Annotated in this window: 51 protein-coding genes (2 of these 51 cut by a window edge); 20 read left to right on the forward strand and 31 right to left on the reverse strand. The window is 69.8% G+C overall.

From position 1 onward, the window contains the following. Together OG542_RS05640 and OG542_RS05645 are read right to left on the reverse strand one after the other, a co-directional pair. A protein-coding gene (locus tag OG542_RS05640; protein ID WP_328408735.1) for an ABC-F family ATP-binding cassette domain-containing protein crosses the window boundary here: on the reverse strand, positions 1-532 show its 5' end (the start). It extends 1,109 nt beyond the left edge of the window; 532 of the gene's 1,641 nt are visible here — the first part of the coding sequence; its start codon is at positions 530-532; its stop codon lies beyond the left edge, outside the window. A gap of 25 nt (positions 533-557) precedes the next feature. After that, a complete protein-coding gene (locus tag OG542_RS05645) occupies positions 558-1,580 on the reverse strand; it encodes an oxidoreductase (protein WP_328408736.1) in 1,023 nt (340 codons plus the stop codon). A gap of 66 nt (positions 1,581-1,646) precedes the next feature. Here OG542_RS05645 and OG542_RS05650 point away from each other — a divergent pair, with 66 nt between their 5' ends. Further along, a complete protein-coding gene (locus OG542_RS05650) occupies positions 1,647-2,621 on the forward strand; it encodes an FAD-dependent oxidoreductase (RefSeq protein ID WP_328408738.1) in 975 nt (324 codons plus the stop codon). 250 nt (positions 2,622-2,871) lie between these two features. Here the strand turns inward: OG542_RS05650 and OG542_RS05655 are convergent, their stop codons facing one another. The 3 genes from OG542_RS05655 to OG542_RS05665 all read right to left on the reverse strand — a co-directional run bounded on the left by OG542_RS05655 (position 2,872) and on the right by OG542_RS05665 (position 7,911). Continuing rightward, the gene (locus OG542_RS05655) at positions 2,872-4,596 is read right to left on the reverse strand and encodes a BCCT family transporter (RefSeq protein WP_328408740.1); all 1,725 of its coding nucleotides are present in this window, start codon (positions 4,594-4,596) and stop codon (positions 2,872-2,874) included. Positions 4,597-4,678: 82 nt separating this feature from the next. Next, entirely contained in the window at positions 4,679-5,959 is a 1,281-nt protein-coding gene (locus OG542_RS05660) for a M14 family metallopeptidase (protein WP_328408742.1), read from the reverse strand. Then, positions 5,956-7,911: a Xaa-Pro dipeptidyl-peptidase gene (locus tag OG542_RS05665; protein WP_328408744.1), complete on the reverse strand. Its 1,956-nt coding sequence runs from the start codon at positions 7,909-7,911 to the stop codon at positions 5,956-5,958. Before OG542_RS05665 ends, OG542_RS05660 begins: the two co-directional genes overlap by 4 nt. Before the next feature lie 200 nt (positions 7,912-8,111). Between OG542_RS05665 and OG542_RS05670 the strand changes: the two genes are divergently transcribed. After that, the gene (locus OG542_RS05670; protein ID WP_328408746.1) at positions 8,112-9,635 is read left to right on the forward strand and encodes a M1 family metallopeptidase; all 1,524 of its coding nucleotides are present in this window, start codon (positions 8,112-8,114) and stop codon (positions 9,633-9,635) included. A gap of 97 nt (positions 9,636-9,732) precedes the next feature. After that, the gene (locus tag OG542_RS05675) at positions 9,733-10,620 is read left to right on the forward strand and encodes an arginase family protein (RefSeq protein ID WP_328408749.1); all 888 of its coding nucleotides are present in this window, start codon (positions 9,733-9,735) and stop codon (positions 10,618-10,620) included. A gap of 168 nt (positions 10,621-10,788) precedes the next feature. On the opposite strand, the gene OG542_RS05680 is transcribed toward OG542_RS05675, so the two are convergent. Continuing rightward, entirely contained in the window at positions 10,789-12,255 is a 1,467-nt protein-coding gene (locus OG542_RS05680; RefSeq protein ID WP_328408751.1) for an amino acid permease, read from the reverse strand. A gap of 269 nt (positions 12,256-12,524) precedes the next feature. On the opposite strand from OG542_RS05680, the gene OG542_RS05685 reads away from it, so the two are divergent. Further along, a complete protein-coding gene (locus OG542_RS05685) occupies positions 12,525-13,241 on the forward strand; it encodes a MerR family transcriptional regulator (protein WP_311128801.1) in 717 nt (238 codons plus the stop codon). Here the strand turns inward: OG542_RS05685 and OG542_RS05690 are convergent. The 4 genes from OG542_RS05690 to OG542_RS05705 form a co-directional block, all read right to left on the reverse strand. After that, on the reverse strand, positions 13,227-15,413 hold the full coding sequence (locus tag OG542_RS05690) for a 3-hydroxyacyl-CoA dehydrogenase NAD-binding domain-containing protein (protein ID WP_328408753.1): 2,187 nt from the start codon (positions 15,411-15,413) through the stop codon (positions 13,227-13,229). The genes OG542_RS05685 and OG542_RS05690 overlap by 15 nt on opposite strands. A 35-nt stretch (positions 15,414-15,448) precedes the next feature. Then, entirely contained in the window at positions 15,449-16,663 is a 1,215-nt protein-coding gene (locus tag OG542_RS05695; protein WP_328408755.1) for an acetyl-CoA C-acetyltransferase, read from the reverse strand. Positions 16,664-16,674: 11 nt separating this feature from the next. Continuing rightward, the gene (locus OG542_RS05700; RefSeq protein WP_328408757.1) at positions 16,675-17,820 is read right to left on the reverse strand and encodes a CaiB/BaiF CoA transferase family protein; all 1,146 of its coding nucleotides are present in this window, start codon (positions 17,818-17,820) and stop codon (positions 16,675-16,677) included. A 111-nt stretch (positions 17,821-17,931) separates the two neighbouring features. Then, positions 17,932-18,312: an MmcQ/YjbR family DNA-binding protein gene (locus OG542_RS05705; RefSeq protein ID WP_328408759.1), complete on the reverse strand. Its 381-nt coding sequence runs from the start codon at positions 18,310-18,312 to the stop codon at positions 17,932-17,934. Between the two features lie 92 nt (positions 18,313-18,404). Between OG542_RS05705 and OG542_RS05710 the strand changes: the two genes are divergently transcribed. Continuing rightward, entirely contained in the window at positions 18,405-19,583 is a 1,179-nt protein-coding gene (locus OG542_RS05710) for a saccharopine dehydrogenase family protein (protein WP_328408761.1), read from the forward strand. 22 nt (positions 19,584-19,605) lie between these two features. On the opposite strand, the gene mmpA is transcribed toward OG542_RS05710, so the two are convergent. From mmpA to OG542_RS05730, 4 genes are all read right to left on the reverse strand, one after another. After that, positions 19,606-19,752, reverse strand: a complete 147-nt coding sequence (gene mmpA, locus OG542_RS05715) for a morphogenic membrane protein MmpA (protein WP_261684247.1) — start codon at positions 19,750-19,752, stop codon at positions 19,606-19,608. A 103-nt stretch (positions 19,753-19,855) separates the two neighbouring features. Then, positions 19,856-20,548 carry an endonuclease V gene (locus OG542_RS05720; RefSeq protein ID WP_328408764.1) on the reverse strand — a complete coding sequence of 231 codons (693 nt, stop codon included), beginning with the start codon at positions 20,546-20,548 and terminating at the stop codon, positions 19,856-19,858. 74 nt (positions 20,549-20,622) lie between these two features. Further along, positions 20,623-20,946 (reverse strand): plasmid stabilization protein, encoded by a 324-nt coding sequence (locus OG542_RS05725; protein ID WP_311128794.1) that lies wholly within the window; start codon positions 20,944-20,946, stop codon positions 20,623-20,625. A gap of 70 nt (positions 20,947-21,016) precedes the next feature. Then, the gene (locus tag OG542_RS05730; protein ID WP_328408767.1) at positions 21,017-22,099 is read right to left on the reverse strand and encodes a WD40/YVTN/BNR-like repeat-containing protein; all 1,083 of its coding nucleotides are present in this window, start codon (positions 22,097-22,099) and stop codon (positions 21,017-21,019) included. 265 nt (positions 22,100-22,364) lie between these two features. Between OG542_RS05730 and ssgD the strand changes: the two genes are divergently transcribed. Further along, the gene (gene ssgD / locus OG542_RS05735) at positions 22,365-22,781 is read left to right on the forward strand and encodes a spore wall synthesis regulator SsgD (protein WP_184588159.1); all 417 of its coding nucleotides are present in this window, start codon (positions 22,365-22,367) and stop codon (positions 22,779-22,781) included. 91 nt (positions 22,782-22,872) lie between these two features. Here the strand turns inward: ssgD and OG542_RS05740 are convergent, their stop codons facing one another. Continuing rightward, positions 22,873-23,526 carry a GOLPH3/VPS74 family protein gene (locus OG542_RS05740; protein ID WP_328408771.1) on the reverse strand — a complete coding sequence of 218 codons (654 nt, stop codon included), beginning with the start codon at positions 23,524-23,526 and terminating at the stop codon, positions 22,873-22,875. A 292-nt stretch (positions 23,527-23,818) separates the two neighbouring features. Between OG542_RS05740 and OG542_RS05745 the strand changes: the two genes are divergently transcribed. The 5 genes from OG542_RS05745 to OG542_RS05765 all read left to right on the forward strand — a co-directional run bounded on the left by OG542_RS05745 (position 23,819) and on the right by OG542_RS05765 (position 32,985). Then, the gene (locus OG542_RS05745) at positions 23,819-25,444 is read left to right on the forward strand and encodes an ABC-F family ATP-binding cassette domain-containing protein (RefSeq protein ID WP_328408773.1); all 1,626 of its coding nucleotides are present in this window, start codon (positions 23,819-23,821) and stop codon (positions 25,442-25,444) included. 10 nt (positions 25,445-25,454) lie between these two features. Next, on the forward strand, positions 25,455-27,761 hold the full coding sequence (locus OG542_RS05750; RefSeq protein ID WP_328408775.1) for an excinuclease ABC subunit UvrA: 2,307 nt from the start codon (positions 25,455-25,457) through the stop codon (positions 27,759-27,761). Between the two features lie 126 nt (positions 27,762-27,887). Next, positions 27,888-30,272 carry an Orn/Lys/Arg family decarboxylase gene (locus tag OG542_RS05755; RefSeq protein ID WP_328408777.1) on the forward strand — a complete coding sequence of 795 codons (2,385 nt, stop codon included), beginning with the start codon at positions 27,888-27,890 and terminating at the stop codon, positions 30,270-30,272. A gap of 764 nt (positions 30,273-31,036) precedes the next feature. Further along, positions 31,037-31,813: a dimethylargininase gene (gene ddaH, locus OG542_RS05760; RefSeq protein WP_328408779.1), complete on the forward strand. Its 777-nt coding sequence runs from the start codon at positions 31,037-31,039 to the stop codon at positions 31,811-31,813. A gap of 191 nt (positions 31,814-32,004) precedes the next feature. Further along, positions 32,005-32,985, forward strand: a complete 981-nt coding sequence (locus OG542_RS05765) for an acyl-ACP desaturase (RefSeq protein ID WP_311128786.1) — start codon at positions 32,005-32,007, stop codon at positions 32,983-32,985. A 70-nt stretch (positions 32,986-33,055) separates the two neighbouring features. On the opposite strand, the gene OG542_RS05770 is transcribed toward OG542_RS05765, so the two are convergent. After that, complete coding sequence (locus OG542_RS05770; protein WP_311128785.1) at positions 33,056-33,301, reverse strand: WhiB family transcriptional regulator; 246 nt, start codon at positions 33,299-33,301, stop codon at positions 33,056-33,058. A 222-nt stretch (positions 33,302-33,523) separates the two neighbouring features. On the opposite strand from OG542_RS05770, the gene OG542_RS05775 reads away from it, so the two are divergent. Continuing rightward, a complete protein-coding gene (locus OG542_RS05775; protein ID WP_328408782.1) occupies positions 33,524-34,306 on the forward strand; it encodes a VOC family protein in 783 nt (260 codons plus the stop codon). Between the two features lie 40 nt (positions 34,307-34,346). Here the strand turns inward: OG542_RS05775 and OG542_RS05780 are convergent, their stop codons facing one another. Both OG542_RS05780 and OG542_RS05785 read right to left on the reverse strand, forming a co-directional pair. Next, entirely contained in the window at positions 34,347-35,396 is a 1,050-nt protein-coding gene (locus OG542_RS05780; RefSeq protein WP_328408784.1) for a LacI family DNA-binding transcriptional regulator, read from the reverse strand. 79 nt (positions 35,397-35,475) lie between these two features. Further along, complete coding sequence (locus tag OG542_RS05785) at positions 35,476-36,453, reverse strand: multicopper oxidase domain-containing protein (protein WP_328408786.1); 978 nt, start codon at positions 36,451-36,453, stop codon at positions 35,476-35,478. Between the two features lie 189 nt (positions 36,454-36,642). Between OG542_RS05785 and OG542_RS05790 the strand changes: the two genes are divergently transcribed. Further along, positions 36,643-39,120, forward strand: coding sequence for a ThuA domain-containing protein (locus tag OG542_RS05790; protein ID WP_328408788.1), 2,478 nt, complete (start codon positions 36,643-36,645; stop codon positions 39,118-39,120). A gap of 44 nt (positions 39,121-39,164) precedes the next feature. Next, the gene (locus OG542_RS05795) at positions 39,165-41,309 is read left to right on the forward strand and encodes an OmpL47-type beta-barrel domain-containing protein (RefSeq protein ID WP_328417784.1); all 2,145 of its coding nucleotides are present in this window, start codon (positions 39,165-39,167) and stop codon (positions 41,307-41,309) included. 3 nt (positions 41,310-41,312) lie between these two features. On the opposite strand, the gene ligD is transcribed toward OG542_RS05795, so the two are convergent. The 5 genes from ligD to OG542_RS05820 form a co-directional block, all read right to left on the reverse strand. Then, entirely contained in the window at positions 41,313-42,341 is a 1,029-nt protein-coding gene (gene ligD / locus OG542_RS05800) for a non-homologous end-joining DNA ligase (protein ID WP_311128780.1), read from the reverse strand. 52 nt (positions 42,342-42,393) lie between these two features. Then, the gene (locus OG542_RS05805) at positions 42,394-44,154 is read right to left on the reverse strand and encodes a SpoIIE family protein phosphatase (RefSeq protein WP_328408792.1); all 1,761 of its coding nucleotides are present in this window, start codon (positions 44,152-44,154) and stop codon (positions 42,394-42,396) included. A 526-nt stretch (positions 44,155-44,680) separates the two neighbouring features. Next, positions 44,681-45,475, reverse strand: coding sequence for a hypothetical protein (locus tag OG542_RS05810; protein WP_328408795.1), 795 nt, complete (start codon positions 45,473-45,475; stop codon positions 44,681-44,683). A gap of 50 nt (positions 45,476-45,525) precedes the next feature. After that, positions 45,526-45,741, reverse strand: coding sequence for a hypothetical protein (locus tag OG542_RS05815; RefSeq protein ID WP_328408797.1), 216 nt, complete (start codon positions 45,739-45,741; stop codon positions 45,526-45,528). 8 nt (positions 45,742-45,749) lie between these two features. Next, complete coding sequence (locus tag OG542_RS05820; protein WP_328408799.1) at positions 45,750-45,965, reverse strand: hypothetical protein; 216 nt, start codon at positions 45,963-45,965, stop codon at positions 45,750-45,752. Between the two features lie 173 nt (positions 45,966-46,138). On the opposite strand from OG542_RS05820, the gene OG542_RS05825 reads away from it, so the two are divergent. The 3 genes from OG542_RS05825 to OG542_RS05835 are packed head-to-tail and all read left to right on the forward strand — an operon-like array spanning position 46,139 to position 47,745. Then, complete coding sequence (locus tag OG542_RS05825; protein WP_328408801.1) at positions 46,139-46,372, forward strand: hypothetical protein; 234 nt, start codon at positions 46,139-46,141, stop codon at positions 46,370-46,372. Further along, positions 46,353-46,877, forward strand: a complete 525-nt coding sequence (locus OG542_RS05830; RefSeq protein WP_328408803.1) for a DUF6879 family protein — start codon at positions 46,353-46,355, stop codon at positions 46,875-46,877. Before OG542_RS05825 ends, OG542_RS05830 begins: the two co-directional genes overlap by 20 nt. A gap of 19 nt (positions 46,878-46,896) precedes the next feature. After that, on the forward strand, positions 46,897-47,745 hold the full coding sequence (locus OG542_RS05835; protein WP_328408805.1) for a helix-turn-helix domain-containing protein: 849 nt from the start codon (positions 46,897-46,899) through the stop codon (positions 47,743-47,745). 26 nt (positions 47,746-47,771) lie between these two features. On the opposite strand, the gene OG542_RS05840 is transcribed toward OG542_RS05835, so the two are convergent. Next, positions 47,772-48,422, reverse strand: a complete 651-nt coding sequence (locus tag OG542_RS05840; protein ID WP_328408807.1) for a hypothetical protein — start codon at positions 48,420-48,422, stop codon at positions 47,772-47,774. A 90-nt stretch (positions 48,423-48,512) separates the two neighbouring features. Here OG542_RS05840 and OG542_RS05845 point away from each other — a divergent pair, with 90 nt between their 5' ends. Continuing rightward, complete coding sequence (locus OG542_RS05845; protein ID WP_328408809.1) at positions 48,513-49,055, forward strand: hypothetical protein; 543 nt, start codon at positions 48,513-48,515, stop codon at positions 49,053-49,055. Between the two features lie 362 nt (positions 49,056-49,417). On the opposite strand, the gene OG542_RS05850 is transcribed toward OG542_RS05845, so the two are convergent. From OG542_RS05850 to OG542_RS05875, 6 genes are all read right to left on the reverse strand, one after another. Then, on the reverse strand, positions 49,418-49,966 hold the full coding sequence (locus tag OG542_RS05850) for a hypothetical protein (RefSeq protein WP_328408810.1): 549 nt from the start codon (positions 49,964-49,966) through the stop codon (positions 49,418-49,420). Between the two features lie 94 nt (positions 49,967-50,060). Beyond that, positions 50,061-51,047 (reverse strand): HK97 family phage prohead protease, encoded by a 987-nt coding sequence (locus OG542_RS05855; protein WP_328408812.1) that lies wholly within the window; start codon positions 51,045-51,047, stop codon positions 50,061-50,063. A gap of 382 nt (positions 51,048-51,429) precedes the next feature. Then, positions 51,430-51,663 (reverse strand): hypothetical protein, encoded by a 234-nt coding sequence (locus OG542_RS05860; protein WP_328408813.1) that lies wholly within the window; start codon positions 51,661-51,663, stop codon positions 51,430-51,432. A gap of 174 nt (positions 51,664-51,837) precedes the next feature. Next, positions 51,838-53,205: a DUF3987 domain-containing protein gene (locus OG542_RS05865; RefSeq protein WP_328408815.1), complete on the reverse strand. Its 1,368-nt coding sequence runs from the start codon at positions 53,203-53,205 to the stop codon at positions 51,838-51,840. 77 nt (positions 53,206-53,282) lie between these two features. Beyond that, positions 53,283-53,540, reverse strand: a complete 258-nt coding sequence (locus OG542_RS05870) for a hypothetical protein (protein ID WP_328408817.1) — start codon at positions 53,538-53,540, stop codon at positions 53,283-53,285. Then, positions 53,537-53,734, reverse strand: a complete 198-nt coding sequence (locus tag OG542_RS05875; protein WP_328408819.1) for a helix-turn-helix transcriptional regulator — start codon at positions 53,732-53,734, stop codon at positions 53,537-53,539. Before OG542_RS05875 ends, OG542_RS05870 begins: the two co-directional genes overlap by 4 nt. A 393-nt stretch (positions 53,735-54,127) precedes the next feature. Between OG542_RS05875 and OG542_RS05880 the strand changes: the two genes are divergently transcribed. Together OG542_RS05880 and OG542_RS05885 are read left to right on the forward strand one after the other, a co-directional pair. Continuing rightward, positions 54,128-55,465 carry a tyrosine-type recombinase/integrase gene (locus OG542_RS05880; protein ID WP_328408821.1) on the forward strand — a complete coding sequence of 446 codons (1,338 nt, stop codon included), beginning with the start codon at positions 54,128-54,130 and terminating at the stop codon, positions 55,463-55,465. A 47-nt stretch (positions 55,466-55,512) separates the two neighbouring features. Continuing rightward, positions 55,513-56,577 (forward strand): ATP-dependent DNA ligase, encoded by a 1,065-nt coding sequence (locus OG542_RS05885; RefSeq protein ID WP_328408823.1) that lies wholly within the window; start codon positions 55,513-55,515, stop codon positions 56,575-56,577. A 10-nt stretch (positions 56,578-56,587) separates the two neighbouring features. On the opposite strand, the gene OG542_RS05890 is transcribed toward OG542_RS05885, so the two are convergent. Further along, positions 56,588-57,153, reverse strand: partial view of a zinc-dependent alcohol dehydrogenase gene (locus OG542_RS05890; protein WP_328408825.1) — the final stretch only. Its footprint extends 625 nt past the window's final position; only the last 566 of its 1,191 coding nucleotides appear in the window; the start codon falls outside the window, past its right edge — the gene reads right to left on this strand; the stop codon is at positions 56,588-56,590.

Below are 57,153 nucleotides of genomic sequence, written 5' to 3' on the forward strand. Positions count from 1 at the left end.
CGTAGCGGGAGAGCAGCAGGGAGGCGAGGCCGGCGCGGGCCGCCTGGCCGCCGGACAGGGACGTCATCGGCTGGTCCAGGTCGATCGCGAGGCCCAGTGAGTCGGCGACCTCCTCGGCGCGTTCGTCGAGGTCGGCGCCGCCGAGGCCGAGCCAGCGCTCCAGGCTCGTGGCGTAGGCGTCGTCGGCGCCGGGGGCCGCGTCGACCAGGGCCTGGGTCGCCTCGTCCATGGTCCGCTGGGCCTCGGCGACGCCGGTGCGGCGGGCCAGGAACGCCCGTACGGTCTCGCCGGGACGGCGGTCCGGCTCCTGCGGGAGGTGGCCGACGGTGGCGGTCGGCGGGGACAGGCGCAGTTCGCCCTGCTCGGGCGCGGTGAGTCCGGCGAGCATCCTGAGCAGGGTGGACTTGCCGGCGCCGTTGGCTCCGACCAGGCCGATCACATCGCCGGGCGCGACGACGAGGTCGAGCCCGGTGAACAGGGAGCGGTCGCCGTGGCCGGCGGCGAGGTTCTTGGCGACGAGGGTGGCAGTCATCAGGTCGCTGATTTTAATGCGCCGCTCAGTGGGTCACTGCCGCCACCAGGACACTTCCGGAGGTGCGCGCCACGACGTAGGACCGTCCCCTCACCGCCCCGGCGTCGAGGGCGATGTGGTGACGGCCGGGTTCGAGGACGCCGTCGAAGATCTCGTGGGTGTGGGTGCGGGAGAGCCGGTCGAGGCGGTACGCGGTGAGGGTGACCCGGCAGGCGGAGGTGACCTCGATATCCGCCCCGCCGTCGGTGGCGGTCAGGCCGGTGAGACGGCGCTGTGCCACCGGGCCGCGGTCCAGGGCGTGTTCGATCTGGGCGACGAGGAGGGGGACGATCGGGGCGAGGCCGTCGACGTAGGCGACGGGGACCTGGGCCTGCTCGAAGGCGCGGCGGACGGCGGCACGTTCCCGCTCGCCGGTCGCGCGGCCGAAGGCGACGGCGCCGTAGCCGCGCAGTTCGTCGGCGGGCACACCGTCGGCGTCGTGGGCGATGTCGGCGCCGACGCCGATGGTGCGCAACGCCGCGGCCAGCTTGGCGAGGACGGCGACGCGGGCGCCGATCAGCAGGACGCGGCGCCGGGTGTCCGGCGCGGAGCCGTGCAGCAGGGCGCTCAGGGCCGTCCGGTACTCGGCGCCGCGGAAGCGGAACGGGCCGATGCCGTGGTAGCCGTTGAGGTCGAGGTCGGCGTGTTCGTCGGTCTGCCAGGCGAAGTCCCGCCAGATGAAGTCCTCGCCGTCGCGCCGGATGACCGCGGTGACGGCTCCGCAGGCCAGGTCCTCGCACTCGGGGCAGCCGTAGACGACGTAGCGGCCGCCGGGCAGGGGGGCCGGGCTCTCCAGGAGCAGGCTGCGGACCTGCGCGGTGAAGATGGCGGGCGGGATGTCGGAGGCGAGCGGGGAGACCGCGTCGAGGTCGGAGAGCCGGAACAGCAGCGGGCGTCCGTCGACGATGAAGTCCACGAAGTCCCGGTGGACCTGGTAACCACCGTCGTGGAGAACTCCGCCGGCCCGCATCGCGGGTGCCAGGCCGAAGGTCGCGTATTCGGCACACATGCTGTGAGTATCCCCATACTGCGCGTGATGTGAGCACGGCATGACAGATTCCGCTACGGTCCCGGCATGGCGAGCGAGCGAAGTGGCGAGATCGTGGTGGTCGGTGGCGGGGTCGTCGGGCTGACGACCGCGGTGGTGCTGGCCGAACGCGGGCGTCAGGTGCGGGTGTGGACGCGGGACGCCGTCGAGGCGACCACCTCAGCGGTCGCGGGGGCGCTGTGGTGGCCTTACCGGATCGAGCCGGTCGCGCTCGCGCGTGAGTGGGCGTTGCGGTCACTGGAGATGTACGAGGAGCTGGCTGCGCGGCCCGAAGCAGCCGGCGTACGCATGGTCGAAGGGGTGCTGGGCGAGACCCGCCTCGACGAGGTCGACGGGTGGCTGGCGGGGCGAGTGCCGGAGCTTCGGGCGGCCACGGCCGGGGAGTACGCGGGGACGGGCGTCCACGCACGGCTGCCCCTGATCGACATGCCGGCTCATCTTCCGTGGCTGCGGCAGCGGTTCGTGGCGGCGGGCGGGGTGGTCGAGGCTCGTACGGTGTCCTCGTTCGCGGAGGCCGACGCGCCGGTCGTGGTCAACTGCACGGGTCTGGCCGCGCGGGAGCTGGTGCCGGATCCGTCCGTGCGGTCCGTGCGCGGGCAGTTGGTGGTCGTGGAGAACCCCGGGATCGACACGTGGCTCGTCACCACCGACGCGGCCGGGGAGTACGCGTACCTGTTTCCGCAGCCGGGCGGGCTCGTTCTCGGCGGTACGGCGGAGGAGGACGCGTGGTCGCCTGAGCCGGATCCCGCGACGGCCGAGGCGATCGTCCGCCGCTGCGCGGCACTGCGGCCTGAGATCACCGGCGCACGTGTCCTGGAACACCGGGTCGGACTGCGTCCCACCCGCCCCGCGGTCCGCCTGGACCGCGAGACCCTGCCGGACGGCCGGCTCCTGGTGCACAACTACGGCCACGGCGGCGCGGGGGTCACGGTGGCATGGGGGTGCGCGCAGGAGGCGGCGCGGCTGGTGGGCGACGGAGGCGGCGGGTCGCCGCGCGACTGACTGCCCCCAGCCGGGGCGAGGGGCGGACGCCGCCGGGCGCAGGCAGCCGGGCCGCTCGGCCCGAAGCACCCCGGCCCAGCCGTAGCCGCCGGGGCCGCGCGTGCCGGCAAGGGCCCCGGTGCCGCGGAGCTCGAAGCACCCCGGCCGAGAACGCCCAGGCCGCCAAAGCCGGATGCCCCCGGCCGAAGGCATCGGAGCTGTCGGGCTCCGACGCCCCGGTCGGGGGCATCCGGCAGGGCGGTCGCTCGGGTCAGTGCTTGCCGATGGGGTCGCCCTCGACGTCCGGACCGACGCCCGGCCCGACGCGGAACTCGAAGTCGCCGTCGTACTTCGTGTGGCCTGCCATGACGGCCATTTCGACGGCCTCGGAACCCATCTGCTCACGCACGATCACCGGGTCACGGCGCAAGTCGCGCATGAGGGCGACGCACATGAAGGTCATCACGACGACGAACGGCGCCGCCGCGAGGATGGTGAGGTTCTGCAGACCTGTCAGCGCGTCGCCCGAGCCGCTGCCGACGAGCAGCATGATCGCGGCCACCGCACCGGTGACGACGCCCCAGAACACCACGACCAGACGGCCCGGTTCGAGCGCGCCCTTCTGCGAGAGCGTGCCCATGACGATCGACGCCGCGTCGGCACCCGAGACGAAGAAGATGCCGACGAGGACCATCACCAGCAGGCTGGTGGCGGTGGCGATGGGGAACTGCTGCAGCACGTCGAAGAGCTGGCCCTCGGGGGTCGCCTCCTTGCCGAGCTTGCCCTCCTCCTGCATCTTCATCGCCGAGCCGCCGAAGATCGCGAACCAGATCAGGCTGACCGTGCTGGGCACGAGGATGACGCCGCCGACGAACTGCCGGATGGTCCGGCCCCGGCTGATCCGGGCGATGAACATGCCGACGAACGGCGTCCAGGAGATCCACCACGCCCAGTAGAAGACGGTCCAGCTGCCCAGCCAGTCCGCGACGCCCTCTCCGCCGCTGGCCTCCGTACGGCCGGCCAGCTGGGGCAGATCGCCGAGGTAGGCGAAGACGGACGTCGGCAGCAGGTCGAGGACGATGATGGTCGGGCCCGCCACGAACACGAACAGGGTGAGGATCAGCGCCAGCACCATGTTGGTGTTGGACAGCCACTGGATGCCCTTCTCCACACCGGAGATCGCGGAAGCGACGAAGGCCAGGGTCAGCACCGCGATGATCGTGACGAGCAGCCCGGTGCTCACCTTGTCCATCCACTTCAGCTCCTGCACACCGGAGCCGATCTGGAGGGCGCCGAGCCCCAGCGAGGCGGCGGAGCCGAAGATGGTCGCGACGATCGCGAGGATGTCGATGACCCGGCCGGCGGCGCCGTTCGCGTGCTTCTTGCCGATGAGCGGGGTGAAGACGGCGCTGATGGTCTGGCGGCGCCGCCTGCGGAAGGTGCTGTAGGCGATGGCGAGGCCCACCACGGCGTAGATCGCCCAGGGATGGAGCGTCCAGTGGAACAGGGTGGTGGCCATGGCCGTCTCCATGCGTTCACCGGAGTCGGCCGGGTCGGTGCCCGGCGGGGGCGTCGAGTAGTGCGACAGCGGCTCGCTCACGCCGTAGAACATCAGGCCGATGCCCATGCCCGCGCTGAACATCATCGCGACCCAGGACACCGTGCGGAACTCGGGCTCTTCACCCTCCGCACCGAGGCGGATACGGCCGTAACGGCTGATCGCGAGCCAGAGGGCGAACACGACGAAGCCGGAGGCGGCGAGCATGAACGCCCAGCCGCCGTTGTGCATCAGCCCGCTGAGCATGCTGGTGGAGACGGATTCGAGCGAGTCGGTCGCCGTGGCACCCCAGATCACGAAGGCGAGCGTGAGCGCCGCCGTGACACCGAAGACGATCCGGTCGGTCTGGGGCGTCTCCTGACCGGGGAGGCCCGCTTCCGATCCCGGCAGCGCGCCTCCCTTATGGGGGTCGTTCTCGCTTGGTCGGTCGTGTGTCACAGGCGGCACCTTTCATTGAAACGTAGGAGGAACGTAAGTCCTCCGTAACGCCCCTACCACGTGTGGCGCAAATTCATCCTCCTCAACATTGCGTTTCGGACTCGGCTGCCGTGAGGTGGTACGTGGCTCGTTCGTCGAGCAGCAGCGGGACGAGTGCCCGCAGGGGCTGGCGCAGGGGTACGAGCACGCCCTCGGCGTCCCGTCGTACGCGCACACCGTGCAGCGCGAGTTCGTCGCCGACCTCGGCGAACTGCGCGGCGGTGAGCCGGTAGCCGCAGGGCGGGTTCTGGATCACCTCGGCGGGTTCGGGTGTGTCGTTGTCGGCGCCGCCGACGTAGACCGGGCCGGTGGCGAGGTAGCCGGCGAGCCGGGCCTTGGCCGTCGTCGCCTCGATGCGGCCCCGGCGCTGATCGGTGTACCCGAACAGGCCCTTGAGCGCGTCCAGTTGGGAGGTGACCCGGCGCCGGTTGTTCAGCGCCTCGTCCGCCTTCTCCGCTTCGGTGAGCGGGTCCACACGGCTCTCGATGAGCAGTCCCACCGAATGCTTTACACCGGACATATTGCGCAAAATGCGCTCCTGCCCGTCTCCGGCAACCTGTTTGACCGGTTCGCCGGTTTCGGGGTCGGTCCAGATGCCGTACGTGCCGGTCGAGTGGCCGGCGCGCTGCGCCGCGGGGCGGACGTACGCCTCGGAGAGGGTCTTCGCCTCGTCGTGGACCGCGTCGTGGGTGTTGAGGTTGCGCGGCCACAGATCGAAGAGGGCTTTGTCATAGTACGGGGGTGTTGCGCCGTATTCATGCAGATCGTAGATGATGTCGGGGCGTTGGTCGCGGATGAGCGCGGCCAGGGCGCGGCCCTCGGCGGTCTGGAGGGCGAGGTGGTCGCGGTTGATGTCGACGCCGTCGCTGTTGCCGCGCGTGTCGGCGGCCCGGCCGTCGGGGTTGGCGGTGGGCACGACGAGGACCGTGGTGCGGTCCAGGAAACGCCGCGTGCGGCTGTCGCGGGCGTACGCCAGGTCGCGGACGGTGGTCAGGCAGGCTTCGCGGCCGGAGGGTTCGTCGCCGTGCTGGCTGCACACCAGGAGCACCTTGTTCGGGCTCGGGCTGGTGCCGATCCGGACGAGCTGGAGCGGTCGGTCCTGCTTGGTCGTACCGAAGCGGGTCATGGAGACCCGGCTGCTCGACCGGTCGACGGCCCTGAGGAAGTCCTGCTCCTCGGGCTGGGTGGTCCACCGGGCACCGTCGGTCCGCTCGAAGCCGGTGCGTGGCGGGGAGTCGGTGGCCGTGGCCGCCTGGGCGGGGACGGCGACCAGGGATGCGGCGAGGGCGGCGGCTGTCAGGATCAGGGCGCGGACGCGGTTCACTGGGTTCCCTCCGGGACGCGGTGGGTGGTGCGCGGTTCCCGTACGCCGTCCAGGAGCGCGGCGACGGGCGGGGTGAGCGCGGCACCCGCGGTGGCGCGGGCGAAGGCGGCGGGTCCGCCGACGAACGGCACGTCGGCCGAGGTGCGGGACAGGTCCAGCGCCAGCTTCGGCGTGTCGGCGGGAGGGTCGATGAGGCCCTTGTCGGTGCCCGCGACGATCAGCGCCAAGCGGTGGCCCTTCGGGACGACGTGGTCGGTCGCCGCCAGGTCGAGGGTGATCGTGTACCGCTTGCCCGGGGTGAGCGGGGAACCCTTGCCGTCCGAGGCGTGGTTGCCGAGATCGGCCCAGCCGCGGCTGACGACCGTGTAGTCGACGTCGGCGGTCTTCGCCTTCGCCTCCTTGAAGCAGGAGCTGTCGCCGGCGGTGCTCGCGCCCCAGCAGGTGCGGTTCGTGAGGGTGGTGATGCCCTCGCCGGCGTCGGCGTAGTCGCGGATGGTGTCGGGGCCGACGTCCACGAGGACGGCGGAGAGGTGGGCCGTCGGGGTGGAGGGCGTCGCGGTGACGGTGACCTCGGAGGAGCCGGACAGGCGCAGGTCACGGGTGAGCGGCCCGGTGACGAAACCGGCCTTCTCCGGTGTCGACTTGTCGATCTGGGCGGCCCAGTCGGTCTCGCTCAGCTTCGGGTCGTCGGTGAAGGTCTCGGTGCCGTGGCCCCGGTCCAGGCCGAGGGTGCCGACGCCGGCCTGGGTGCCCCGGTCGGGACGCAGGGTGGTGGCCCGGGTGCCGGTCGGCGGCCAGACCTTGGAGGTGCTCCACTGGTCGGGACGGCGTTCGATGTCGGCCATGGGCTCGCGGTCGATGCCGTTGTCGTAGCCCATGAGTTCGTGGTCGAACCAGCGGTGCAGGGTGTCGACCCAGGTGGCGCGACGGAAGTCGAAGGGGTCGACGTGGCCGGTCTGCGAGAGCCAGATCTTGCGCTCGACGCCGTGCTTCGCGAGGGCGTCCCACCACTGGCCGACGTGCTTCATGCGCACGTTGAGGTCCTGCATGCCGTGGACCAGGAAGACGCTGGCTTTGACCTTCTTCGCGGCTTTGACGTAGTCGCGCTCGGTCCACAGCGGGGTCCAGTCGCCGGTGCGCGGGGCCCCGTCGACGAGCTTCTGCTGCACGGCGCCGCACTTCTCGCGGGCGTCGGGGCTGTTGACGTAGTCGGACAGCCACTCGGGGCCGGAGTCGTAGAGCGGGGCGCCCTGCTGGAAGTAGTAGTCGTACCAGGAGGAGATGGCGCTGATCGGGACGATGGTCTTCAGGCCCTTGACGCCGGTGGCGGCGACGCCGTTGGCGATGGTGCCGTCCCAGCTCTTGCCGATCATGCCGGTGCGGCCGTTGGTCCAGGCGGCCTTGGCGCGGGTGGTGCCGGTGCGGGTCGTATAGGCCTTGGCGCGGCCGTTCAGCCAGTCGACGACGGCCTTCGCGGACTGGATGTCGGAGCGGCCGCCGACATCGTCGCAGCCGTCGGAGCGGTTGGTTCCGGCCAGGTCGACGCCGACGAAGGCGTAGCCGCGGGGCACGAAGTAGTTGTCGTAGTACAGCGGCATCTGGACGACGTCGCCGTTCGCGTCGTACGTCTTGCGCTGGCTCTCGTTGCCACGCCCGCAGCAGGAGTAGTACGGGCTGGCGTCCATGATGACGGGGATCCTGCGGCCCTGCCGGGCGGGTTCGCGGGGGCGGACGATGTCGACGGCGACCCGGTCGGCCTTGCCGTCGCCGTCGCCGTCGAGTCCGGTGTCCACCCAGACGGCCTCGTGGATGGCCTTCTCGTACGAGTAGACGGGTTCGCTCCCGCGCGGGGCGGCCTGGGCCGCGGCCGGGGTGAGCAGTGTGGCCAAGAGGGCGGCCGTGGCCGCCGTCGCGAGCGGTCTCCAGGTCGTGAAGCGCGTGCGTTTCGGCATGCGCCGGACGCTACATCGGTGAACTCCTGTTCAGAAGAGGGCAGCTGACGGACCGGCGTGTCCGGAAGGGGCCCGAGGGGCGGGTGTCTCATGTCGGCGGAATGGCGATCGTGTGACAGCAGGGACCATGGACATGACTGGTGACACGGGGAGTCAATAGGCTCCGTACAGACTTCGGGACCTACGACTTGGAGCCTTGCGTGCACCGCAGAATCATCGCGCCGGGAGCCCTGGCAGCGGCCGTTCTCCTGCTGGCGATCCCGGCATCGGCCGCGCCCCACTCCCCCGGCGCGCCGGGTATCGGTGACCCCTACTACCCGGCCTACGGGAACGGCGGATACGACGTCTCCCACTACGACCTCCGGCTGAAGTACCAGCCGGCCACGGACGAACTGGAGGGCACGGCGACCCTCGTGGCCCGCACCACGCAGGAGCTGTCGAGGTTCAACCTGGACTTCCTGCTGGACGTCAGCGAGGTGCGTGTCAACGGCGCGAAGGCCTCGTTCACGACGTCGGGCGAACACGAACTGGAGATCACGCCGAAGACACCACTGGCCAAGGGCACGCCCGTCACGGTCGTCGTGCGCTACCGCGGGGTGCCGTCGTCGAAGCAGGCCTACGGTTTCACCAGCTGGCACCGCACTCCGGACGGCGGTGTCGCGGCGAACGAGCCCGAGGCGGCGGCGTGGTGGTTCCCCAGTAACGACCACCCGCTCGACAAGGCCACCTACGACGTGTCCGTACTGGTGCCGGACGGCACGCAGGCCATCTCCAACGGCACGCTCCAGTCGACGAGTTCACGCCTCGGCTGGACCCGCTGGAACTGGCGCTCGAACAAGCCGCAGGCCACGTACCTCGCCACGCTCGCGGTCGGGAAGTTCGACATCACGACGGGCACGACGGAGAGCGGCATTCCGGTCCTCAACGCCTACAGCAAGGACCTGGGCGACCACGCCGGCGCCGCACGGGCGAGCATCGAACGGACCGGGGAGATCGCGGACTGGCTGGCCGGGTACTTCGGGCCGTACCCCTACAACGCGCTCGGCGGCTATGTGCCGAACACCACCACGGGGTACGCGCTGGAGACGCAGACCCGGCCGTACTACAGCCCGCGGCAGTTCGCGAACGGGACGAACGTGTCCCTCGTCGTCCACGAGATCGCCCACCAGTGGTACGGGGACGACGTGTCCCTCATGCGCTGGAAGGACATCTGGATCAACGAGGGGTTCGCCCGGTACGCGCAGTGGCTGTGGTCCGAGCACGAGGGCGAGGGCACGGCGCAGGAACTCGCCGACCACGTGTACGCCTCGCATCCGGCGGACGACTCGTTCTGGACGGTGAAGCCCGGGGACCCGGGTCCGGAGAACCAGTTCGACGCGGCGGTCTACGACCGGGGCGCGCTGGCCGTCCAGGCGCTGCGCAACGAGATCGGTGACGAGGCGTTCTTCGCGATCCTCAAGGGCTGGCCGCGGAAGTACGCCCATGGCAACGCGTCGGTCGCCGACTTCCGGCGCTACGCCGAGGAGGTGTCCGGGAAGCCCCTGGCCGCGCTGTTCGACACGTGGCTGTTTCAGGCGTCCAAGCCGACGTCGGCGGCGGCCCGGACCGCGTCCGTCGCGAAGGCCGGCGGGACGGTGTCGCAGCCGAGGTCGTGGAAGAAGATCGCCGCCACCAACGGGGTGCACGAGCACGGGGAGCACGGGAACGGGGAGCACGTGCGCTGACGCGCCTCCTCCCGCACGGCGGTCTACGGTGGGCCCATGCGCGTCCGGCGTATGGGCCCGGGCGGCGCGTCGGCCGGTGGGTGAAGGGAGCCGGGGCGTGCGTGACGTGGCGATCGTCGAGGCACCGTCCGTGCTGGGGCTGCGGCCGACCGGCGTCGAGGAACTGCCGGAGGCGCTGCTCGCGGCTGGGCTGGCCGAGGGCCTGGGCGCGGTGCGGGCGGGCCGGGTGGAGCCGCTCGCGTACGACCCGGAGCGGGATCCGGACACCGGGGTTCTCAACCCGGACGGCATCGCCGCATACTCCGTCGCCCTGGCCGATGCCGTCTCCGCCGTCCTCGACGACGGCCGGTTCCCGGTGGTGCTGGGCGGCGACTGCAGCGTGCTCCTCGGCAACCTGCTCGCGTTGCGCCGCCGGGACCGGCACGGGCTGCTCTTCCTCGACGGGCACACCGACTTCTACCAGCCGTCGGCGGAACCGGCCGGTGAGGCGGCCTCCATGGAACTCGCCCTGGCCACCGGGCGCGGCCCGCGTGTCCTGGCCGACCTGGAGGGCCGGGGCCCCCTGGTGCGGGACGAGGACGTCGTCGCCCTGGGGTTCCGGGACACGGAGGAGTCCGCGGCGTACGGCATGCAGCCGCTGCCGTCCGCGCTGCACGCGATGGAGCTCGACACCGTGCGTGCCCTGGGGGCGGCCGAGTCGGTCCGGCGCGCGGTCGGGCTGCTGACCGGCGACGGCGCGGGCGCCGGGTACTGGATCCACCTCGACGTCGACGTGCTGGACGACGCGGTCATGCCCGCCGTCGACTACCGGCTGCCGGGCGGACTGTCCTGGCAGGAGCTGGAGACCGTCCTGCGCACGGCACTGTCCGGCGACGGAGCCGTGGGCCTCGACGTCGCGATCTTCAACCCCCGGCTGGATCCCGACGGATCGATCGCGCAGCGGCTGACCGAGTGTCTGCTGGGGAGCTTCGACGGGCAGGGCTGAGCCGGTCCGAGCCGCGTCGCCTCGGTCCCCGTGGTCGTACACCGTCACCCGTATCCCCTGTCGCACCAGGCGAGCCCTTCACCGACGGAACGGTGGCGTCACCCCGGACATACCTGATCCCGGCATGACGCCACCGTGGACGCGGCCACTGACAAGGGCCCCCGCCTGCTACTTCGTGAGCTGTGACAGCTCCTGGTCGGCCGTCGCGGACACCCGGCGGCGGATGCCGAACCAGCCCGCGACCAGCATGGCCGCGATCAGCGGGACGAGCAGGAGCGTCTTGCGGCCGACCTCGGGGTCGTTCCACATCATGCCGAGGCAGGCCAGCAGGAAGACGATCGTGGTGATCTCCGTGAACGGGCTGCCGGGGAGACGGAAGGAGGGGCGATCGACGAGGCCCTCCTTGGCGCGGCGGACGAAGACCAGGTGGCAGATCATGATGATCACCCAGGTGCTGATGATGCCGAGGGAGGCGATGTTCAGCACGATCTCGAAGGCCTGTGCCGGCACGAGGTAGTTCAGGCCGACGCCGAGCACACACACCGCGCAGGTCAGCAGGATGCCGCCGTAGGGGACCTGGCTGCGGTTCATGCGGGCGGTGAACTTCGGCGCGGAACCGGCCATCGCCATGGAGCGCAGGATGCGGCCCGTGGAGTACAGGCCCGAGTTCAGCGAGGACATGGCGGCCGTCAGGACGACCAGGTTCATCACGTCGCCCGCCGCGGGGATGCCGATCTTCGACAGGACCGTGACGAAGGGGCTCTGGTCGGCCGAGTAGACCGAACCGGGCAGGAGCAGGGCCAGCAGGACGACCGAGCCGACGTAGAAGAGCCCGACCCGCCACATGATCGAGTTCACCGCGCGCGGGACGACCTTCTCCGGCTCTGCGGTCTCACCCGCTGCGACACCGACCAGCTCCAGCGCGGCGTACGCGAAGATCACGCCCTGCATGACCAGGACGACGGGCATCATGCCGTGCGGGAAGACGCCGCCGTTGTCCGTGATCACGCTCAATCCCGGCGTCTGGCCGCCCACCTTGTGCTGTGTGGCGAGCAGGAAGATGCCGATGAGCATGAAGCCGACGAGCGTGGCGACCTTGATGATCGAGAACCAGAACTCCATCTCGCCGAAGATCTTCACCGAGATCAGGTTCACGGCCAGCACGACCGCGAGGGCGGCCAGCGCGAGTACCCACTGCGGGATGTCGGTGAACAGGCTCCAGTAGTGCGTGTAGAGCGCGATCGCGGTGATGTCGGCGATGCCGGTGGTCGACCAGTTCAGGAAGTACATCCAGCCGGCGACATAGGCGCCCTTCTCGCCGAGGAACTCGCGCGCGTACGAGACGAAGGAGCCCGAGGACGGACGGTAGAGCACGAGTTCGCCGAGGGCCTTCACGACGAAGAAGGCGAAGACGCCGCACACCAGGTAGGCGATCGCCAGCGCGGGGCCCGCGTTGTGCAGCCGCCCGCCGGCGCCCAGGAAGAGTCCGGTGCCGATCGCGCCGCCGATGGCGATCATGTTGACGTGGCGGGCTTTGAGGTCCTTGCTGTAGCCGGCGTCGCCCGCGTCCGCGGGCACCTGGGCCGCATCGGTACGCGGCGTCGCCGCAGCCGTGTTGACGGCGTCCTTGCTCACGGGTGGTTCCACTCTCTGGATCACCCCGGACGTCGTGGGCCCGGGGTCCGTACAGTGCGATGGTCCGCACCACCCTTGTGACGCGGCGCGGACCAAGGCTGCACCTTCCCACACCGGTCTGCTCGCATTCGGTGACGGGCGTCACACAGCGTCACTTCTCACAAGGTCCACCAGGAACAGGCACAGTGACTACCGGCTGTTCACTTCACGGTCATGCGGGGATGCCACCGAGGTTTCACAGCACTGGTGAGACAGCGATACTGCTGCACATGACGACCGACGCCGAGGAGCCGACCCTCACGATCGACGAGCTGGCCGCCCGGGGCGGTGTCACGGTGCGCACGGTCCGCTTCTACGGCACGAAGGGGCTGCTGCCGCCGCCGGTGCTCGGCCCCCGGCGGGTGGGGCACTACGGGCGGGAGCACCTGGCCCGGCTGGCGCTGATCGAGGAGTTGCAGCGGCAGGGCATGACGCTGGCGGGCATCGAGCGCTATCTGCGGCAACTGCCGCCGGACCTGAGCGCGCACGACCTCGCCATCCACCGGGCCGTGGTGGCCTCCTGGGCGCCGGACACCGTCGAGACGCTCACGCTCGGGGAGCTGGAGCGGCGGGCCGGACGGCCGCTCGGCGCCGAGGACGTCGAGCGGCTGGTCGCGATGGGCGTGGTCCGGCCCGGGGACGGCGGGTACGAAGCCGACCTCGGTCTGCTCCGGCTGGGTGCCGGGCTGCTGGACGTGCCGCTCTCCCCGGAGGCGATCTTCGCGGCGCGCAAGGTTCTCATCGAACACACGCGCGCCGCGGCCCGTGAACTCTCCCAGCTCTTCCGGGGCGAGGTGGCGGAGCGTGACGCCCGGGACGTGCGGTCCCTGTCGGCGCACATGCACCCCTTGGTGGTGCAGGCGCTCCTCACGGCCTTTCAGCGGTCGCTGAAGGAAGAGCTGGGCGAGTGGCTCACGGAACCTCCGGAAGAGTCAGCTCCGGGCTGAGTCGCTGAACCGCTCCCCCTTCTCCGCCTTGTCCACCAGCAGCGCGGGCGGTGTGAACCGGTCGCCGTAGCGCTCGGCGAGTTCACGCGCGCGTGCCACGAATCCGGGCAGGCCTCCCTCGTAGCCGTTGATGTACTGGAGCACGCCGCCGGTCCAGCCCGGGAAGCCGATGCCGAAGATCGAGCCGATGTTGGCGTCGGCGACCGAGGTCAGCACGCCCTCCTCCAGCAACCGGACGGTGTCCAGCGCCTCGGAGAAGAGCATGCGCTCCTTCATGTCCTCGAACGGGATCTGATAGCCGGGCTTGGTGTAGTGCTCGCGCAGTCCCGGCCACAGCCCGGCGCGCTTGCCGTCGTCGCCGTAGTCGTAGAAGCCGGCGCCGCCGCTGCGGCCCGTGCGGCCGAACTCGTCGACCATGCGGTCGATGACGGCCTCGGCGGGGTGGGCCGTCCAGGTGCCGCCCGCCTCCTCGACGGCGCGCTTCGTCTCGCCCCTGATCTTGCGGGGCAGCGTCAGCGTCAGCTCGTCCATCAGGGACAGCACCTTGGCCGGGTAGCCGGCCTGGGCTGCGGCCTGCTCGACCGACGCGGGCTCGATGCCCTCGCCGACCATGGCGACGCCCTCGTTGATGAAGTGCCCGATGACGCGGGAGGTGAAGAAGCCGCGCGAGTCGTTGACGACGATCGGCGTCTTGTTGATCTGGCGGACCAGGTCGAAGGCGCGGGCCAGGGCCTCTTCGCTCGTGCGCTCGCCCTTGATGATCTCGACCAGCGGCATCTTGTCGACCGGCGAGAAGAAGTGCAGTCCGATGAAGTCGGTCTGGCGCTCGACGCCCTCGGCGAGTGCGGTGATGGGGAGGGTGGAGGTGTTGGAGCAGAGCAGCGCGTCGGGCGCGACGACGTTCTGGATCTCCTGGAACACCTTGTGCTTGAGGGAGGTGTCCTCGAAGACGGCCTCGATGACGGCGTCGCAGCCGGCCAGGTCCTGCGCCTCGGCGGTGGGCGTGATGCGGGCGAGCAGCGCGTCCGCCTTCTGCTGGGTCGTACGGCCCTTGGAGACGGCCTTGGCGCACAGCTTCTCGGAGTAGCCCTTGCCCTTGAGGGCCGACTCCAGGGAGACGTCCTTCAGGACGACGTCGATGCCGGCGCGGGCGCAGGAGTAGGCGATGCCCGCGCCCATCATTCCGGCGCCGAGGACGGCGACCTTGCGGACCTTGCGGGGCTCGACGCCCTTGGGGCGGTTGGCGCCGGAGTTGACGGCCTGGAGGTCGAAGAAGAAGGCCTGGATCATGTTCTTCGAGGTCTGCCCGGCCGCGAGGTCCACGAAGTAGCGGGCCTCGATGACCTGGGCGGTCTCGAAGTCGACCTGGGCGCCCTCGACGGCGGCGGCGAGGATGTTGCGCGGCGCCGGATAGGGGGCACCGCCCGTCTGCTTGCGCAGGGTGGCCGGGAAGGCGGGCAGGTTCGCGGCGAACTTGGGGTTGGCGGGCGTGCCGCCCGGGATCCGGTAGCCCGGCTTGTCCCAGGGCTGCCGCGACTCCGGGTTGGCGTCGATGAAGGCGCGGGCCTTGGCGAGCAGGTCCTCCTGGGTTTCGGCCACGTCGTCGACGAGGCCGTTCTCCTGGGCGCGGCGCGGGCTGTACTGGGTGCCCTGGAGGAGGACCTTCAGCAGGGCGTCGGCGATGCCCAGCAGCCGGACGGTGCGGACGACGCCGCCGCCTCCGGGGAGCAGGCCGAGGGTGACCTCGGGGCAGCCGATCTTCGAGCCGGGCGCGTCGAGCGCGACGCGGTGATGGCAGGCCAGGGCGATCTCGTAACCGCCGCCCAGGGCCGCGCCGTTGAGCGCGGCGACGACGGGCTTGCCGAGGGTCTCGATGCGGCGCAGGTTCCGCTTGATCGCCATGCCGCCGTCGAACAGCTCCTGAGCCGTCTCGGGGGTGACGCGGATCAGGTCGCGCAGGTCGCCGCCGGCGAAGAAGGTCTTCTTGGCGGAGGTGATGATGACGCCCCGGATGGAGTCCTTCTCGGCCTCCAAGCGGTCGGTGACGGCCGCGAGCGAGTCGCGGAACGCCTGGTTCATGGTGTTCGCCGACTGGTTCGGGTCGTCGATGACGAGGGTGACGAGGCCGGTGCGGTCCTGTTCCCAGCGGATGGTCGTGGACTCAGTGCTCATGGGGAGATGCTCCGTAGTGATCCGTTGGGAGGTGGTCAGATGCGCTCGACGATCGTGGCGACGCCCATGCCGCCGCCCACGCACAGCGTGGCGAGGCCGTAGCGCTTGTCCTGGCGCTCCAGTTCGTCGACGAGCGTGCCGAGGATCATCGCGCCGGTCGCGCCGAGGGGGTGGCCGAGCGCGATCGCGCCGCCGTTGACGTTGACCTTGTCCAGGGACAGGCCCATGTCCTTCACGAAGCGCAGCACGACCGCCGCGAACGCCTCGTTGATCTCGACGAGGTCGATGTCGTCGATGGTCAGCCCGGCCTTGGCGAGGGCCTTGCGGGTGGCGGGGGCGGGGCCGGTGAGCATGATGGTGGGCTCGGAGCCGGACACGGCGGCGGAGACGATCCGCGCACGCGGCGTGAGGCCGTAGCGCTCGCCGACCTCCTTGGAGCCGATCGCGACGAGCGAGGCGCCGTCCACGATGCCGGAGGAGTTGCCCGCGTGGTGGACGTGGTCGATCTTCTCCACCCAGTGGTACTGCTGGAGCGCGACCGCGTCGAAGCCGCCGAGTTCGCCGATGTCCGCGAAGGACGGCTTGAGCTTGGCCAGGGAGTCGGCGGTGGTGCCGGGGCGCGGGAACTCGTCGTGGTCGAGGACGACGAGGCCGCTGCGGTCCCTCACCGGGACGACGGACCTCTCGAAGCGGCCGTCCTTCGTGGCGGTGGCCGCCCGCTCCTGGGAGAGGGCCGCGTACTCGTCGACGTCCCGCCGGCTGAAGCCCTCGATGGTGGCGATGAGGTCGGCGCCGATGCCCTGCGGCACGAAGTTGACGTCGAGGTTGGTCATCGGGTCGTTGAACCAGGCACCGCCGTCGGAGGCCATCGGCACCCGGGACATCGACTCCACACCGCCGGCGAGGACGAGGTCCTCCCAGCCCGAACGCACCTTGGCCGCGGCCAGGTTGACGGCCTCCAGGCCCGAGGCACAGAAGCGGTTCTCCTGCACACCGGCCACCGTGTCGGGCAGGCCCGCCGCGATGGCGGCGATCCGGGCGATGTCCGAGCCCTGGTCGCCGACCGGGCCGACGACGCCGAGCACGATGTCGTCGACGGCGGCCGGGTCGAGGTCCGGGAAGCGGGCGCGGATCTCGTGGATGAGTCCGACGACCAGGTCGATGGGCTTGGTGCCGTGCAGGGAGCCGCCGGCCTTGCCGCGCCCGCGCGGGGTGCGGATCGCGTCGTACACGTACGCTTCGGTGCTCACGAGGAGGCCTTTCACTGAGGGTTTCGGGGCGCTGTGAGGAGCCCGGGGACGTCCCAGTCCCGGGCGACGTCCGCCGTGTCGGCACCCGGCCGCGCCGGGCCGGTGCGGACGGAGGTCGGGGTCGCGGAGAAACGGGGGGCCGGGGCGGGCTGGGTGATGCCGCCGTGGTCGGTGAAGGTGCCGCGGGCGGCGAGATGCGGGTGGTGCGGGGCCTCGCGCAGGGAGAGGACGGGCGCCACGCACGCGTCGGAGCCCGCGAAGACGGCCGTCCACTCGTCCCTCGTCCGGGTCTTGAAGCGGACCGCGATCTGTTCCCGCAGTTCACCCCACCGGGTGACGTCCTTGCGTGCCGTGGCCTGGTCCTCGATGCCGAGGAGGGTCAGGAACTCCTCGTAGAACCGCGGCTCCAGCGCGCCGACGGCCATGTGCCGGCCGTCGGCCGTCTCGTACGTCCCGTAGTATGGGCAGCCGCCGTCCAGGAGGTTGGCGCCGCGGCGGTCCTGCCAGCCGCCGGCGGCGAGCATGCCGTGGATCATCGTGGCGAGGTGGGCGGTGCCGTCGACGATGGCGGCGTCGACGACCTGGCCGGTGCCGGTAGCGCGCGCGTGGTTCAGGGCGGCGAGGACGCCGACGACGAGGTACAGGGAGCCGCCCGCGTAGTCGCCGAGCAGGTTGGCCGGGACGGCCGGCGGCTCGTCCGGCCGGCCGATCATGCCGAGCGTGCCGGTCGGGGCGATGTACGCGATGTCGTGCCCGGCGCGCTCGGCGAGCGGGCCGTCCTGCCCCCAGCCGGTCATCCGGCCGTAGACGAGACGCGGGTTGCGGGCGTGACAGGCCTCGGGGCCGACGCCCAGGCGCTCGGCGACACCGGGGCGGTAGCCCTCGACCAGGATGTCGGCGCGTGCGGCCAGGTCGAGCACGTGGTCGGCGCCGGCCGGGGATTTCAGGTCGACGACCACCGAGCGCTTGTTGCGGTTGGTGACGTCGTACGCCGGGTCGATCGCGAGTCCGGGGCCGCCGGGGCGGTCCACGCGCACGACGTCGGCCCCGAGGTCGGCCAGGAGCATGGCGGCGAACGGGCCGGGCCCGATGCCGGCCAGCTCGACGACGCGCACGCCGGTGAGCGGGCCGTGTCCTGGCGTCCTTGCCGTGGTCATCCAGCCCCCAGTGCTGTGACACATCTGATGTAACACCAGTGATGCTAAGAACGCGTCCCGATCGGCACAAGACCTGAAGAGAGCAAGCGCTTAGTAATCTGCCCGACGGAGTCAGTCTCCGTCCAGTTCCGCTATCAGCCGTTTCGGCGCGATCACCCGGTAGCTTTCCTCCACCCAGTCGCAGAGCATCTCCGCGGCCGGGGCGCCCTGCTGCTCCAGGGGGACGCTCACCCAGCCGGCCTTTCCCAGTCCGTAACCGGCGGGCTCGGCGCCGGGGCTGGACAGCGCGTGGGCATGGGCCGTCTCGTCCCTGAGCTTCACCGTCACACCCAGGGGGTAGCTGCCGTCCTGGACGCCGAGGAAGACGAACACCTTCTTGTTGACCTTCGCGACGGACTCGCCCCAGGGGAACTCCTCGACGGCACCCGGCAGCCCCAGCGCGAACTCGCGCACTTTCTCCCACTTCTTCAGGGCATTCCTGGGCACGGCCATCGTCGTTCCTCCGGGCTCGTCGTCGGGCTCCGCACCCCTCACGCTAGCCTCGGCCACCGACAGCGGCACGGGCTGCACGACCGAGGGGTGTCATGAGCAGGCTGAACAGGACGGACCGTCCGTACGACATCGTGCTCTTCGGAGCCACCAGTTTCGCCGGAGCGCTCACCGCGGAGTATCTGGCCGCGCAGGCCCCGGACGGGCTGCGCTGGGCGATCGCGGGCCGCAGCGCGCAGAGGCTGGAGCGGCTGCGCGAGCGGCTGCCGGACGACGCGGAGATGGGCGTGCTGCGGGCGGACGTCTCCGACCCGGCCTCGCTGCGCTCCCTGGCCGAGCAGGCGCGCGTGGTGGCCACGACGGTCGGCCCGTACGTGACGTACGGCGAGGAGCTCGTGGCCGCCTGCGCGGACGCCGGCACCGACTACCTCGACCTCGCGGGCGAGCCGGAGTTCGTGGACCTGATGTACGTCCGGCACGACGCACGCGCGCGGGAGACCGGAGCACGGCTGGTGCACGCCGCCGGCTTCGACTCGATCCCGCACGATCTGGGCGTGTACTTCACCGTGCGGCAGCTGCCCGAGGACGTGCCGTTGACCGTGGACGGCTTCGTGACCGCCGACGCGGCCTTCTCGGGAGGCACCTTCAGCTCGGCCCTGAACCAGTTCGCCCGGCAGCGGGAGATGGCGGCGGCGGTGCGGGACCGGCGGCGGCACGAGCCGCGGCTGGTGGGACGGCGGGTCTCCGCGCCGATGGGCACGCCGCGGTTCGCCAAGGAGGTCGGTGCCTGGGCACTGCCGATGCCGACCATCGACCCGCAGATCGTGCGCCGGTCGGCGGCGGCCCTCGAGCGGTACGGCCCGGACTTCCGCTACCGGCAGTACGCGGCCGTCCGGCACCTGCCCGTCGCGGTGGGCGGGGTCGCGGCCGTCGGCGCGTTGGTCGCTGCGGCCCAGGTGCCGCCCGCACGGCGCTGGTTGTCGGACCGGCTCAAGCCCGGGGACGGACCGAGCCCCGAGAAGCGGGCGAAGAGCTGGTTCTCCCTGCGCTTCGTGGGCGAGGGCGGCGGCCGGCGGGTGTACACGGAGGTCTCGGGCGGCGATCCGGGGTACGACGAGACGGCGAAGATGCTCGCCGAGTCGGCGCTGTGCCTGGCCTTCGACGAACTGCCGAAGACGGCTGGTCAGGTGACCACGGCGGTCGCGATGGGCGACGCGCTGATCGACCGGCTGCGCGCGGCGGGGATCCGCTTCCGCGTCGCGTCGACCCGCTGAGGGGACGCCGAGGGGCTCCGTCCTACATCGGCCACTCGGCGATGGTGTAGATCATGCCGGCGATCCAGGCGAGACCGGCCAGCACGGCGAGGATCAGCCCGACCGTGACGGCCCGCTCGACCGTCTGGGTCGGTCCGGCAACAGGCTTGGGAGCGCGGTGCGTTGTCATGCGCCCCAGCCTGCCGACCGGCGCCACGGCCGGGCATCCGTACAGGTACTCAGAGCCGGTACTCAGATCACACCGGCCGGCCCCGCAGCCGGCGTGTGGCCGGTCAGGCCGGACAGGTGTCCCGCAGGGCCCTGCGGCAGAGGGCGTCCGCTCTGCGGGTGGTTTCCGGGAGGCGGTACTCGGGGGTCAGTGCGAGGGTGTGGGCGCAGGCGACCTCGAGCGTCACGCGGTGGCCGACCGAGACGAAGACCGGCTTGACGGCCTCCCGGGTGCGCAGGGCGCGGCCGACCTCCTCGGAGCCGGCGAGCAGCGGCGAGCTGCTGCCGCGCGGAGTGTCCGGGTCGTCGTAGGCGAAGGTGAAGGGGTTCTTGGCGACGCCGATCGTGGGGAGGCCGGTCAGGACGCCGAGATGACTGGCGAGGCCGAAGCGGCGGGGGTGGGCGAGCCCGTAGCCGTCGCAGACCACCAGGCCGGGCGGGCACGGCAGGGCGTCGAGGGCGGCCAGGACCGTCGGGATCTCCCGGAAGGCGAGCAGTCCGGGCACGTAGGGGAACGGGACGCGGCCCACCGCCGTGGCCTCCGCGACGACCTCGAGACTCGACGCGTCCAGGACGACCGCTGCCGCCGCGACGACGTCGCGTTCGTCGTCGTAGGCCACGTCGACCCCCGTCACATGGCCCGTGCCGGGCGGCGGTCCGGGTTCGTCGAGGATCACGCGCTCGCGCAGTTCGTCCTGGACGGCGCGGGCCTGCTCCTCGGTCGCGGGCCAGTGTTCGGGGATGCGTACGGTCGTCATGGTGGGCCCGAGCCTACGGGCAGCGCGAAGGCCGGCAGGACCAGGGAGTCCTGCCGGCCTCGGGAGTCATGACCTCACTTGCCCAGTGCGCGCTGCAACTGGCTCTTGTTCATGCTGGAGCGGCCGTCGACGCCTCGGCGCTTGGCCTCCTGGTACAGCTGGTCATAGGTGGGGCCCTGAGAACCCTGGCCCGACCGCTGGCCACCGCGCTTGCCCGAGGACATGTCCTTCGTGGAGGTGCGGCTGGCGGTCTTCGACTCGCCGGAGCGGGCGCGTTCCTTGTTCACCGTCCGCGCGGCGATCTCCTTGGCGCGGCCGGTGCTCTCGCCCCGGTCCTGCGCACTGTCCTTGATGTGCTCGTACTGGCGCTCCCGCTTGGAGCTCGAACCTCGTGGCATCACCGCTCACTTCCTTTCACGACCAGTGAACGAGTACCCACACTGCCAACGATCAGGGCAGTCCGCATGCTCAGTGCTCCAGGCGGGCAACCCGGCCCTTCTCGCCGGCGGCCCAGCACCCTCGGTCCGGGGTGCAGTCGACGGTGTCGTAGGAACCGGTGTCGACCGTCCGCCAGGTGCGGCCGCCGTCCGCGGTGAGGTCGGTGCCGGCGGGGCCGACGGCGAGGGCGGCGGTGCGGCTGTGCGGGAGCCAGGCGACGCCGGAGCGGTAGGCGGGCGGGGGTGTGGCGGCGGGGCGCCAGGTGCGGCCGCCGTCGGAGGTGCGCGCGGCGGCCTGCGGGGAGGGCTGGTCGGGGCGGAAGTCACCGCCGACGGCGAGGCCGTGGGTACGGTCGCGGAAGGCCAGCGCGAAGACGCCGCGGGCCGGGTCGCCCGCCGGGAGGGCCGTGTCGGTGGCCGTCCAGGTGTGCCCGCGGTCGGCCGAGTGCAGCACCCGCGCGCGTGCGGCCCCGCCGGTGGCGAGCCAGACGTCCTTCGGCCCGGAGGTGACCAGACACTGGCCGCTCGCCGCGAATCCGGCCTCGCCCTCCTGCGCGGCAGGCATGCCCGCGTCCGGCAGCACCTTCCAGGTACGGCCGCCGTCACCGGTCGACAGGATGCGGAACCTCCCGTCCACCGGGTCGCTCATCGCGAGGCCGTGGCGGGAGTCGAAGAAGGCGAGGCAGTCGTAGAAGGCCTTCGGGTCGGTGTTGCGGAAGGACTCCGTCCAGGTCGCCCCGCCGTCGTCGGTGCGGTACACCCGGGACGCCTCGCCCTCGCCGATGGCCAGGACCACGGCCCGGCGCGCGTCGAACGCCTCGACGTCCCGGAACTGCAACTCCGCCGCGCCCGGGGGCGAGACGTTCCGCCAGGTCGCCCCGCCGTCGGTGGTGCGCAGGACGGTTCCGCCGGTCCCGGCGGCCCAGGCGGTGTTCCGGCTGACGGCGGCGAGGCCGCGGAACCGCACCTCCGGGGTGCCGGTGTCCTTCAGCTCCCAGTGCGGCACCCGGCGCTGCTCGTGCGCCTGTGCCGGTACGGCGGTCAGGGCGGCCAGTGCCGCCGCGCACGCCGCCGCAGCGGTCACCCTGCGCCGTGTTCGTCCCGTCCGTCGCATGCTCCCCAAGCGCCTCATGGCCGGGGAAGCTAGCCCACCGCCCGGACGCCGTCCAGACGGCCTCGCGGACGCGGCGGGTGTTCCGGCGGGCGCCACAAGTGCCCGCCATGGCACATGAGGAGAGTCACGTCACTCTGGTGCATGAACACGGTGACAGAGGTCACTCGCCCTTCGTGTGCACGGATTGGCTGAATCCGGCGTCTCTTCCAATGCCCGGCCGCAATCCGACCGGAAGCCCGTCCAGCCGTCACAAGGGAGCAAGGCGTTGTCCATCGTCATCGAGCAGCCCGTGGAGGCCCGTCTCGTCGCCGCCGCGCCGCGTATGCCGAGCATTCCCGCGACGCTGCACTACGACCGACGTGACCCGTTCGCCGTCCGCATGACCTTCCCCGCCCCGGCCACGCTGGAGGGCGTCGAGGTCTGCTGGACGTTCTCCCGCGAGCTGCTCGCCGCGGGCCTGAAGGAGGCCGAGGGACACGGGGACGTACGGGTGCGGCCCTACGGGTACGACCGCACCGTCCTGGAGTTCCACGCCCCCGAGGGCACCGCCGTCGTGCATGTCCGCTCCAGTGAGGTGCGCCGGTTCCTGGAGGCCACGAGCGAGCTCGTGCCCGTCGGTCTCGAGCACCTGCAGCTGGATCTGGACCACGGCCTGGCGGAGCTGATGCGGGACGCGTGCTGAGTCGACGCCCCCGCTCCAGCAGGGTGTTGACCTCGCCGTAGTCGGGCCCGGTCGCTCCGGGTGGCCGGCAGGAATCCGGCGTGAGCGTGGGTCAGGGCCGGGCGGGCGCCGTCGACTCCGCCGCCACCGCCGTACGCACCTCGCGCACGATCTTCCGCAGCCCGGGCGCCGTCGCCCCGGCACGCTCGGTCAGCTCCTCGACGCGCTGCTGGTGGACGCGGACGTCCTTCTCGGGCAGCAGTTCCGCCGCCGCGGCGAGGGCGACGAGCGCCGCGTCACGCGCGGAGGGCTCGGTGACCAGCGGCGGCCCCTGGAGGACCTGCCGCGTCTCCTCCCGCAGCGCGTCCACGGCGGTGACACGCTCCAGTGCGTAGTCGACGGAGGGGAACACGCCGAGGACCCGCTTCTTCTCCGCCCGCAGATACCCCCCGGCGACGAGCTGCTCCCGCACGGCGTCGAGGGTCACGCGGGCCCGCAGTGTCACCCACGTCCGCCACGAGTGCGGGCACGACTCGTGGACCAGTTCCAGCAACCCGTCGAGGACGGCGTCACCGGCGCGCGCGTCGAGGTCGACCGGCGTGGCGATGCCGTCCTCGTCGGTGAGCAGGCCGCGCTGGGCCAGTTCGGTGAGGGCACCGGCACGCACCAGGCCGGCCAGGTGGCCGGTACCGGCGGCCGTCGGCGGCGCGGAGTCCCAGGCCAGCAGGCAGAGCCGGGCAGGCAGCGAGAGCGGGCCGTCGGTCACGGGGCCTCCTCGGGGCGCTCGGGCCTCACGTTAATTCGTTGACAGGTCCGACGCCCCCTCGTACGTTGTTCAGCGTCCTGTTGCCGCCGATTGGAGAAGGACGTTGCTCGTCTGAGGTCCTGAGACACCGCGTCACACACCTGGGGTGTGTGCGCTGCGTGCGACCTCGGCGATCGAGCCGTCCTCCGGTGCAGGGCTTTCCTCATGCCCGTGGAGTCCCTCCTCCCTGGTCGCAGGTGTCTCGATACGCGTTTGCCCCTGACCGCATCAAGCAACCGCGAAAGAGGCCCGCATGCCTACTTCCATCACTGTCACGTCCCTCTCCTTCACCTGGCCCGACGGCTCCCCCGTCTTCGAGGGCCTGGACGTCGCGTTCGGCCCGGGCCGGACCGGCCTGGTCGGCGCCAACGGGTCCGGGAAGTCGACCCTGTTGAAGCTGATCGCCGGTGAGCTCGCACCGGCCGACGGCTCCGTCCGCGTGGCCGGTGAGGTCGGTTACCTCCCGCAGAACGTCACGCTCGACACCACCCTGCGCGTCGACCAGGCGCTCGGCATCGCCGCTCAGCGGGTTGCGCTGCACGCCATCGAGGCGGGCGACGTGGCCGAGGCGCACTTCGAGACCGTCGGCGACGACTGGGACGTCGAGGAGCGTGCCCTGGCCACCCTGGGCGAACTCGGGCTCGGACACGTCGAGCTGGACCGCACCATCGGCGAGGTCTCGGGTGGCGAGTCGGTCCTGCTGCGACTGGCGGCGCTGCTGCTGCGCCGGCCCGATGTGCTGCTGCTGGACGAGCCGACCAACAACCTCGACCTGTACGCGCGCCGGCGGCTGTACGCGGCCGTCCAGTCCTGGCCGGGTGTGATGGTCGTCGTCAGCCACGACCGTGAACTCCTGGACCTCGTGGACCAGATCGCGGATCTGCGCTCCGGAGAGATCACCTGGTACGGCGGCAACTACTCCGCCTACGAGGAGGCCCTCGCCGTGGAACAGGAGGCGGCCGAGCGCATGGTGCGCGTGGCCGAGTCCGACTTCCGCAAACAGAAGCGCGAACTGGCCGATGCCCAGGTCAAGCTGGCCCGCCGCAAGCGGTACGGGCAGAAGATGTTCGAACAGAAGCGCGAGCCGAAGATCGTCATGGGGGCGCGCAAGCGCGCGGCGCAGGAGTCCGCGGGCAAGCACCGCATCATGCACGAGGAGAAGCTCGCCGAGGCCAGGGAGCGGCTCGACGAGGCGGTGGAGGCCGTACGGGACGACGACGAGATCCGTGTCGACCTGCCGTACACGGCCGTGCCGCCGGGGCGTACCGTCCTCACCCTCCAGGATCTCGGGCTCCGGTACGGCGCCCGCGTGGAGGGCGGCTTCGAGCTGCGCGGTCCCGAGCGGGTCGCGCTGATCGGGCGCAACGGCTCGGGAAAGACCACGCTGCTGCGCACGATCACCGGCGAGCTGGATCCGGAGTCGGGCGACGTGCGGACGCATGTCCCGCTGCGGTTCCTGCCGCAGCGGCTCGACGTTCTCGACGGGGAGCTGACCGTCGCGGAGAACGTGGCCCGGTTCGCGCCGGACGCCACCAACAACCGGATCCGGGCGCGGCTGGCCCGCTTCCTGTTCCGGGGTGCCCGGGCCGACCAGAAGGCGGCGACGCTGTCCGGCGGCGAACGCTTCCGGGCGGCGCTGGCCGCACTGATGCTGGCGGAGCCCGCGCCGCAGCTGCTCATGCTCGACGAGCCGACCAACAACCTCGACATGGCGAGTGTGCGGCAGCTGACCACGGCCCTGGAGTCGTACGAGGGGGCGCTGATCGTGGCCAGTCACGACCTGCCGTTCCTGGAGTCGATCGGCATCACGCGCTGGCTGCGGCTGGAGGACGGAGAACTCAGGGAAATCACGCCAGAGGCTGTCGGGTATTCCGCCTAGCGTCGGCGGCATGACCGACTTCACGCACGATTTCATCACCCTGACCGGAGCACGCGAGAACAACCTCAAGGACGTCACCCTCCGCATCCCGAAAGGCCGGCTGACCGTGTTCACCGGCGTTTCGGGGTCGGGGAAGTCGTCCGTCGTCTTCGACACGATCGCCGTGGAGTCGCAGCGCCAGCTGAACGAGACGTATCCGTGGTTCGTCCGCAACCGGCTGCCCAAGTACGAGCGGCCGCACGCGGACGGTCTTGAGGACCTCTCCCCCGCGATCGTCGTCGACCAGCGGCCGGTCGGCGGCCATTCCCGGTCGACGGTCGGCACCATGACGGACGTCTACTCGGTGATCCGGGTGCTGTTCTCCCGGCACGGCACCCCGAGCGCCGGGCCGGCGACGGCGTACTCGTTCAACGACCCGTCGGGCATGTGCCCCGAGTGCGACGGCCTCGGCCGGACGGTACGGCCCGACTGGGACCGCATCCTGGACCCGGACCGCTCCCTCGCCGACGGGGCGGTCCGCTTCCCGCCGTTCGCCGCCGGGACCTGGCAGGGGCAGGCCTACACGAACAGCGCCGACCTGGACCCGGACAAGCCGGTGGGGCGGTTCACGGCCGCCGAGCGGGAGTTCCTGATGCGCGGGCGGCCCGGCAGCAAGGTCACCGTCAACGGCAGCGGCGGCACCTGGACCACCGAGTACGAGGGGCTGGCCGACCGCTTCGAGCGGCTGTACCTGAAGCGGGACCTGTCGGCGATGAGCCAGAAGACCCGCGACCTGGTCCGGGGGTTCCTGGTGGAGGGCGCCTGCCCGGCCTGCCGGGGAGCCCGGCTCAACGCGGCGGCGCTCGCGACCCGGATCGACGGCCGGTCGATCGCCGACTGCGCACGGATGCAGGTCACCGACCTCATCGCCGTACTGAGGGAGATCGACGACCCGGTGGCCGGGGTGGTCGCGGGGGCGGCGGTGGCCGCGCTGGAGCGGATCGAGACGATCGGGCTCGGCTACCTCAGTCTCGACCGGGAGACGGCGACGCTCAGCGGCGGGGAGGGGCAGCGGCTGAAGACGGTGCGGCACCTCGGCTCCAGCCTGACCGGTATGACGTACATCTTCGACGAGCCGAGTGTCGGCCTGCACCCGCGCGATGTGGGCCGCCTCGGCGATCTGCTGCTGCGGCTGCGCGACAAGGGCAACACCGTGCTGGTCGTCGAGCACGACCCGGACGTGATCGCGCTCGCCGACCATGTGGTGGACATGGGGCCGGGCGCCGGTACCGGGGGCGGCACGGTGGTGTTCGAGGGAACGCCGGGCGAGCTGGCCGCGTCCGGCACGCTCACCGGGCGCTGCCTGCGCACCCGTACGGCGGTCAAGGGCGAGGTGCGCCGGCCCGTCGGAGACCTGTGGGTCAAGGGCGCCGACCGGCACAATCTGCGGGACGTCACCGTACGGTTCCCGGCCGGTGTGCTCACGGCGGTGACCGGGGTCGCCGGGTCGGGAAAGAGCACCCTGGTCGCGGAGTTCACCGCCGCCCACGACGAGGCCGTGGTCGTCGACCAGTCGTCGATCGGGATCTCGGGCCGGTCCACTCCGGCGACCTATCTGGGGATCATGGACACGGTACGGAAGATCTTCGCCCGCGAGACGGGGGCCGAGGCGGGCTTCTTCAGCTTCAACTCGAACGGTGCCTGCGGCACCTGCGAGGGCCGGGGCATCATCTACACCGACCTCGCCTTCATGGACCCGGTGACGACGACCTGCCACGACTGCGAGGGGCGGCGCTTCAGGGACGAGGTGCTGCGGCTCACCGTGCGGGGCAGTTCCATCGCCGACGTCCTGGAGATGACGGCCGAGCAGGCGCTCGGCTTCTTCGACGACACGGGCGTACGGCGCCGGCTGCGCGCCCTGCGGGACGTCGGGCTGACGTATCTGACGCTCGGCCAGCCCCTCTCCACCTTGTCCGGGGGCGAGCGGCAGCGCATCAAGCTGGCCACGCGGCTGCACCGGACGGGCGCGGTCTACGTGCTGGACGAACCGACGACCGGCCTGCACATGGCGGACGTGGAGGGACTCGTCGCCCTGCTGGACCGGCTGGTCGACACGGGCAACACGGTCATCGTCGTCGAGCACAACCTGGACGTGGTCGCCCGGGCCGACTGGGTGATCGACCTCGGCCCGGACGGCGGCAGGAACGGCGGCGAGATCGTCTTCGAGGGGACGCCGCGGCAGCTCCTGGAGGCGGAGGGTTCGTTCACCGGGGAGCATCTGCGGCGGGCGGTGCGGGCCTCGGCGGGCCTGCCTCCGGAGGTCGTTCCCGGGCGTTGACACGTCAAGGTGCGGTCCGCGCATTGGATCGATGGGGTGGTTTGGTCCTCTGGCGGCCGATCACGCGTGCAGGTCCGCGAAGACTGGGGTGCGGGGGTGGCGCGGGGCCGCCGGGAGGGGAGCCACATGGCCGACAACACGGTCTTGGTCGCGGTTGCGGAACATCCGGAGGAGGGGGGCGCCGCCGCCGGGCAGTTGGCGAGGATCGCCGAGGCGATCCGGACGCGCGGCTTACAGGTCCGGTGGGTGGTGGGTGTCGCCGACGCCGAGGCGGTACTCAGGACCGAGGCGGGGCTCGGCGCCGCGCTGGTCGCCTGGGATCTGCCGCCCGGGCCGGGGGCCGAAGGAGAACCCGGCGGTGCGGCGGTGCTGCGCCGGATCGGACGCCGGTTCCAGAACCTGCCGGTGTTCCTGGTGATGGCGGGCGAGGAGCTGCGTGACCTGCCGCTGTGGGTGTCGCAGTCGGTGGTGGGCTACGTGTGGCCGCTGGAGGACACGCCGGCGTTCATCGCGGGGCGGATCACCACGGCCGCGCGCGCCTACCAGGACGCCCTGCTTCCGCCGTTCTTCAAGGCGCTGCGCCGCTTCGACGACGCGCATGAGTACTCGTGGCACACCCCTGCGCACTCCGGCGGTGTCGCCTTCCTGAAGTCGCCCGTCGGCCGGGCGTTCCACGACTACTTCGGGGAGCGGCTGCTGCGCAGCGACCTGTCGATCTCGGTCGAGGAGCTCGGCTCGCTGTTCGAGCACACCGGGCCGATCGGCGAGGCGGAGCGCAACGCGGCGCGGGTCTTCGGCTCCGAGCACACGTACTTCGTGCTGCACGGCGACTCCACCTGCAACCGTCTGGTCGGCCACTTCAGCGTGACTCGCGACGAGATCGCCCTGGTGGACCGCAACTGCCACAAGTCGGTCCTGCACGGCCTGGTGGTCTCCGGCGCCCGGCCGGTGTACCTGGTCCCCACCCGCAACGGCTACGGTCTCGCCGGGCCGCTGCCCCCGGCCGAGATCGCGGCGGACTCGGTGGCGGCGCGGATCGCCGCGAGCCCTCTGACGGCGGATGCCGTGTCGTCGCGCGCCCAGTACGCGGTGTTCACCAACTCCACGTACGACGGGCTGTGTTACGACGCGGTGGCGGCGGCCCGGGCCTTCGCCGCCGGCACGCCCCGGCTGCACTTCGACGAAGCGTGGTTCGCCTATGCCCGCTTCCATCCCCTCTACGCGGGGCGCTACGGCATGTCGGTGGACGAGGAGACCTTCCCCGGACCCGACCGTCCGACGGTCTTCTCGAGCCAGTCGACCCACAAGCTGCTGGCGGCGCTGTCGCAGAGTGCCATGGTGCACGTGAGGCCCGCGCCCCGGGCGCCGGTGGAGCACGACCGGTTCAACGAGGCGTTGATGATGCACGGCACCACCTCGCCGCTGTACCCGATGATCGCCTCGCTGGACGTGGCCACGGCGATGATGGACGGTCCGCAGGGGCAGTGGCTGATCGACGAGGCGGTGACCGAGGCGGTCCGGTTCCGCCAGGAGATGGTACGCCTCGGGCGGCGGATCGAGGCCGCCGGGGACCGGCCGCCCTGGTTCTTCGGCGTATGGCAGCCCGGTGAGGTCACCGATCCGGGCAGCGGCACACGCCTGCCTTTCGACGAGGCACCGGCGGACCTGCTGCGGACCGAGCCGTCCTGCTGGCATCTGGAGCCCGGCGCGGACTGGCACGGCTTCCCCGGGCTGACCGACGGCTACTGCATGCTCGACCCGATCAAGGTCACCCTGACCTGCCCCGGGATCAGCGCGACCGGCGACATGGCGGACTGGGGCATCCCCGCGCGGGTGCTCACCGCGTACCTGGGCACGCGCGGGATCGTCGTGGAGAAGACCGACAGCTACACCACGCTCGTGCTGTTCTCCATGGGCATCACCAAGGGCAAGTGGGGCACGCTGCTGGACGCCCTGATGGACTTCAAGGACCTCTACGACGGTGACGCCCCGCTCGGCCGTGTGCTGCCCGCGCTGGTCGCCGAGCATCCGCGGCGCTACACCGGGCGGACTCTGCGCGAACTCTGCCAGGAGATGCACGACCATCTGCGCGAGGTCCGCCTGGTCGAGCTGCTCGACACCGCCTTCCAGCAGCTCCCGGAGCCCGTCGCCCCGCCCCAGCTGTGCTACCAGCGCCTGATCCGCGGCGGGACGGAACGGATCAGGCTGGCCGACGCGCCCGGACGCGTCGCCGCCGCGATGGTCACCGTCACGCCGCCCGGGATCCCCGTACTCATGCCGGGCGAGAGCGTGGGCGCCCCGGACGGTCCCCTCCTGCGCTACCTCCGCGCCCTGGAGTCCTTCGACCGCCGCTTCCCCGGCTTCGGCAGCGAAACCCACGGAGTCACCCGCGACCCCGACACGGGCGACTACCTGATCGAGTGCCTGCGCCCCGACGGGCCGGAGCGGACCGAGGGCGGGACGACACCGGCACAGCGAAGCGCCCCGGGGGGCGCCAAGCCGGTGGGGTGAGTCCGGGGGCGGCGGGTTGACGGTGGGACGGCGGCTGAGTCCCGTCGCCGTGGGGGGGGTGGACGGCCGGACGGCCGCTGAATCCGGCCGCCGTCGAGGGGGGACGGCCAGACGGCGGCTGAATCCGGCCGCCGTCGAGGGGGGACGGCCAGACGGCGGCTGAATCCGGCCGCCGTCGAGGGTGGACGCCCGGGCAGCGGCAGAGTCCGGAGGCACAGCGAGAGGTTGGCAGTCGGACCGCCGAACTGAGTCCCGAGGGCCGCCGGGGGGCTGGCGGCCTGCGGCAGCGTCCCGACAGCGCCGAGTGCAGGCCCTGGGCTGCAGGGGCGCAGGCCACGTGGGCAGCAGACCGGGCCGGGATCAGCGCTCTCCCGGGCACACCACTGAGGCGCCGGGCCAGGAGCCGCCCGCGTCAGCAGCAGACCGGGCCGGTAATCGGCGCTCGCCCGGACACCCCGCAGATGCGCCGGGCCAGGAGCCGCCCGCGTCGGCGGCAGACCGGGCCGGGATTCGGCACCCGGCCCGCCACCCCGCTGAGGCGCCGGGCCGGGCCGGCTGTCAGCCGGGGCGGGAGGCGGCGCTGCCCTGCTGCCCACCACGGCGTCGGCCACCCCGTCCCTCTGCCCCTCCGCCTCTCCCCTGGGGGTGTCCTCACGCGGGATCGCCCTGCATCATGGTCGGCTGACGCCCGATGCGTTCCGGTCGACCCCGGAGGCCCCGTCGGTGCGGTCCAGACACGTCTCATCCCATACGGAGTCACGCTCGTGCCCAGCAAGAAGGCCCTCGTCCGCCGCCCCAGCCCACGTCTCGCCGAGGGGCTGGTGACGCACATCGAGCGGGAGAGGGTCGACGCCGACCTGGCGGTCGAGCAGTGGGAGGCGTACGTGACGGCCCTGCGCGCGCACGGCTGGGACACCATCGAGGTGGATCCGGCCGACGACTGCCCGGACTCGGTGTTCGTCGAGGACACGGTCGTGATGTACCGGAACGTGGCCCTGATCGCGCGCCCGGGCGCCGAGTCCCGGCGCGCGGAGACCGCCGGGGTCGAGGAGGCCGTGGCCGGTCTGGGCTGCTCGGTGAACTGGATCTGGGAGCCGGGCACCCTGGAGGGCGGCGACGTCCTGAAGATCGGCGACACGGTGTACGTGGGCCGGGGCGGGCGCACCAACGCCGTCGGCGTCCAGCAGTTGCGCGCCGCGTTCGAGCCGCTGGGCGCGCGGGTCGTCGCCGTACCGGTGAGCAAGGTGCTGCACCTGAAGTCGGCGGTCACGGCGCTGCCGGACGGCACGGTCATCGGGCACATCCCGAAGATGGACACGCCCTCGCTGTTCGCGCGCTTCCTGCCGGTGCCCGAGGAGGCCGGCGCGCACGTGGTGCTGCTCGGTGGTGACAAACTGTTGATGGCGGCGAGCGCGCCGAAGACCGCGGAGCTGTTCTCGGACCTCGGGTACGAACCGGTCGTCGTGGACATCAGCGAGTTCGAGAAACTCGAGGGATGTGTGACATGCCTCTCGGTGCGGCTGCGGGAGCTGTACGCCTGACCGGGCCGGCGCCTCACTCTTCCGGCCCTCGACCTGCGGATCCGGGGACGACGACGCCGGGCACACGAGCGACCCGCTGATCAGCGGCCTTTACAGCGCTCTTAACCTACGGCATCGTAACCTACGGAAACGTAGCCTACGATTCCGTAAGTTACCGCTCACCGCTCGTACGTATGTCCCCTGGAGAGTCCATGACGATCGCCACTCCCCACCTCGGCAGCCCCGCCGGCGCCTGGACCGACGCTCAGCTGCTGTACGCCCTGGAGGAAGTGGTCGAGAAGGAGCTCAACCGGCATCTGGAGGTCGCCAAGGACTGGATGCCGCACGAGTACGTGCCGTGGAGCGACGGGCGCAACTTCCCCGGGCTCTTCGAGGACGGCGAGGCGTGGGAGAAGGAGCAGTCCCAGGTCACCGAGATCGGCCGCATCGCGCTCATCGTCAATCTCCTGACCGAGGACAACCTCCCCAGCTACCACCACGAGATCGCCTCGCTCTTCGGCCGTGACGGCGCCTGGGGCACCTGGGTGCACCGCTGGACGGCGGAGGAGGGCCGGCACGGCATCGTGATGCGGGACTACCTGCTCACCTCGCGTGCCGTGGACCCGGACAAGCTTGAGCAGTTCCGCATGTCCCACATGAGCGAGGGCTTCGAGTCGGACAACCGCCACTCGATGCTGCACTCGGTCGCCTACGTCGCCTTCCAGGAGCTGGCCACCCGCATCTCGCACCGCAACACCGGCCACCAGTCCGGCGACCCGGTCTGCGACCGCATGCTGGCCCGCATCGCGACCGACGAGAACCTGCACATGGTCTTCTACCGCAACCTGCTCAAGGCGGCGTTCCAGCTCGCGCCCGACCTGACGATGCAGGCGGTGCGGGACGTGGTCGTGAACTTCCGGATGCCCGGTCACGGCATCCCCGGCTTCGAGCGGGCGGCCGCGCAGATGGCGATCGGCGAGGTCTACAACATGCGCATCCACCACGACGACGTGCTCCAGCCCGTGCTGCGCTTCCTGAAGATCATGGAGATCGACGGCCTGGGCCCCGAGGGCCGCAAGGCGCAGGAGGAACTGGGCCTGTTCATGGGCGGCCTCGACTCCGAGGCGACGAAGTTCGACGAGAAGCTGGCCGCGCGCAAGGCCCGCATGGCGGCCCGGGCGGCCGGCGCCTGACCCGGTAGACAGCCACATACCGAGCCCCTTGGCAGGACGTCCTGCCAAGGGGCTCGGCGTGCGACAGGCCCTAGCTCGACCTGCGCCGCAGCTCCAGGCGTTCCTTCTCCGACAGGCCGCCCCAGACGCCAAAACGCTCGTCGTTGTCCAGCGCGTACTCGAGGCACGCCGCACGGATCGGGCACAGGCCGCAGATACGCTTCGCCTCCCGCACCGAACTGCCCGGATCGGGGAAGAAGAAGTCCGCCCCGGTCTGCGCACACAACGCTTCCTGCTGCCAGGCGAGTTCGGGCGAGGTGATGGTGTCGATGTGCATGGCCAGAAGCGTTGCGGGCGGCGAAAAACGTTCGATCAACGCGGGATCAACACGGCGTTCAAGGGCCCCCGGCCACCCCGATCATCACCTCCCGGAGGAGCCGACGCACGGCGGCGCGCGGGAGCGTCGCAACACGCCCCGGCAGTGCTCCAGCGGCGCTTGTCAGTGGGCGGTGCGAGACTCGGCAGAGAGACGACGGGACCCTGTGCGAGGAGGGCGGCCATGCTCACCACCCGTTATGTCACCGGCGCTCCGAACTGGATCGATCTCGGCACACCCGACATCGACGGCGCAGCGGCCTTCTACGGGGACCTGTTCGGCTGGCGGTTCCAGCCGGGCGACCCCGAGGTCGGGGGGTACGGTCTCTTCCAGGTCGGCGGCAGAACCGCCGCCGGCGGCATGCAGACCACGCCGGAGCAGGGCCCGCCCTCCTGGACGGTGTACTTCCAGGCCCCGGACGCGGACGCCACGGCGAAGGCGGCCGGGCAGGCGCGCGGCTCGGTGCTGATGCAGCCCATGGACGTGCTGGACCTGGGCCGCATGGCGATCCTCGCCGACCGGGCGGGCGTGCAGTTCGGCCTGTGGCAGCCGGGGCGCAACAAGGGCCTGGACGTCGTCCAGGAGCACGGTTCGCTGTGCTGGGTGGAGCTGTACACGGCGGACGTCCCCGCAGCGGCCGCCTTCTACCACTCCGTGCTCGGCCTGGAGACCTTCGGCGTCGACTTCCCCGGCGGCGCCTACACCACCTTCGTCCCCGCCGGAGAACCCGAGGACGCCATGTTCGGCGGCGTCGTGCCGCTGGCGGACGACCCGGTCGAGGAGGAGGCGTACTGGCTGCCGTACTTCGAGGTCACCGACCCGGACGCCCTCGTCGCCCGGGCACAGGAGCGGGGTGGCACGATCCGCCTGCCCGCCACGCACCTGCCGGGCGTCGGCCGCCTCGCCAAGCTCGCGGACCCGTACGGGGCACGCTTCGCGGTGATCCGCAGCGAGCCGCAGGCCTGAGGCCGACTCGGGGCGGCCTTCCCCGGACGACGCCGGCCGGCTACGCGGACGCGCGCCGGATCAATGTCGTCGGCAGGACCACGCTGGAGGGTGTGTCGCCGGCGGCCTCGCCCGAGCCCCCGTGCGCGGTGCCGCGGTCGAGTTCGCGCAGCAGCAGGCGAGCCATCAGGCGGCCCATCTCCTCGATGTCCTGACGGACCGTCGTGAGGGGCGGGTCGGTCTGTTCCGCGACGGGCAGCATGTCGTCGAAGCCGATCACGGCGATGTCGTCGGGGACACGGCGGCCGGACTCGCGCAGGACGCGCAGGGCACCGGAGGCCGTGAGGTCGTTGGCGGCGAACACCGCGTCCAGGTCCGGGCAGCGGTCGAGGAGCTCGCGCATCGCACGCTCGCCCCCGGCCGGGGTGAAGTCGGCCTCGGCGATCAGCCGCGGGTCGGCGTCGGCCATGACGTCCCGGTAGCCGTCGAGCCGGTCCGCCGCGGAGGTCTGGTCGAGTGCGCCGGTGATGTGCGCGATCCGGGTGCGGCCGAGGCCGGCCAGGTGGCGGACGGCGTCGCGGGCGCCGCCCCGGTTGTCGCTGTCGACGTACACCACGCCCTGCCGGTCGCCGCTCCAGCCGGGCCGGCCGCCGAAGACAGTGGGAACGCCTGCCCGCTGGATCAGCTCCGGCAGCGGGTCGTCGAGGTGCAGGGAGAAGACGAGGGCCCCGTCGACATGTCCGCCGGCGAGGTACCTGCCGACCCGGGCGTGATCGTCCCTGCCCTCCGTGAGCAGCAGGACGAGCTGGTTGTCGTGGGCCGTGAGTTCCTTGCTGATGCCGCGCAGCTGGAGCGCGAAGAACGGGTCGGCGAAGACCCGCGTCTCGGGTTCGGCGACGACGACCGCGATCGCGTCGTGCCGCCGGGTCACCAGGGAACGGGCGGCCTGGTTGGGCACGTACCCGAGTTCGTCCACGGCCTTGCGGACCCGCTCCACGAGAACATCCCGCACCCCGTCCCCGCCGTTGACCACACGCGAGACGGTGGCCCGCGAGACACCGGCCCGGGCGGCCACGGCCTCCAGAGTGGGACGCGGCGCGGTGTCGGTCACTTCGGGGCTCCTCATCTGCGGTTGCGGATCAGGATAGCCCCGGGCGACCAGCGCCGTGAGAGCGCTCTCGCGTCTGATGTCAGTGCTCGTGCCCGTGCTTCGGCTGTGCGCCCCCGTGCTCGTGCGGTTCGTACCCGGGAATCGTCCCGTCCGGCTTCTTCACGAGGAACAGCCCCACCATCCCCATGTCGGAGTGGCTCTGCACATGGCAGTGGTACATCCAGGCACCGGCCCCGACCCCCTCCCCCGCGATCACCTGGAAGCCGAAGGAGTCGGCGGGGCCCGTGATCTTGTTGTCGATGACCTGGCTGGGGTCGTCGGGGCCGGTCAGCATGCCGGTGCGGTTGTCCGCCCAGCGGTGACCGTGCATATGGAACGTGTGGTAGAACTCGCCGTGCGTGATCACGATGAACTCGACGCGATCGCCCACCGTGGCCTCGAAATCGGGCCCGGAGTGCGGCGGCCTGTTGTTGATGAGCATGTCGTTGAAGACGACCGTGTGCGTCCGATCCGGCAGGACGTCGCCCTTGCGACGGACGATCACCGGGCCGTAGAGGCCCTTCTGGAGCCCCTGAGTGCCGTGTTCGGTGCCGACGACGTGATCGTGGTAGTGCCAGTAACCCGCGCTGCCCGCCCGCCAGGTGCCGTCCTTGCGACGGCCCGGGGCGTGGGTGCGCCAGGTGTAGGTGCGGGTGCCGCCCGGTTCGACATGGCTGCGGTTCATCTTCGTGCCGTCGCTGGTGATTTCGTAGTCCAGGCCGTGGACGTGCAGACTCACCGCCACGTCCATCGTGTTCTCGAACTCGATGTGCAGGGTGTCGCCCTCGTTGAGCTCGATCATCGGGCCGGGGACGGTCGCCTTACCCTTCTCCAGCCCGTAGCCCATCTGGCCGTCGGCGAGCTTCTCGGCGTACAGCTTGATGCGCTTCACCTCGCCTCCGGCGGGTGCCGTCTTCGCCGGCCCGTCGGCACTGATGGCCTCCGGGGCCACGGACAACGATGTCGCGACGGCCGCGCCGCCCAGCAGGACCCGCCGGTTGAAGCTGCGTCTGTCCATGCGGAACTCCCCACCCTGGTAAGGCTTTTACGGAGGCGTACCTGTGATGAACCTGTGCGACGGTACCGGCCGCGCTCCCGTTTATCCACACTCGAGACAAAGTTGGGGCCATTTCGGTCATAGGTATTGGCGAGCCGCGCAAAGGGGTTTAGCTTCCTTGGCGGTGTTGCTGTGACCGAGGAGGTGCCCATGCACTTACGAGGGTTGAGCAAGGGAAGACGTGTCTGGGCGGCCTCCGTGGCCGCCGGAGTCGTGACCGCCGGGCTGCTGTCGGGGCCGGCCGCGAACGCGCGGCCGTATCCGGAACCCCCGCTGACAACGATGTCGATCAAGTCGCCGCCGGGCGGCGCGAATGTACGGGTGCTGATCTTCCACGGTTCCGCGGCGGCCGGGGAGGAGTCCCCTGTCGTGAACGCCGGGATCGAGGCGATCGAGAAGATCGGGCTCTCGGGCCCGGCGAACCGCCGTTTCAAGGTCGAAGCCACCGACGACGCCTCGGTGTTCACCAACGAGACGAGACTCGGCCGCTTCAACGCGATCGTGTTCCTGACCGGCGGGGGCGACGTCCTCGACGCGGAGCAGGAGGCGGGCCTGGAGGCGTACATGGAAGCCGGCGGCGGTTTCGTCGGACTCCATGACGCGGCGCGCGCGGAGCCGTACTCGGACTGGTTCACCGGGCTGGTGGGAGCCCGCCCGGCCGCGTCGAGCCCCTCGGCCGTGCAGCGGGCGACCGTCGAGGTCGGCGACCGCCGGCACCCGGCCACCAAGGACCTGCCGGTGCAGTGGAAGCACCCGGACAAGTGGCTGAACTGGGCGAAGAACCCGTCGGGCGACGTCCATACGGTGGCCCGGGTACGGGAGTCGAGCTACCAGCCGGGCGCAGGTGCCAACGGCTGGGATCATCCCGTCAGCTGGTGCCGTGACTACGACGGCGGCCGCTCCTTCTACACCGGCATGGGCGGCACGGTGTCGTCGTACGACGAGACCGACTTCCGTGCGCATCTGCGCGGCGCGCTGATGTGGACGACCCGGCTGGAGCAGGCCGACTGCAAGGCCACGATCAACGCCAACTACGCGGCGGAGCGGCTGACCAAGCCCAATCAGCCGGGGCAGAACGACCAGATCGGCGAGCCGCACGGGCTGGTCACCGCGCCCGACGGCCGGGTCTTCTACATCGGCCGGGGCGGCGCCGACTCCTCGCAGCCGGTGGTCACCGACTGGAGCAACCCCGACATCGGCAAGGGCAAGGGCGAGATCCACGTCTACGACCCGAAGACCAAGCAGGTCACGCTCGCGGGTGCGCTCACCGTCTTCGGCAACAAGGGCGGCGGCGACGAGCTGATCAAGGTCGAGGAGGGGCTGCTCGGAATCGAGCTGGACCCGGAGTTCCAGCAGAACGGCTGGGTGTATCTCCACTACACGCCCCACTCCGGGATCGACCGCGACACACGGATGGCGGAGCGGCGCGTCTCCCGCTTCACGCTCGACCAGACCACGAACAAGCTGGACCTGGCCAGCGAGAAGGTGCTGCTGAAGTGGCCGGTACAGATTCACAGTTGCTGCCACTCGGGCGGCGGGATGGCCTGGGACTCGAAGGGCAATCTGTACATCGCCACCGGTGACAACAACTCCAGCGGGTTCAGCGCCGGTTACTCGGGCAACAATCCGCAGCCGAACTACAAGGGCGTTTCCTTCGCCGACGCGCGCCGCACGGCCGGCAACACCAACAACCTCAACGGCAAGATCCTGCGCATCCACCCGGAGCCGGACGGGACGTTCACGCTTCCCGAGGGCAATCTCTTCACGGGGAAGGAGACCGACGAGGGCGGCGGCAAGACCCGCGGCGAGATCTATGTGATGGGGGTCAGGAACCCCGCCCGTATCTTCGTCGACAAGTCGACCGATGTTCTCTACGCGGGCTGGGTCGGTCCGGACGCCATCGCGCCCTCGACCACCTGGGGTCCGGCCAAGTACGACACCTTCGCCGCCATCACCAAGGCGAGCAACCGCGGCTGGCCGTACTGCATGGGCAACAAGCAGCCCTACCGCGACCGCAATCTGCCGGACCCGTCCAAGCCGCTGGGCTGGTACGACTGCGACCGCCCGAAGAACGAGTCGCCGAACAACGACGGCCTGGTCAACCTGCCGCCTGTCACCGGCAACAACATCTGGTACTCGCCGCAGGGCGGCGCGCCGGACTTCCCGCGGGACGCGAACGGCGTCCCCTCGTACAAGCCGGAGGAGGCGTCGTACCGGCTGCCCTGGCTGAAGGGCGGCGGCCAGGCAGCGATGAACGGGCCGGTCTACCGGTACGACACCGGCAGCACGAGCACGGCCAAGTGGCCGGCCTACTGGGACGGCAAGTGGTTCGTCGGTGACTTCTACGACGCCGACCAGCCGCGCAACGCGGTGCTCATGGACCCGAAGACGCAGGGCGACGGCGGTCTGCCGGTGCACTCGGAGTCGCTGAAGAAGATCGTGCCGATCGGCAACGACGGCATCAAGAACCTCATGGACTGGAAGTTCGGTCCGGACGGCGCGCTGTACGTCCTCGACTACGGCCGCGGCTTCTTCACCTCGGACTCCAGGTCGGCCCTGTGGCGGGTCACCTACAAGGGCGGCGGGCCGACCCCGGCCGCCGACCGGCTGGCGAGGGGGACCGAGTGATCCGGCAACGAAGAATCTGGGCCGCCCTGCTGGCCGCCCTGCTCATGATGCTCGGCGTGCAGGCGATGCCCGCCGCCGGACAGCCGGAGGCACCGGCCGCCGAGCAGGTCCTCACCTGGACGGCCGGCAATGACATCGACAAGTACCTCTCGGCTCCCAAGACGGCGGTCGCCGGTACCGCCACGATCGTGTTCGAGAACAGCGTGGCCACCGGCAACACCACGGGCATGCCGCACACGCTGACGTTCGTGACCAGTGATCCCGAGTTCAACAACGATGTGCAGCTCAACATCCTGGCCAACCCGAACGACGCCCAGGGCGGCAAACACACCGCGCAGGTCACGCTCACGCCCGGCCGGTACTTCTACCACTGCACGATCCCCGGCCACGGCCAGATGCAGGGCATCCTCGTGGTGACCGAGGGCACCGGCGAGGACACCACGGCGCCCGAGGCGTCGGCCCATGTGAGCGGGACGCAGAACACACAGGGCGAGTACGTCGGTTCGGCGAGCGTGGCGCTGCACGCCATGGACGAGGGCGGCTCGGGCGTCGAGAGGATCGAGTACGCGATCGGTGACGCGGGTGCCTGGCAGCCGTACACCGCGCCGGTCGTCGTCGATCAGGTCGGCGCCCACAAGATCCGCTACCGCGCCTTCGACAAGGCGGGGAACGTCTCCGCCGAGAAGAGCGCCGCGTTCACGGTCGTGGCACCGCAGTCGGACGACACGACCGCGCCGGAGACCTCGGCCACGGTGAGCGGTGAGCGCGATCCCGACGGGGCGTACATCGACATGGCGACCGTCACCGTCTCGGCCTCCGACACGGGCTCCGGGGTCAACACGATCGAGTACGCGATCGGTTCCGGGGCTTGGCAGCCGTACACCGCCCCGGTGATGGTGCACCAGGTCGGCGCGCACACCGTCCGCTACCGCGCCACCGACAAGGCGGGCAACGTGGCGGGCGAGAAGAGCGTGCGGTTCACGGTCGTCGCGGCACCGCCGCAGGACACCACCCCGCCGGTGACGGGCGTGACAGTGGAGGGCACGAAGAACTCCGCCGGGGCGTACGTCAACAGCGCCCGGGTGACCGTCACGGCGACCGACGAGCACGGCTCGGGCGTCGAGAAGGTCGAGTACTCGCTGGACGGCGGGCCGTACCTCGCGTACTCGGCCCCGGTGGTGGTCGACCGGGCGGGCGCGCACACCGTGGCGTACCGGGCTACCGACAAGGCGGGCAACACCTCGGCGGCACGCACCGTGACCTTCACGGTCGTCTCCGGCCAGGTTCCGGCGCCCGACTGCCCGGAGTACGACGAGCGGTTGACGGTGATCGTCGGCTCGGTCGACTCGGGAGTGCGCAACCGGGTGACCGACAACCGGTGCCGGATCGGCGAGCTGATCGAGGACGAGAAGGAGTGGACGTCCCACGCCCTGTTCCTCAAGCACGTGACGTCCGTCCTCGACGCGCTGCTGAAGGAGGGCGTGATCGACCAGCGCGAGTACAACGCCGTCCGGAAGGCGGCCCGCCAGTCCGGCATCGGCAAGCCCGGGCAGACCGAGGGCTATCGCACGATCCTCGACGGCAGTGCGGAGTCCTTCGGCAAGTGGCAGCAGGTGGGCGGCGGCTCGTTCGGGCTGAACGCCGACGGGACGATCACCTCCAGCACCACGACGCCCGGCATGGGCATGCTGTGGTTCCCCGAGCGCAAGTACGGCGACTTCTCGCTGCGGCTCCAGTGGCGTGACGACGCCCCGGGCACAAGCAACGCCAACTCCGGTGTGTTCGTGCGCTTCCCCTGGGTCCACGACCACCCGGAGGAGTCACGGCCGGAGTGGGCCGCCATCAAGTACGGGCACGAGGTGCAGGTGCTCGACCGGCCCGACGGCGACATGTACAAGACGGGGTCGGTCTACGGCTTCGACCGGGTGGGGCTCGCCGGTGCCGGCGTGACGCAGAAGGGCACCTGGAACGACTACGAGATCCGCGTGGTCGACCAGCACTACTCGGTGTACCGCAACGGCGTGCTGATCAACGAGTTCGACAACACCGGCGGCCAGGCGTTCACCCCGCCCCGCTCGGACGACCCGGGCACGGACGGGCGGCGGTTCGCCTCCGGCTACATCGGGCTCCAGGTGCACGGCACGACGGATGTGGTGTCCTACCGGGACATCCGGATCAAGGAGCTGTAGTCGTCAAGGAGCGGTAGGGGGCGTCTCCTTGCGGGCCCTGCTCGGCTGTACCCGTCTGGGTTCTCCCGGCATCTTCGGATACTCCGGCGGGTACGGCAGGTCTCCCAGCCCGTGGTCGTGTTCGTCGCGGCGGGCGAGGTCGAGCAGGGACTCCAGGGAGTAGCGGTGGTCGTCCATGTCCGCGTGCACGTCGCCGAGTTCGGCGAAGCGCGCGGGCATCGTCGCGAGGTCGAAGTCCTGGGGATGAGCGACCCCCACCTCGTCCCAGCGCAGCGGCGCGGAGACGGGGGCGTGCGGGCGGGGCCGTACCGAGTAGGCGGAGGCGATCGTGCGGTCGCGTGCCGTCTGGTTGTAGTCCACGAAGATGCGTCTGCCCCGCTCCTCCTTCCACCACTTGATCGTCACCTGGTCCGGCATCCGCCGCTCCATCTCCCTGCCGACGGCGATGGCGGCGCGCCGGACCTGGGTGAAGGTCCAGCGCGGTTCGATGGGCACGAAGACGTGCAGGCCCCGGCCGCCCGAGGTCTTGGGGAAGCCGCGCAGTCCGCCGAACTCGTCGAGCACCGCCCTCAGTTCGTGAGCGGCCCGGGCGGCGTCGTCGTAGTCGGTGCCGGGCTGCGGGTCGAGGTCGATGCGGAGTTCGTCCGGGTGGTCGACGTCGTCGCGGCGTACCGGCCAGGGGTGGAAGGTGAGGGTGCCGAACTGGGCGGCCCACACCACCGCCCCCACCTCGGTGGGGCACATCTCGTCGGCGCTGCGGCCGCTGGGGAAGGTGATGTGCGCGGTCGGGATCCAGTCGGGCATGTTCTTGGGGGCCCGCTTCTGGAAGAAGTTCTCGCCGTTCACGCCCTCGGGGTAGCGCTCCAGGGTGGTGGGCCGCTCGCGCAGGGCGCGCAGGATGCCGGGGCCGACGGCCAGGTAGTAGCGGGCGAGGTCCAGCTTGGTGAAGCCGCGCTCCGGGAAGAACATCTTGCCGGGGCTGGACAGCCGTACGGTCCGGCCGCCCGCCTCCAGTTCCACCGCGTCACCCATGCTCGCCACGGTAGGCGCAGCGCGTGGGCCTCGCATGCGGAGCGCTCAGGCGTCACGGGGCGCGCAGGCGGGTGGCGAGCAGGGTGACGTCGTCCTCGGTGGTGCCGTGCACGAGGCGGGCGAGGAGGGCGTCGACGACGCTCTCCAGGGGACCGTCGAGGTCGAGGCGCAGATGCGTCAGGCGTCGCAGCGAGGCGTCGATGTCCCTCCGGCGGTCCTCGATCAGACCGTCGGTGTACATGAGCAGCACGGTTCCGGGCCGCACCGGAAGGGTCAGTGCCTCGTACCAGCCGAGGTCGGTGCCGAGGGGAGGTCCGGTCGGGATGTGCACGAGTTCGGCCGGGGCATCGGGGTGCAGCGGCACGGGCGGCGGGTGCCCGGCGCCGGCGAAGGTGCAGGTGCCCTGGCCGGGGTCGACGAGGGCGAGCAGACAGGTGGCCACCCGGTCGATGCCGATGCTCGCCAGCCGGTGGTCGGCCTCCTGGAGGACCCGTTCGACGGGGACGCCGGAGGCGGCGATGGTGCGCAGCAGGGAGCGGTACTGGCTCATGGCGACGGCGGCGGTGAAGCCGTGGCCCATGACGTCGCCCATCACCTGGAGGGTGCGGCCGCAGGGCAGGGCCATCGAGTCGAACCAGTCCCCGCCGACGAGGGCGCGTTGCCCGGCGGGGAGGTAGCGGGAGGCCGTCTCGACGTCCGGGTGCGGACCGCCCGGCTCGGACAGCAGGGCACGTTGCAGTTCCAGCGCCATCGAGTGTTCGAGGGTGTACTGGCGGGCGTTGTCGATGGCGACGGCAGCCCGGGCGGCCAGTTCCTGGGCTATGACCACGTCCTCGTCGGTGAAGGGGGCCGAGTCGCCGGCGCGGAACAGGTGCAGGACGCCGACCGGGTGCTCACGGGTCGGCAGCGGAACCACGACGATGGAGTGGATCCCGACTTCGCGGACCACGTCCAGGTCGAGTGGCGTGCGCAGCATCTTCAGCAGCACGTCGTCCGAGGCGAGGTTCCCGACCCACGGGCGGCCCGTGTCCAGGCAGCTCCGGACCGGCGAGTCGCGCGGGACGTCGAAGTAGTACCCGTTCTTCGCGGTCAGTCCGATGCGGGCCACGATGTCCGGACCGCCCGCCGAGGCCATGACGCGCAGCCGGAGGACGCCGGGGGCCGGCGGCGGCAGGTCGTCGGCCTCCTGCGTGTCCACGATCCGCACGGACGCCCGGTCGGCCAGACTCGGCACGACGAAGTCGGCCAGCTCCGCACAGGTCTGTTCGACTCGGAGCGTGGTGCCAATCCTGGTCGCGGCGGTGTCCAGCAGAGCGAGGCGCTGGTGGGCCCGCTCCAGGTCGTCCATGTACTGGCGCAGCCCGCTGACCTCCACCGCGATGCCGCACAGGCCAAGCACGCGGCCCCCGTGGTCGAGGCGGTGGTACACCGCGCTCCACTGGCGCTGCCGGAACGGCGACGGGGCGTGCGTGGTACCGGTGACGGACAGCGCCCGGGGGCAGCCGTCGCCGAGGATCATGCGCAGGACGTCCTCGGAGCGGTGGATGCCCGGCAGCACTTCGGCCATGGTCCGGCCATGGAACGCGTCGGGCGGCACTCCGCCCATGCGGGCCATGGCGTCGTTGACGTACCGGAAGCGCAGCCGGTCGTCGAGGATGGCCACCGCGGCCGAGGTGCCGTCCAGGACATCGCGGAGGATCTTGTACTCGTGGGCCTTCTCGACGGCCTCGGCCGGCGCGTCGGCCAGCATCGACAGCAGCGCGTTCTCGGCGCCGGTGAATAGCGACTTCAGCGGAAGCTGGTCGAAGCTCACGCGGATCCTCCTCGTCCGCCCCCTGATCAGAGCACGCCACGTTCCAGTGTGTCGCCGGGGCCCCGCCTCCGCATCCTCGGGCGATCCCTTCCTGACCTGCGGCTTTCGCTTTCGCGCTCAACAGGCGGACCGTTGCGGCGGCTCTTAGAGTCGAGGCATGGATCTCCCGGTGATGCCCCCCGTGCTGCCCATGCTCGCCAAGTCCGTGGCGGCGATCCCCGCGGGCATGCAGTACGAGGCGAAGTGGCCACACACCTCTTCCTACCTGCGAAGATAGCTCACTGGGCGACCTCAAGGGCACTTCCAGGGCACAAAACACAAAGGGCCTGGGCCCTCCTACCCCACCCGCCCGGCAGGGCCTTGGCGGGGGTTGCGAGCCTGCCGGGGGCTGGCCGCCTGCACAGTGGGGCGGGCGGGGGCCGACGTACAGCACGGTCCGTGGCGCCCGTCGGACCAGTCACGCAGATCGGCGAAGCGACGGTCGCCGACTTAGTCAAGCCGACCTAACAGCACCCGCCGCCGGGGGCTACCGCCCGAGATGCGTCAGGAAGTCGGTTACGAACTTCTCGACCTCAGCACGGCTCGTCGTCTCCTCGACATCCAAGCGGTCGATGTACTTGAGCCCAGCGTGCCGGAGCAGCCGTTCGCGGCTCCGGTCGGCAGAGGCACGTCCCTTATGCTGCGGACCGTCGATCTCAATGACGCCCGCATGTCCCCGGTACGTGACCAAGAGATCAGGTTCGAAGGTGTGCCCCCGGACCCGCATGCCGCCGAGCGGCATGATCCCGATCGTCTCGTTGTCCGGCAGGGTGACCTGGCGCTCTTTGAGTACCTGGTACACCCGGTGCTCCCACTCGTTCGTGAAGTGGAGACCGTCCTCCGTCGGGTGGCGGGGCTCCAGCCGGACCTTGCGAGCATGGTTGCTCTGGCTCCCGCCCTTGAGTTCGCGAGCCAACTGCTCTCGCCAGTTCGCCCCAACTCTCGGGATGACCTCTCGGACCGAGACGTCTTCGATGTTCCGTCCACACCCGATCCCGACAGCCTCAAAGGCTGAGCGTATGTGGCTAACGAGGTGGCCATAAGGCTGAGCCATCAGGTGCGGCTCGACCTCAAGGATGACGTCCTGGAATTCCCTGTCGTAGGAAAAGGAGGCCGAGTCCTCGTGAACAATGCCCCTCTCGATATAGATGGCCGTCGCGTCCAGCATCAGAGCAGCTGCCTGCCTGTGTCCGCGCTGAGCCAGAAGGACCGAGGCGGCACCGATCACGTCGTCGTCACTCAGCTCGCTACGTGTGCCCGGCAAGTGCACCTGTTCACTCATGGTCGGATTGTCGCATCACCCACTGACAACCGGGGAGCAGCGCAAGGGAGTTATGTAGAGGTGGCAGTACGCATGGCCTCGGCGATCTTCTCGGCCACGTCCGCGCGGACCACCATCCCCAGGTGCACGTACGGCTTGCCGCTGTGGGTCACCATCGGGCGCACCGAGCCCCAGACCCGTTCGGGCAGGCCGAGACCGGCAAGGGCTCCACGGATCGCCTCCGCCGCGTCTGTGGCCTGCTTGCGGCCGTCCCTGTACGTATCCATGTCCATCGTCACGAGTGCGCGCCCCCGGCGTGATCCCTGACCGCTGTGGCGTGCCGGGCGGCCTGGGCGATGTTGCCTGCCTTCTTCGCCATGTTCAGCTTCCGCCATTCGGACTGGCACGTCGTGCAGCCATTGACCGGCGCACAGTCCAGCAACCAGGCGTCCAGGCCGATCGGCAGCACTACGGGCGGTTCCTGTGTCGTCCTGTGTCTCGTGGCTGCCATCGTGTCTCCCCGACTCGTGTGACTCCAGATACGACCGTAGGAAGCCGGGAGATGGGGGGTCCACGAAGTTGCACGCGGTTGCACGACGGGTACGTTCGCCCTTGACCACCTCTTCCGCCCAGGTGAGGCTCACTCTGCAACCAGCAGCAACCGGCTCGACGCAAGGAGAGGCAATGCAGCTACGGTTCGTCGGCAAAGATCCGGAGTCCGGAGATCACGGCTGCCCGGCCGTGTGGGTGGACGAGGAGACGCAGGATCTCGTCATCCAGGGTGTGAAGGCCGATGCAGCGACACTGGCCCGGACCGTCCGGGACAGCCCGCTCCCGGACCATGAGGGCGTGATCCGGCTACCGCAGCGGATGATCCCGCTCGTGAGGGAGGCACTTGATGGCGCAAAGCCTCGGTAGCTTTGCGGACTTGATCCGGTCCGTGAACCACTCCGCTGTGCACTTGGAGATGCGGGACACATACGCGATCTCCAACGAGGATGAGGGCTTCGCAGCGTGGAAGCAGGGGCACCGGCTCGACCCGGACGACCGCGAGTCGTGGTGGCGCCCCTGGCTCGACCTCGTCCAGGAGGTCACCGCCAGCGGGGTCGTCATGCGCCGCGCGAGGATCGTAAGCGAGCCACAAAGCGAGTACATCCGGTACGAGCACTCGTTCACGTTCACCAACGTCGCCGCAGGCGAAGAGATCCGCTGGCTCCCGAGGCGGAAGGCTTCCGACCTCACCCTTCCGGGGAACGATTTCTGGCTCTTCGACGGTCGTATCGTCCAATTCAACGTCTTTGACGGCGACGGGCGTTGGGTGCACACCGACGAGACCGACGAGCCGGCGGTTGCACGCCTATGTGCCACCGCGTTCGACGCCGTCTGGGAGCGGGCCATCCCGCACGAGAAGTACGCCATCTGAGAAGCCGGTACGCCAGTTCATGTCCACGTCCCCGCTCTCCACCGCGCAGGCTGCCCGCGCCGCCATTGCTGCTCGCCTGGACGACATGAGGAGGGACGCCGGACTCAGTGGGCTTGAACTGGCGACACGGTGCGGCTGGCACAAGTCGAAGGCGTCCCGCATCTCGCGGGGCAAGACCGCCCCGTCTGATGAGGACATACGGGCGTGGTGCCGGGCCTGTGGCGCCGAGGAGCAGGCGGCCGATCTGATCGCCGCATCTCGCACCGCCGAGTCCATGTACGTCCAGTGGCGGCAGATCCACCGCGACGGCATGCGACGCGTCCATGAGAAGACCGTCCCGCTGTACCAGCGCACGCGTCATTTCCGCGTCTACGCCTCGAACCTGGTTCCGGGCATGCTCCAGACCGCCGACTACGCGACGGGGCTCCTGCGGTCCATCACGCACTTCCAGGGCACTCCTGACGATGTCGACGACGCCGTGCAGGCACGCCTAAACCGCTCCCGAGTCGTTAATGCGGGGGATCACCGGTTCGCCCTAGTTCTGGAGGAGGCCGTTCTCTACTACCGGGTCTGCGACGACGCAGCGATGGCGCGGCAGCTCGGGCATCTGTTGGAGATCATGTCTCGGCCTAACGTGTCCCTCGGGATCATTCCCTTCACGGCCCGACGCACGGTGTGGCCGCTGGAAGCCTTCTACGCCTTCGACGACACCCAGGTGGCAGTGGAGACGTTGACAGCCGAGGTCAACATCACGACCCCAGGCGAGATCCGCACGTACCTCAGGGCGTTCGCCGAGCTGTCCCGCACCGCTGCGCACGGCTCAGAGGCAAGGTCCCGCATTACCAGGGCACTTGGGTCTCTGGGCTGACTGGAGACAGTAGTCGGGCCCGGCCCTCAGCCGAGAAGCTGCCCCATCTGATCAACAGCCGCCGTCAACTCCACCGATGTCGTCGGCATCAAGTGAGCAGCCACCCTCCTGATTCGGGCTAGACGCCTTCGGGCTGTACCGGGCTCGACCTCACCGTCCTGGATGTCGCCATCCAAGTCATCAGCAATGTCGCGCAGTTCCTCGGCCTCATGCTCATCGACCTGCGGATCGTCCGCGCACCGACGCAAGAGATCCGCCAACGCGGCAAGCTCCTGCACGCCCAGGCCCTGCTGGACCGTATTCGTTTGCGTGATCGTCTCTCCGATGTTGCCGAACTGATGACCCTGACCGCCCCGAACGTTGAACTCCATACGAGTCCCCGGCTCGCGGTCCCGAAGGTACGCCTCCACATCACCGCCTTGGTACAGGCAGTCACGCCCGTCCACCGTCAGCGCCAGGTGCACCGGTGCATCGGTCATTGCCCTCAGCACCACCAGCAGCCCACGCGCCTCCATGAAGGCCACGGCGTGCTCAGCCAATTCAGGATCGGCACCCACCGCCCGCGCCTGATCCGAGGCCAAGAACAACTCCAGACTGCGGCGAGGGTGGTCACCCATGTCCTTCACCCATCGGAGTATCGCTGCGGCGATGATGCTCCTTGTCGATGCGTTGCTCATGAGACGTGAGTTTAGAGACACAGGGGCTTACCGTCCGCGAGATCGCTCCGAGACTCCTTCGCAGACCCTCAGTCCTGCCAAACTCTCCCCATGGACGCAGGGTTGGCAGCAGTGCTGGGCGCGTTGGCGGGGGCGGTTGCAACGACCGGGGCGGCGTTCGCCACCGGGTGGGCCACGCGCGAGCAGGCGAAGATCGCGGCGAGGGCGGAGCACCGTCGACAGCGACGCGACGCACGGCAAGCCGTGTACGAGGATTTCATCAATGCCATTGATGAGTTGCATCAGAAAACAAGCTTGATCGAAGAAACGCACTCCGTCGAACTCAGCCCACAACAAGCGGGATCCCTTAGCGATTCCATCGGGAAGCTCTGCACAAAAGTAATGCTGGCCGGACCTGCACATATCAGCAAGAGGGCTTCTGCAATAAGACTGCACGCCACCGGGCTAATTCTTGCTCTAGTGATCATAGAGGCCCAAGCGCAAGCCGACACCGACATTACGACCGAAACTGCCAACGAAGACTGGATGAAAGCAGTATCCTTCAAGGATAAGCTAGCTCAGGAAATCGCAGGTTTCTCAACGGATGCCCAAACGGTTCTAGATGACGACGGAACCAAGTCGAAAAGCCAGTGACTTCCCGCATGCCGCGACCCCGACGCCGGCTTTTTTGGGCGCCGCAAAAAAACGCGGACGAGGTCGGGTGGATCGGAGTCATAATGATCTTGGCGACCCCCTCCCCCCCTTCTGTTCCCTGGGGCGCACCCTCAGCCTTAAGAGACGCCTTAGGCCTCAAACGAATCCGCAGCTCTTTTCATTCTTTATTGTTTTTCACTTTGATAATAATTTTGATTTGTTGATGCAACACTGAAGAACGCACGAAGAGGCATGCGTAACGAGTGGGTGGATGGGGAGCAGGGGGGAGAGGGGGCGGCGGACTCTCCACCCCGAGGCCCACCCTCCGGCCGAGGGGTAGTGCCCATCACCTGCCCCCGATGTCACACCGCCTCTGGCCAGCTCGCCCGGTCCCGGGCGATACGCCTCGCCTGTTCCGAGTGACGCACAGCCTGACCGGCTTTCACCCGGGCCTTCCTCAGCAACCGCTCCGCCTCGTCCAACTCCTCCCGTCGCTGGGCGAGTTCACTTCGAAGCCGATCAAGGCGGGGGTGCGGCTTCGGTCCCCGCCCGCTGCAAGAGGCCGCAAACGCCGCCTCGGCGTCTTCATTGACAGCGGCCCGCACGGAGAGTTCGGCATCGGCCCACGCCTTCGACTTGGCCTCGTACTCCTCTTCCGCCTCGGCCTCCACCTTCAGAGCCTCGGCGATACGGGGCGTCCACTCGTCGATGACCTCTTGCTCGATCTCAAGGATTGGATCCGGCGTCCGGGGTCGCGTGCGGATTTTCCACAGGGCACCACCATTGACACAGTAGGACCCCGAGGTTACTTCGCGGCATCCGTATTCGCTAGTCGCGCCGTTGCAGTAGCCACAGACAGCAGGGGTGCCGGCTGACGTCCCAATGGCCTTGTTCACAGCCTGCTTTCGCATTAGTGCCCCCGAGTGAGGTAGATGGTCTTTGCCCTCTTCACGGCCTGGATGACGTGCTCCGTGCGCTTGAGGAGGTTTTCGCGGTGGCTCATGTTCAGTAGCCCATTCTTCGTAGTTTTGCCCGGCTTTCGTAAAGCCGTACGTCTTCCTCTGATTCTTCGGGGTGAGAGAGGTGGCGCAGCTCGTGGGGGACGACGCTCCAGCAGTCGTCTTCCGTGAGGCTCGCGTTCAGTTCGATGACGTTGGGCGCCATCCTTGGGCGGCACCTACCGAGGAGCGGTACACTCGACCAGAAATCCACAAACTCGCCTTTCACGGCTGCCCCTGTGCCGTCCTCGGCCGAAAACCAGCGGACACGGATCTGTTCCCGGTCGAGACCAAGTTCGGGCGCATAAACCCCGACAGCTGCACGGGCGGCGTCGCGTACCGTCTGCGGAACGATCGCTTCCCGGTCGTAGCTGTAACCGACGCCCACGTCTTTGACGTAGTTGGCGTAAAGGCGTTCAACCTCGGTCCGAAGCGCTTCCCGGTGGCATTCGTCGGCCAGTCGTGCCTTCGACTCCGTCAGGATGTCGCGGTAAAGATTGTCCCGGATCCGCAGCAGATCGGCGCGAGTGGCGTCGGCGCTCTTTATGGCCAGCGTCCTCGTATTATCGTTCGCGCCGCGCAGAACGGGACTGACCTCAAACAGGCGCACCTTCTTAATGAACCTGACGCGCTGGCCATTGAACGTTCCGCGTTCGCTGTCGATCACGTCAAAGCCCCAGCTCCAACGCGCCAAAGGCCCAAGCTGCTTAAGCGTTTCGTAAGTGTCCCGACCCCCCGTAGTGTCGAAGAGCTTCGCCGTGAACGTCGCTCGCCCGGCGTCGGTGCTAACTACGCCCTTGCCAACGGGAAGTTGGTCTTCCCAGCTCTTGTGGTTAAAAGCCGACATCGGCACTTCAACGCCGTGCGGGATAGCCCCCGGCAGTACGACGTCGCCGTCGCTGTCAACCTCGTTGAAGATGCTGAAGGCCGCCACTACATCTTTGCCGGTCGATTTGAGCTCGACGTCCGCTGGCTCGTATGTCTTCCGCTGCATGTCCGTTAACCCCTCCCTTCCTTCCGCTTCTTCTCGTCCATGACCAACGGCCTTGGGAGCTGCCACTGGCCCTTGACCTTGCGCCCGCCGAGGGACTCCGCTACGCGGCGCACGTAGGAGTCCGAGACGCTCAGAATTCGAGCCGCCTCAGTCACAGACAATTCTCCATCGCTAGCCACATCCGGAAGTTCCGAAGTTGCGTTTGGCCTCGATTTCCCTTGCGAACACGACGCGCAGCGAGTTCCGTCCAGTTCGGCCAGAAATTCGAGCCCGGCCCTCCGCTCGAATTCACGGAGAAAGCCTTCACCCCGGGTGAGGCCGACGACGAGGACGCGGCGCACAGCAGCCGCTCTGGGGCTCCCAGGCGTCAGCAGCGGACCCATCAACACCGACCACCCCCCTTGAACTCCGGGCCCCCAGAAGCGCCCTTCGTTGTGCGGTACGGGTTCTGGATGACCCGCGTGAATCCGGCCAGAGAGCGGGCCTCTATTAGGCGACCGGCGGGCTCGTCGACGACCAGTGCGCAGCCCTCGTCCGACCAGGCCGCGACTGGCAGTGTCGTCGCGCCGTTGCCGTTCCGGAACTCGGCGTCGAAATGAATGAGTGTCGTGATCATTGATCTTTCCTTCGGTGTCTCGCGAGCGTGCGGACGCGGACATGTCCGCAGCGGGGTGTGTAGTTCTGTCGTCCAGGATCAAGTGCTCTGACCTGGGAAAATAGATAGATCTTTTTACTCACGCGTAGAGCGCACCAGGGGGCGAATGCGGACGTCCGCATGTCCGCAAGATCTTCAGTCCTGGGCGCCGAGGATCAGAAACCCATCGGCCTCGTGGAGCCGACGCGACTGGACGGCGTGTTCGATCGCCTCGTCGAGGTAGCCCCGGTCCCGCCCGGCGTTCCTACGAAAGGCCGTGACCTTCATGCGTCCGTCTTCCCTGCCCACGGCTTTGACCAGTCGTTTCGCGACGCGCTGGATGTGGGCCTCATATTCACCGTTCGCTTCTGCGCCCTTCCGATCCGCCGCCCGCTGGTGGTCGGCCTTCCTGGCTTGCTCTCTCTGCCGCTCCCCATGCGCGACGACCTCATTGCGGACGGCGCAGGAGGTCTTCCAGATCGTCTCGGCCAACTCCCAGTCCTCTTCGGAAATCTTGCGTCGACCATCGAGGAGACACAGCAGGCCGGCGACCTTGATCCGCACCAGGTCGGCATGGGCATCGAGCGGGTCCTCCAGGGGCAGCGCCGCCCCACCCTCGCTGAAGCCGCGCGTCTTAGCCACGGCCTTGAGACGCAGTTCCTCCCTGACGCTTGGCGGGAGACTGAGGGTGGACGGCTCCATGAACGTCGACCGCCCTCCGATGGCCGTCGTGATGTCGAGCGGCCCGGGCCATTCGGCGACATCCGAGATCCAGGGATCCTCGGTCAGCGTCCAGAGGAACCGCTGAGGCCCGCCCAGGGAAGCCTCGGAGAGCAGGTGCAGCGCGGCGTCAGGCTGGAAGCCAACGATCACGCCAAGGCTGTAGCAGTGACGCGGCACCAACCGGGAGCGGTCAGCGGTTGCGTTCGTCTGGCCGAGCGCTTCACCCCCGAACGCACGTCGCAGCGTCTCGCCCAGGGTTGATCCCGACCGTTCGGCCAGCTTCGCCAGGGCGGCACCCTCGTCCACGTAGAACAGGGCGTTGTGGCGTACCTGGGCCCTCCGTTTCGGACTCCCCTCCGTTCCCATGAATGCCTCGGCGATGCCCTCGCCGGAGCCGACCGGAACCGCGTCGTGGAAGTCGAGCCCGGACGGCGGGCGAAGTAGATCGGCCGCCGCTCCGTGTGCTGCGGACTTCCCTCCTCCGGAGTCCCCGATCACCGCGACGTACAGGTTCAGCGTCGCGAACCCTCGATGCGTGGCGACCCTGGTCGCGTGTGGGGACATGGCGGCCACGCGTGCGAGCACCATGAGGAAAACGGCGTCGGCGGGCGCACAGCGTGCATGGGCGGCGGCACGGATGTATTGGAAGACTCCCCGCCGGACCCAGAAATCGTCGGGCAGGCACAATTGCGGACGGCCGAACCGGTCCGCTTCGATCCGCCGCACCTGCTCGTCGGATGGCTGCTGCTCGGCGTCCGATGACGGACGAGGTCGAACGAACGTATGATTTTGTGCAGTCACTAAACATCATCACTTCCTGTGCGGGTCGTGAGTGAATGTGGGATTCAGCCCTCGGCCGTCTACCGCCGGGGGCTGCGTCATGCGCTGTCGCCCAGCCGGTCGGCTTCGGCCTCCCGGAGGCGTCCCAGCGCTTCGGCCAGTTCCTGGGCTTCAGCCCACACCGACGGCGGCGGAGCGCCGTACGGGGCGTGCTGCCGGTGCCATTCGCGCCGGGCGGCTCGCCATCGGGCGTGGGCGGCCAACACCGCCTCTCTACTTGCCGGGGCGGCGCCGTCGAGCCACTGGCTGGGGTCGAACGTCGACAGTCGCCGGGGTTGGCGGCGGCTCGTCGTCACGCCGTCCCCGTCCGGTCACCGCGTTCGACACGGCGACTTTCGAGCCAAGCGGCGATGTCCTCAGCGGCGTACCGGACATGCTTCCCGAAGCGGCGGTACTTCGGACCGGTCCCCGCGTAGTTCCACTCGTAGATCGTCTGTAGCGGCATACCGAGGAATTCGGCTAGTTCCTTCGGCGAGATCATTTTCTGCATTGGCTACAGTCCTTCGCTTTCGCTTACCGGTCACTCCGGTTCCCTATCGAAATATCCGGTAGCCGCCGTACGGTAAACCGTATGAAGCGCCTGCTTCGATTGGAAATGGGCAACTCCCTTAGCGCAGCGGCTAGTTGACTCATTTAAAGTGACGCGCATCACGTGTTGCTAATTCCCTAATGCGTGGCCATTTAACGTATTCGGATACCTGTCGCGCTCAACTGCATACCCGCCACACAGTTAGCAATGGAGAATGTAGTTAAGGAATTGCGATGCGTTGAAGGAGCGGAAACACCCTCGCAGAGAGCCGGGAACGGGCACGACGTCATCCGGCCGTCCGTCGTGTCACACTTGGAAAGCCACACCGTGCCCGTGCGAGAGGGGCGCAGCGCAATGACCAGAGCAGTGCAGATAGCCGACCGGTGGCACCGCCGGACCTCGGCCGCCGACGGTGCCGAGGAATGTAAGTGCGGTTCGAGGGATCACCCGTACCCGTCCGCCGGCCATGGGACGGAACTGCGCTGGGCGGTCCGCTGGAGGGACCCTCAGGGAAGGCAGCGGAAGAAGCTTTTCAAGCGGAAGCCCGATGCCCACAGGTACGCGGCGGAACTCAAATCTTCGATGGATAAAGGGACTTATATCAACCCGGCCACAACTCGGACTACCTTTCGGGAAGTTGCCGCCAAATGGCAGACAGCGAGCGGAATACAGCACCGGCCTTCAACGCTCGCGAACACCGACCGCGCCCTGAAGCGGCACATCCTTCCGGCGTTCGGCGACCGGGAAATCGGGGCCATCCGCAAGCCGGACATACAGGCGTGGGTGACCGACCGGGCCGCCGTCCTCGCCCCTTCCACACTCGAAGTCGTGTACGGAACGCTGCGAGCCGTGTTCGCCTGGGCCGTCGGTGAGTACATAGCGCTGTCCCCCTGCGACTCCAGAGGCCGCGCGGACCGTGTCCGGCTGCCGACCGTACCGGCGAAGGAGATCGTTCCCCTGTCGGTCGCCCAGGTGGCCGCGCTGGCCGATGCCGCACCCGATCGGTACCGGGCTGCAATCCTGCTGACGGCGGCGTCGGGCTTGCGACAGGGTGAGCTGTTCGGACTCGAACCGGGGCACGTCCGGGACGGGGAGATCGTCGTACGACAGCAGGTGTCCGTGATCGACGGGAAGGGCGTCCATATCGCTCCTGTGAAGTCGTCCAGTAGCCGCAGGGTGGTTCCGGTGCCGGTGGCCGTCACGGTCGCCCTGAGCGCCCACCTGAAGGGGTTCCCGGCACGTTCTCAGGCCATGGCCGACACGACCGACGGCAATCGGCGGGAGCGCCGGGTACAGCTGGTGTTCACGACGGCTTCGGGTGAGCCGGTGCAGCGCTCGCCGTGGGCGAGGACATGGCGGAAGATGGTGGGCGACGCGAACAAGATCCTTGCCGACCAGGGCACAGAGCAGATTCCGGCAGGGACCACGCTGCATACGCTCCGCCACACGTACGCCTCACTGCTGATCAAGCACGGGGAGTCCGTCAAGGTCGTCCAGAAGCGGCTTGGCCACGCGTCGGCGGCCGTCACGCTGGACGTGTACGGGCATCTGTGGCCCGACTCGGACGAGTCGACCAGGGCGGCCGTTGAGCAGGGACTGAGCGGTCTCCTCGGGGACGGCACTCGACAAGATCAGGGCACGGATGAGGGCACTCCGCAAGCAGAATCCACCGGAATGGACGAGAAGCAATGAGAACGATCTGTCCGGTCACCCTCAGTAGTAACGGGAGGTGAAGGCCCATGGATCTGCCGGTGATGCCACCCGTGAAGCCGATGCTCGCCAAGTCGGTGGCGAAGATCCCGCCGGGCATGCAGTACGAGGCGAAGTGGGACGGGTTCCGGGCGATCGTGTTCCGCGACGGGGACGAGGTCGAGCTCGGCAGCCGTACGGGCAAGCCGCTGACCAGGTACTTTCCCGAGCTGGTGACGGCTGTGCGGGAGCGGTTGCCGGAGCGCTGTGTGGTGGACGGGGAGATCGTGATCGCGCGGGAGGGGCATCTGGACTTCGACGCGCTGACGGAGCGGATCCATCCGGCGGACTCGCGGGTGCGGATGCTGGCGGAGCGGACGCCGGCCTCACTCGTCGCCTTCGATCTGCTGGCGCTGGGGGACGAGTCGCTGATGGACGTCCCTATGACCGACCGGCGGGAGCTGCTGGCCGGGGAGCTGTCGGAGGTGACGGCGCCGGTGCACCTGGCGCCGGCGACCACCGACATCGAGGTGGCGCGGCAGTGGTTCGAGCAGTACGAGGGGGCGGGTCTGGACGGTGTCATCGCCAAGCCGCTGACGGTGCGCTACCGCCCGGACGCGCGCGCGATGTTCAAGATCAAGCACGAGCGCACGGCGGACGTGGTCGTCGCCGGGTACCGCCTGCACAAGAGCGGCCCTGTCGTGGGTTCGCTGCTGCTCGGCCTGTACGACGAAGGGGGCGCCCTCCAGCACGTGGGCGTGTCCGCGGCCTTCCCGATGAAGCGGCGTGCCGAGCTGGTGGAGGAGCTGGAGCCGCTGCGCCTGGAGGACGCCCAGGGGCATCCGTGGGCGGCCTGGTCCGACGAGGCCGCGCACGAGAAGGCCCGGCTGCCCGGGGCGCCGAGCCGTTGGTCGGGCCGGAAGGACCTGTCGTGGGTGCCGCTCAGGCCGGAGCGGGTGGCCGAGGTGGCGTACGACCACATGGAGAACGGGCAGCGTTTCCGGCACACCGCCCGGTTCCGCCGCTGGCGCCCGGACCGGACTCCCGAGAGCTGCACCTACGCGCAGCTGCAGGAGCCGGTCCGCTACGACCTGGCGGAGATCCTCGGCGCCTGAGGACGCCGGCTCAGGGCTGCATCAGCACCTTGACCGCGCCGTCCTGCTTGTGCTGGAACATCTCGTAGGCGTGCGGGGCCTCCGACAGCGGCAGCCGGTGGGTGGCGAAGTCCTCGACACCGAGCGGGTCCTCGTCGGTCAGGTACGGGATGATGTCGTCGCTCCAGCGGCGGACGTTGGCCTGGCCCATCCGTATCTGGATCTGCTTGTCGAACAGGGTGAGCAGCGGCAGCGGGTCCGCCAGGCCGCCGTAGACACCGGACAGGGAGATGGTGCCGCCCCGGCGCACCAGTTCGATGGCGGTGTGGAGCGCGGTGAGCCGGTCGACGCTGAAGCGTTCGGCGAGCGGGCCGCTCAGCTTGCGGGGGAGGATCGACGCGGCGTGCTGCACCATGCGCGCGGCCGCGCTGCCGTGGGCCTCGGTGCCGACCGCGTCGATCACGGCGTCGGGGCCACGGCCATCGGTCTCGTCACGGATCGCGGCGACGAGTTCCTTCTCGTCGTCGAAGGACCTGAGGTCGTACGTCTCCACGCCTCGCGCGCGGGCCCGGCGCAGCCGCTCCGGGACCCGGTCCA

The organism is Streptomyces violaceus (assembly GCF_036014075.1).
Lineage (GTDB): Bacteria > Actinomycetota > Actinomycetes > Streptomycetales > Streptomycetaceae > Streptomyces > Streptomyces violaceus.

Excerpts from the sequence above, each read along its gene's own strand:
- OG542_RS05645 (WP_328408736.1), bottom strand. The coding sequence starts at position 1,580 with ATGTGTGCCGAATACGCGACCTTCGGCCTGGCACCCGCGATGCGGGCC.
- OG542_RS05650 (WP_328408738.1), top strand. The coding sequence starts at position 1,647 with ATGGCGAGCGAGCGAAGTGGCGAGATCGTGGTGGTCGGTGGCGGGGTC.
- OG542_RS05665 (WP_328408744.1), bottom strand. The coding sequence starts at position 7,911 with ATGCCGAAACGCACGCGCTTCACGACCTGGAGACCGCTCGCGACGGCG.
- OG542_RS05685 (WP_311128801.1), top strand. The coding sequence starts at position 12,525 with ATGACGACCGACGCCGAGGAGCCGACCCTCACGATCGACGAGCTGGCC.
- OG542_RS05690 (WP_328408753.1), bottom strand. The coding sequence starts at position 15,413 with ATGAGCACTGAGTCCACGACCATCCGCTGGGAACAGGACCGCACCGGC.
- OG542_RS05700 (WP_328408757.1), bottom strand. The coding sequence starts at position 17,820 with ATGACCACGGCAAGGACGCCAGGACACGGCCCGCTCACCGGCGTGCGC.
- OG542_RS05705 (WP_328408759.1), bottom strand. The coding sequence starts at position 18,312 with ATGGCCGTGCCCAGGAATGCCCTGAAGAAGTGGGAGAAAGTGCGCGAG.
- OG542_RS05710 (WP_328408761.1), top strand. The coding sequence starts at position 18,405 with ATGAGCAGGCTGAACAGGACGGACCGTCCGTACGACATCGTGCTCTTC.
- mmpA (WP_261684247.1), bottom strand. The coding sequence starts at position 19,752 with ATGACAACGCACCGCGCTCCCAAGCCTGTTGCCGGACCGACCCAGACG.
- OG542_RS05720 (WP_328408764.1), bottom strand. The coding sequence starts at position 20,548 with ATGACGACCGTACGCATCCCCGAACACTGGCCCGCGACCGAGGAGCAG.
- OG542_RS05725 (WP_311128794.1), bottom strand. The coding sequence starts at position 20,946 with ATGCCACGAGGTTCGAGCTCCAAGCGGGAGCGCCAGTACGAGCACATC.
- OG542_RS05730 (WP_328408767.1), bottom strand. The coding sequence starts at position 22,099 with ATGCGACGGACGGGACGAACACGGCGCAGGGTGACCGCTGCGGCGGCG.
- OG542_RS05745 (WP_328408773.1), top strand. The coding sequence starts at position 23,819 with ATGCCTACTTCCATCACTGTCACGTCCCTCTCCTTCACCTGGCCCGAC.
- OG542_RS05750 (WP_328408775.1), top strand. The coding sequence starts at position 25,455 with ATGACCGACTTCACGCACGATTTCATCACCCTGACCGGAGCACGCGAG.
- OG542_RS05755 (WP_328408777.1), top strand. The coding sequence starts at position 27,888 with ATGGCCGACAACACGGTCTTGGTCGCGGTTGCGGAACATCCGGAGGAG.
- OG542_RS05765 (WP_311128786.1), top strand. The coding sequence starts at position 32,005 with ATGACGATCGCCACTCCCCACCTCGGCAGCCCCGCCGGCGCCTGGACC.
- OG542_RS05770 (WP_311128785.1), bottom strand. The coding sequence starts at position 33,301 with ATGCACATCGACACCATCACCTCGCCCGAACTCGCCTGGCAGCAGGAA.
- OG542_RS05775 (WP_328408782.1), top strand. The coding sequence starts at position 33,524 with ATGCTCACCACCCGTTATGTCACCGGCGCTCCGAACTGGATCGATCTC.
- OG542_RS05785 (WP_328408786.1), bottom strand. The coding sequence starts at position 36,453 with ATGGACAGACGCAGCTTCAACCGGCGGGTCCTGCTGGGCGGCGCGGCC.
- OG542_RS05790 (WP_328408788.1), top strand. The coding sequence starts at position 36,643 with ATGCACTTACGAGGGTTGAGCAAGGGAAGACGTGTCTGGGCGGCCTCC.
- OG542_RS05795 (WP_328417784.1), top strand. The coding sequence starts at position 39,165 with ATGATGCTCGGCGTGCAGGCGATGCCCGCCGCCGGACAGCCGGAGGCA.
- ligD (WP_311128780.1), bottom strand. The coding sequence starts at position 42,341 with ATGGGTGACGCGGTGGAACTGGAGGCGGGCGGCCGGACCGTACGGCTG.
- OG542_RS05810 (WP_328408795.1), bottom strand. The coding sequence starts at position 45,475 with ATGAGTGAACAGGTGCACTTGCCGGGCACACGTAGCGAGCTGAGTGAC.
- OG542_RS05815 (WP_328408797.1), bottom strand. The coding sequence starts at position 45,741 with ATGGATACGTACAGGGACGGCCGCAAGCAGGCCACAGACGCGGCGGAG.
- OG542_RS05820 (WP_328408799.1), bottom strand. The coding sequence starts at position 45,965 with ATGGCAGCCACGAGACACAGGACGACACAGGAACCGCCCGTAGTGCTG.
- OG542_RS05825 (WP_328408801.1), top strand. The coding sequence starts at position 46,139 with ATGCAGCTACGGTTCGTCGGCAAAGATCCGGAGTCCGGAGATCACGGC.
- OG542_RS05830 (WP_328408803.1), top strand. The coding sequence starts at position 46,353 with ATGGCGCAAAGCCTCGGTAGCTTTGCGGACTTGATCCGGTCCGTGAAC.
- OG542_RS05835 (WP_328408805.1), top strand. The coding sequence starts at position 46,897 with ATGTCCACGTCCCCGCTCTCCACCGCGCAGGCTGCCCGCGCCGCCATT.
- OG542_RS05840 (WP_328408807.1), bottom strand. The coding sequence starts at position 48,422 with ATGAGCAACGCATCGACAAGGAGCATCATCGCCGCAGCGATACTCCGA.
- OG542_RS05845 (WP_328408809.1), top strand. The coding sequence starts at position 48,513 with ATGGACGCAGGGTTGGCAGCAGTGCTGGGCGCGTTGGCGGGGGCGGTT.
- OG542_RS05850 (WP_328408810.1), bottom strand. The coding sequence starts at position 49,966 with ATGCGAAAGCAGGCTGTGAACAAGGCCATTGGGACGTCAGCCGGCACC.
- OG542_RS05855 (WP_328408812.1), bottom strand. The coding sequence starts at position 51,047 with ATGCAGCGGAAGACATACGAGCCAGCGGACGTCGAGCTCAAATCGACC.
- OG542_RS05860 (WP_328408813.1), bottom strand. The coding sequence starts at position 51,663 with ATGATCACGACACTCATTCATTTCGACGCCGAGTTCCGGAACGGCAAC.
- OG542_RS05875 (WP_328408819.1), bottom strand. The coding sequence starts at position 53,734 with ATGCAGAAAATGATCTCGCCGAAGGAACTAGCCGAATTCCTCGGTATG.
- OG542_RS05880 (WP_328408821.1), top strand. The coding sequence starts at position 54,128 with ATGACCAGAGCAGTGCAGATAGCCGACCGGTGGCACCGCCGGACCTCG.
- OG542_RS05885 (WP_328408823.1), top strand. The coding sequence starts at position 55,513 with ATGGATCTGCCGGTGATGCCACCCGTGAAGCCGATGCTCGCCAAGTCG.